The 57,671-nt window shown below is 38.1% G+C and carries 51 protein-coding genes and 1 tRNA gene (2 of these 52 cut by a window edge); 26 read left to right on the forward strand and 26 right to left on the reverse strand.

Going from position 1 to position 57,671, the window contains the following annotated elements:
* From FEE95_RS11155 to FEE95_RS11165, 3 genes are all read right to left on the reverse strand, one after another.
* Window positions 1–469, reverse strand: partial view of an SgcJ/EcaC family oxidoreductase gene (locus tag FEE95_RS11155; protein WP_138658023.1) — the 5' portion only. The gene continues 14 nt to the left of window position 1, outside the view; 469 of the gene's 483 nt are visible here — the first part of the coding sequence; the start codon lies at window positions 467–469; the stop codon falls past the left edge of the window.
* A 167-nt stretch (window positions 470–636) separates the two neighbouring features.
* The gene (locus FEE95_RS11160; RefSeq protein WP_138658024.1) at window positions 637–1,722 is read right to left on the reverse strand and encodes an SRPBCC family protein; all 1,086 of its coding nucleotides are present in this window, start codon (window positions 1,720–1,722) and stop codon (window positions 637–639) included.
* A complete protein-coding gene (locus tag FEE95_RS11165) occupies window positions 1,715–3,016 on the reverse strand; it encodes an amino acid permease (RefSeq protein ID WP_317129252.1) in 1,302 nt (433 codons plus the stop codon). The genes FEE95_RS11160 and FEE95_RS11165 overlap by 8 nt, the downstream gene beginning before the upstream one ends.
* Window positions 3,017–3,318: 302 nt before the next feature.
* On the opposite strand from FEE95_RS11165, the gene FEE95_RS11170 reads away from it, so the two are divergent.
* From FEE95_RS11170 to FEE95_RS11200, 7 genes are all read left to right on the forward strand, one after another.
* The gene (locus FEE95_RS11170; protein WP_138658026.1) at window positions 3,319–4,017 is read left to right on the forward strand and encodes a lycopene cyclase domain-containing protein; all 699 of its coding nucleotides are present in this window, start codon (window positions 3,319–3,321) and stop codon (window positions 4,015–4,017) included.
* Window positions 4,014–5,477 (forward strand): 1-hydroxycarotenoid 3,4-desaturase CrtD, encoded by a 1,464-nt coding sequence (crtD, locus tag FEE95_RS11175; protein WP_138658027.1) that lies wholly within the window; start codon window positions 4,014–4,016, stop codon window positions 5,475–5,477. Before FEE95_RS11170 ends, crtD begins: the two co-directional genes overlap by 4 nt.
* Complete coding sequence (locus tag FEE95_RS11180; RefSeq protein ID WP_138658028.1) at window positions 5,474–6,127, forward strand: carotenoid biosynthesis protein; 654 nt, start codon at window positions 5,474–5,476, stop codon at window positions 6,125–6,127. The genes crtD and FEE95_RS11180 overlap by 4 nt, the downstream gene beginning before the upstream one ends.
* Window positions 6,128–6,159: 32 nt before the next feature.
* A complete protein-coding gene (locus FEE95_RS11185; RefSeq protein ID WP_171037032.1) occupies window positions 6,160–6,750 on the forward strand; it encodes a 1-acyl-sn-glycerol-3-phosphate acyltransferase in 591 nt (196 codons plus the stop codon).
* Between the two features lie 89 nt (window positions 6,751–6,839).
* Window positions 6,840–7,847, forward strand: a complete 1,008-nt coding sequence (locus FEE95_RS11190; protein ID WP_171037033.1) for a glycosyltransferase family 2 protein — start codon at window positions 6,840–6,842, stop codon at window positions 7,845–7,847.
* Window positions 7,817–8,572, forward strand: a complete 756-nt coding sequence (locus FEE95_RS11195; RefSeq protein ID WP_138658031.1) for a tetratricopeptide repeat protein — start codon at window positions 7,817–7,819, stop codon at window positions 8,570–8,572. Before FEE95_RS11190 ends, FEE95_RS11195 begins: the two co-directional genes overlap by 31 nt.
* Window positions 8,573–8,589: 17 nt before the next feature.
* Window positions 8,590–9,690: a DUF4056 domain-containing protein gene (locus tag FEE95_RS11200; RefSeq protein WP_138658032.1), complete on the forward strand. Its 1,101-nt coding sequence runs from the start codon at window positions 8,590–8,592 to the stop codon at window positions 9,688–9,690.
* Between the two features lie 269 nt (window positions 9,691–9,959).
* On the opposite strand, the gene FEE95_RS11205 is transcribed toward FEE95_RS11200, so the two are convergent.
* The 3 genes from FEE95_RS11205 to FEE95_RS11215 form a co-directional block, all read right to left on the reverse strand.
* Window positions 9,960–10,586 carry a response regulator transcription factor gene (locus tag FEE95_RS11205; protein WP_317129249.1) on the reverse strand — a complete coding sequence of 209 codons (627 nt, stop codon included), beginning with the start codon at window positions 10,584–10,586 and terminating at the stop codon, window positions 9,960–9,962.
* 508 nt (window positions 10,587–11,094) lie between these two features.
* On the reverse strand, window positions 11,095–12,834 hold the full coding sequence (locus tag FEE95_RS11210) for a PorP/SprF family type IX secretion system membrane protein (RefSeq protein ID WP_138658033.1): 1,740 nt from the start codon (window positions 12,832–12,834) through the stop codon (window positions 11,095–11,097).
* A 76-nt stretch (window positions 12,835–12,910) separates the two neighbouring features.
* Window positions 12,911–14,164, reverse strand: coding sequence for a TolB family protein (locus FEE95_RS11215; RefSeq protein WP_138658034.1), 1,254 nt, complete (start codon window positions 14,162–14,164; stop codon window positions 12,911–12,913).
* Window positions 14,165–14,418: 254 nt separating this feature from the next.
* Here FEE95_RS11215 and FEE95_RS11220 point away from each other — a divergent pair.
* The 8 genes from FEE95_RS11220 to FEE95_RS11255 all read left to right on the forward strand — a co-directional run bounded on the left by FEE95_RS11220 (window position 14,419) and on the right by FEE95_RS11255 (window position 22,954).
* Window positions 14,419–14,503 (forward strand) — tRNA-Ser (locus FEE95_RS11220).
* 250 nt (window positions 14,504–14,753) lie between these two features.
* Complete coding sequence (locus FEE95_RS11225; RefSeq protein ID WP_138658035.1) at window positions 14,754–16,004, forward strand: site-specific integrase; 1,251 nt, start codon at window positions 14,754–14,756, stop codon at window positions 16,002–16,004.
* Between the two features lie 499 nt (window positions 16,005–16,503).
* Window positions 16,504–16,905, forward strand: a complete 402-nt coding sequence (locus FEE95_RS11230; RefSeq protein ID WP_138658036.1) for a hypothetical protein — start codon at window positions 16,504–16,506, stop codon at window positions 16,903–16,905.
* 14 nt (window positions 16,906–16,919) lie between these two features.
* A complete protein-coding gene (locus FEE95_RS11235; RefSeq protein WP_138658037.1) occupies window positions 16,920–17,528 on the forward strand; it encodes a hypothetical protein in 609 nt (202 codons plus the stop codon).
* Window positions 17,529–17,561: 33 nt separating this feature from the next.
* The gene (locus FEE95_RS11240; RefSeq protein ID WP_138658038.1) at window positions 17,562–18,797 is read left to right on the forward strand and encodes a phospholipase effector Tle1 domain-containing protein; all 1,236 of its coding nucleotides are present in this window, start codon (window positions 17,562–17,564) and stop codon (window positions 18,795–18,797) included.
* An 80-nt stretch (window positions 18,798–18,877) separates the two neighbouring features.
* Window positions 18,878–20,965, forward strand: coding sequence for a phosphate acetyltransferase (pta, locus tag FEE95_RS11245; protein ID WP_138658039.1), 2,088 nt, complete (start codon window positions 18,878–18,880; stop codon window positions 20,963–20,965).
* Window positions 20,966–20,970: 5 nt separating this feature from the next.
* Window positions 20,971–22,161: an acetate/propionate family kinase gene (locus tag FEE95_RS11250; RefSeq protein ID WP_138658040.1), complete on the forward strand. Its 1,191-nt coding sequence runs from the start codon at window positions 20,971–20,973 to the stop codon at window positions 22,159–22,161.
* A 130-nt stretch (window positions 22,162–22,291) separates the two neighbouring features.
* The gene (locus tag FEE95_RS11255) at window positions 22,292–22,954 is read left to right on the forward strand and encodes a hypothetical protein (protein ID WP_138658041.1); all 663 of its coding nucleotides are present in this window, start codon (window positions 22,292–22,294) and stop codon (window positions 22,952–22,954) included.
* 45 nt (window positions 22,955–22,999) lie between these two features.
* Here FEE95_RS11255 and FEE95_RS11260 read toward each other — a convergent pair whose 3' ends face one another.
* The 5 genes from FEE95_RS11260 to FEE95_RS11280 all read right to left on the reverse strand — a co-directional run bounded on the left by FEE95_RS11260 (window position 23,000) and on the right by FEE95_RS11280 (window position 27,997).
* A complete protein-coding gene (locus FEE95_RS11260) occupies window positions 23,000–23,986 on the reverse strand; it encodes a lipid A-modifier LpxR family protein (RefSeq protein WP_138658042.1) in 987 nt (328 codons plus the stop codon).
* 98 nt (window positions 23,987–24,084) lie between these two features.
* Window positions 24,085–25,218, reverse strand: coding sequence for an acyloxyacyl hydrolase (locus tag FEE95_RS11265; protein WP_171037034.1), 1,134 nt, complete (start codon window positions 25,216–25,218; stop codon window positions 24,085–24,087).
* A 30-nt stretch (window positions 25,219–25,248) separates the two neighbouring features.
* A complete protein-coding gene (gene gltS / locus FEE95_RS11270) occupies window positions 25,249–26,451 on the reverse strand; it encodes a sodium/glutamate symporter (protein WP_138658044.1) in 1,203 nt (400 codons plus the stop codon).
* Between the two features lie 3 nt (window positions 26,452–26,454).
* Window positions 26,455–27,111, reverse strand: coding sequence for a hypothetical protein (locus tag FEE95_RS11275; RefSeq protein WP_138658045.1), 657 nt, complete (start codon window positions 27,109–27,111; stop codon window positions 26,455–26,457).
* 49 nt (window positions 27,112–27,160) lie between these two features.
* Entirely contained in the window at window positions 27,161–27,997 is an 837-nt protein-coding gene (locus FEE95_RS11280; RefSeq protein WP_138658046.1) for an MBL fold metallo-hydrolase, read from the reverse strand.
* Between the two features lie 180 nt (window positions 27,998–28,177).
* On the opposite strand from FEE95_RS11280, the gene FEE95_RS11285 reads away from it, so the two are divergent.
* The 7 genes from FEE95_RS11285 to FEE95_RS11315 all read left to right on the forward strand — a co-directional run bounded on the left by FEE95_RS11285 (window position 28,178) and on the right by FEE95_RS11315 (window position 35,996).
* Window positions 28,178–28,801: a hypothetical protein gene (locus tag FEE95_RS11285; protein ID WP_138658047.1), complete on the forward strand. Its 624-nt coding sequence runs from the start codon at window positions 28,178–28,180 to the stop codon at window positions 28,799–28,801.
* A gap of 32 nt (window positions 28,802–28,833) precedes the next feature.
* Window positions 28,834–29,916, forward strand: a complete 1,083-nt coding sequence (locus FEE95_RS11290; RefSeq protein WP_238474579.1) for a BamA/TamA family outer membrane protein — start codon at window positions 28,834–28,836, stop codon at window positions 29,914–29,916.
* Between the two features lie 11 nt (window positions 29,917–29,927).
* A complete protein-coding gene (locus FEE95_RS11295) occupies window positions 29,928–30,167 on the forward strand; it encodes a hypothetical protein (protein WP_138658049.1) in 240 nt (79 codons plus the stop codon).
* A 57-nt stretch (window positions 30,168–30,224) separates the two neighbouring features.
* A complete protein-coding gene (locus FEE95_RS11300) occupies window positions 30,225–30,566 on the forward strand; it encodes a hypothetical protein (protein WP_138658050.1) in 342 nt (113 codons plus the stop codon).
* Window positions 30,567–30,695: 129 nt separating this feature from the next.
* A complete protein-coding gene (nrfH, locus tag FEE95_RS11305; RefSeq protein ID WP_138658051.1) occupies window positions 30,696–31,295 on the forward strand; it encodes a cytochrome c nitrite reductase small subunit in 600 nt (199 codons plus the stop codon).
* A 7-nt stretch (window positions 31,296–31,302) separates the two neighbouring features.
* Window positions 31,303–32,802 carry an ammonia-forming cytochrome c nitrite reductase gene (nrfA, locus tag FEE95_RS11310; RefSeq protein WP_138658052.1) on the forward strand — a complete coding sequence of 500 codons (1,500 nt, stop codon included), beginning with the start codon at window positions 31,303–31,305 and terminating at the stop codon, window positions 32,800–32,802.
* Between the two features lie 47 nt (window positions 32,803–32,849).
* A complete protein-coding gene (locus FEE95_RS11315) occupies window positions 32,850–35,996 on the forward strand; it encodes a cytochrome c biogenesis protein (RefSeq protein WP_238474561.1) in 3,147 nt (1,048 codons plus the stop codon).
* Here the strand turns inward: FEE95_RS11315 and FEE95_RS11320 are convergent.
* The 7 genes from FEE95_RS11320 to FEE95_RS11350 form a co-directional block, all read right to left on the reverse strand.
* Window positions 35,986–36,399, reverse strand: a complete 414-nt coding sequence (locus tag FEE95_RS11320) for a hypothetical protein (protein ID WP_138658053.1) — start codon at window positions 36,397–36,399, stop codon at window positions 35,986–35,988. The genes FEE95_RS11315 and FEE95_RS11320 overlap by 11 nt on opposite strands.
* A gap of 74 nt (window positions 36,400–36,473) precedes the next feature.
* Window positions 36,474–37,157 carry a potassium channel family protein gene (locus FEE95_RS11325; RefSeq protein WP_138658054.1) on the reverse strand — a complete coding sequence of 228 codons (684 nt, stop codon included), beginning with the start codon at window positions 37,155–37,157 and terminating at the stop codon, window positions 36,474–36,476.
* A gap of 3 nt (window positions 37,158–37,160) precedes the next feature.
* On the reverse strand, window positions 37,161–40,271 hold the full coding sequence (locus tag FEE95_RS11330; protein WP_138658055.1) for an efflux RND transporter permease subunit: 3,111 nt from the start codon (window positions 40,269–40,271) through the stop codon (window positions 37,161–37,163).
* A gap of 20 nt (window positions 40,272–40,291) precedes the next feature.
* Complete coding sequence (locus FEE95_RS11335) at window positions 40,292–41,380, reverse strand: efflux RND transporter periplasmic adaptor subunit (protein WP_138658056.1); 1,089 nt, start codon at window positions 41,378–41,380, stop codon at window positions 40,292–40,294.
* A gap of 17 nt (window positions 41,381–41,397) precedes the next feature.
* Window positions 41,398–43,740 (reverse strand): TolC family protein, encoded by a 2,343-nt coding sequence (locus FEE95_RS11340; RefSeq protein WP_138658057.1) that lies wholly within the window; start codon window positions 43,738–43,740, stop codon window positions 41,398–41,400.
* A gap of 9 nt (window positions 43,741–43,749) precedes the next feature.
* Complete coding sequence (locus FEE95_RS11345) at window positions 43,750–44,160, reverse strand: hypothetical protein (RefSeq protein ID WP_138658058.1); 411 nt, start codon at window positions 44,158–44,160, stop codon at window positions 43,750–43,752.
* Window positions 44,161–44,702: 542 nt separating this feature from the next.
* On the reverse strand, window positions 44,703–44,930 hold the full coding sequence (locus FEE95_RS11350; RefSeq protein ID WP_138658059.1) for a hypothetical protein: 228 nt from the start codon (window positions 44,928–44,930) through the stop codon (window positions 44,703–44,705).
* 223 nt (window positions 44,931–45,153) lie between these two features.
* On the opposite strand from FEE95_RS11350, the gene FEE95_RS11355 reads away from it, so the two are divergent.
* Genes FEE95_RS11355 through FEE95_RS11365 form a run of 3 tightly spaced genes read left to right on the forward strand, consistent with a single transcriptional unit; the run spans window position 45,154 to window position 47,830 of the window.
* On the forward strand, window positions 45,154–45,909 hold the full coding sequence (locus tag FEE95_RS11355) for a sulfite exporter TauE/SafE family protein (RefSeq protein ID WP_138658060.1): 756 nt from the start codon (window positions 45,154–45,156) through the stop codon (window positions 45,907–45,909).
* 43 nt (window positions 45,910–45,952) lie between these two features.
* The gene (locus FEE95_RS11360) at window positions 45,953–46,588 is read left to right on the forward strand and encodes an NAD(P)H-dependent oxidoreductase (protein ID WP_138658061.1); all 636 of its coding nucleotides are present in this window, start codon (window positions 45,953–45,955) and stop codon (window positions 46,586–46,588) included.
* 45 nt (window positions 46,589–46,633) lie between these two features.
* Window positions 46,634–47,830 carry a DegT/DnrJ/EryC1/StrS family aminotransferase gene (locus FEE95_RS11365; RefSeq protein WP_138658062.1) on the forward strand — a complete coding sequence of 399 codons (1,197 nt, stop codon included), beginning with the start codon at window positions 46,634–46,636 and terminating at the stop codon, window positions 47,828–47,830.
* An 82-nt stretch (window positions 47,831–47,912) separates the two neighbouring features.
* Here the strand turns inward: FEE95_RS11365 and ribB are convergent, their stop codons facing one another.
* The 8 genes from ribB to FEE95_RS11405 all read right to left on the reverse strand — a co-directional run bounded on the left by ribB (window position 47,913) and on the right by FEE95_RS11405 (window position 57,364).
* Window positions 47,913–49,055 carry a 3,4-dihydroxy-2-butanone-4-phosphate synthase gene (gene ribB, locus FEE95_RS11370; protein WP_138658063.1) on the reverse strand — a complete coding sequence of 381 codons (1,143 nt, stop codon included), beginning with the start codon at window positions 49,053–49,055 and terminating at the stop codon, window positions 47,913–47,915.
* Complete coding sequence (locus tag FEE95_RS11375) at window positions 49,052–50,533, reverse strand: LptF/LptG family permease (RefSeq protein ID WP_138658064.1); 1,482 nt, start codon at window positions 50,531–50,533, stop codon at window positions 49,052–49,054. The genes ribB and FEE95_RS11375 overlap by 4 nt, the downstream gene beginning before the upstream one ends.
* 10 nt (window positions 50,534–50,543) lie before the next feature.
* A complete protein-coding gene (lolA1, locus tag FEE95_RS11380; RefSeq protein ID WP_138658065.1) occupies window positions 50,544–51,188 on the reverse strand; it encodes an outer membrane lipoprotein periplasmic chaperone LolA1 in 645 nt (214 codons plus the stop codon).
* Between the two features lie 4 nt (window positions 51,189–51,192).
* Window positions 51,193–53,577 carry an FtsK/SpoIIIE family DNA translocase gene (locus tag FEE95_RS11385; RefSeq protein ID WP_138658066.1) on the reverse strand — a complete coding sequence of 795 codons (2,385 nt, stop codon included), beginning with the start codon at window positions 53,575–53,577 and terminating at the stop codon, window positions 51,193–51,195.
* Between the two features lie 62 nt (window positions 53,578–53,639).
* Window positions 53,640–54,008, reverse strand: coding sequence for a diacylglycerol kinase (locus tag FEE95_RS11390; RefSeq protein WP_138658067.1), 369 nt, complete (start codon window positions 54,006–54,008; stop codon window positions 53,640–53,642).
* Window positions 54,001–54,507, reverse strand: coding sequence for a thiol peroxidase (gene tpx, locus FEE95_RS11395; protein ID WP_138658068.1), 507 nt, complete (start codon window positions 54,505–54,507; stop codon window positions 54,001–54,003). The genes FEE95_RS11390 and tpx overlap by 8 nt, the downstream gene beginning before the upstream one ends.
* Before the next feature lie 96 nt (window positions 54,508–54,603).
* The gene (gene nhaC, locus FEE95_RS11400; RefSeq protein ID WP_138658069.1) at window positions 54,604–56,076 is read right to left on the reverse strand and encodes a Na+/H+ antiporter NhaC; all 1,473 of its coding nucleotides are present in this window, start codon (window positions 56,074–56,076) and stop codon (window positions 54,604–54,606) included.
* 67 nt (window positions 56,077–56,143) lie between these two features.
* The gene (locus tag FEE95_RS11405; protein WP_138658070.1) at window positions 56,144–57,364 is read right to left on the reverse strand and encodes an aminotransferase class I/II-fold pyridoxal phosphate-dependent enzyme; all 1,221 of its coding nucleotides are present in this window, start codon (window positions 57,362–57,364) and stop codon (window positions 56,144–56,146) included.
* A gap of 156 nt (window positions 57,365–57,520) precedes the next feature.
* Here FEE95_RS11405 and FEE95_RS11410 point away from each other — a divergent pair, with 156 nt between their 5' ends.
* A protein-coding gene (locus tag FEE95_RS11410) for an Lrp/AsnC family transcriptional regulator (protein WP_138658071.1) crosses the window boundary here: on the forward strand, window positions 57,521–57,671 show its beginning. 308 nt of this gene lie beyond the right edge of the window; only the first 151 of its 459 coding nucleotides appear in the window; it begins with the start codon at window positions 57,521–57,523; its stop codon lies beyond the right edge, outside the window.

Below are 57,671 nucleotides of genomic sequence, written 5' to 3' on the forward strand. Positions count from 1 at the left end.
AGGCTTGACTTATCAAATGGCTTATCACTTTCCAACTACTATCTTTTTTTTGGAATACTCTCAGATGGTAGTTATGACGATCTTCCATTTTGGTTCCATCGCACCACTCTTGGCCTTTGACTATAGTTTTTGAATGGACTATTGCAATTTCAGGACTTAGAAAATTAATGTCGTTATATTGATTTTCTGATACACCTTTCATAACAAACCCCATTGAATAAATGTCAGATAATAGTGCTTTAAGTTCTTCTTTGCTCCGCATGCGATCTCCAAAGGCGTTAGTCCAATCTACATTGTCGGCGTAGTCTTCCAATGTCAGATCAAGATTTTTATTTTTCCAACCTTCTGCTTGATTGGTGATTATTTTTTCTATGAGTTTTTTATCCTTTTCTGATTGCGCTTGCAAGACACTAAAACACAAAAATGCTACAATAGAGATTAGCTGATTTGCTTTTAAAAATGAGTTCATGATATAAATATTTTGGAACCAAAATATTTCATTACAAAGTGACTAGGACCAAATAATGTATATGTGGTATATATTTAGTTGTAATTGGACTATCTATTCAAAAAATTAAGAGATTAATTGACGGAATGTAAACTCCAAGTTAAATGAACTACTTTAACTAGAATACTTTATAACCGCTCGGCTAACATTCTATGAAAATGATGTACACCCTGTTCTCGAGTAGGAGAGAAGCGGCCTGCTTTATAGAAACGTGATTGCAACCCCTGATGTACACCTTCAACAACAAATTCATCTTCGCGCTCTACTTTGTCCATGGCAGCGCTAGCGGCTCCATCGAATTTATTTTCTCCGTGTAGATAGCTTATGAAAGAAACTTTTGTTTTTGAGGGAGAAATAGGTTTTACCACGTTAACAGATAATCCCCATGGATAAAAATTCAGCATGATATTTGGGAAAATCCAGAAATAAAAAGCGGCAACCTCTTTGCCGTAACACGGATGTCCTTCGGGAAGGTAATAGGTTTCTTCAGCACCTGCGGCATATCCAATTTGTAAGGTGCCGTAATCAAATAATTCGGTGGTATAGGTTTCATAATCAAGCGCAGCATTCAAATCAGGATGTACAAAAGGAATATGAAATCCCTCCAAATAATTATCACAGTACAAAGACCAATGACAGTTGACCAAATAGTCTTTGCTAGTCACGGAATCATATTTGAATTCGTTCAAAGGAAGGAATCCTACGTACTTATCCAAAAAACTTCGAATAACCGAAAAGTCAATTTCAGGATTTAATCCTGTAAATAAGAAAGGTCCCCATTCTTCCAGTGAAAATTGATGCAAATGGTCACAAGGTCTTGGAAAGTCTTTTGCCTCCTGAAACTCAGGCATGTGTTTGAATTGTCCTTCTAAATCCCACTGGCGGCCGTGATACATACAACGTAATCCGCGATTGACGCTTCCTGCATTATGCGCAATAAGGTTTCCGCGATGTGTACAAACATTACTCATACAGCGAATTTTACTCTCCTTATCTCGCACTAGAACCATCGGTTCATGTAGATAATTTTCCATATAAGAAAACGGATGGGCAAAACCGTCAAGTGGAACCAACGACTGGCTATCACCAATAAATTGCCATGATTTCGCAAAAACAGCCTCCTTCATCTGCTCGAATACGCCTATATCACGATAGAAAGTAGCTGGTAAGGTTTCTGCCTTCGTGATATCCGGATTCACAAAAAAATCACCCATTATTCTTTCTTTTTAAAACAAAATAGAATGGCAAGCTTACCAAAAATAAAATCAGTCCATAAATTACAACTTCAAAGCCACATCCCATAATAATCCATATGCAAAACAAAAATGCTAAAACCGAAATCCATAGTAAGGGATTAGTAAACTTCTTATTTCGATTGTATAAGATGAAGCCTAAACTTGCCGCTGAAAATAAATAGGGCACGATTACAGAAAGTGTAGAGAGGGTCATCATAAAAGTAAACGCATCTACCAAACTTTGGGAAAAGTTCAATAACATTAAAATTGATGCCAAAATACTGGATAGAATGATTCCGATAATGGGAGAGCCATTTTTATTCTGTTTTCCGAATACCTTTGGAAATAGCCCATCTAAAGCGGCTGCCATAGGAATTCGTCCTTGCATCAATATCCAACCATTCAGTGCCCCCATAGTTGCGATTACGGCACAGGCGGCAACAATGTATTGAGCGGAACCGCCCCAAAACAAATGGGCAGCATCAGCAAAAGGAGCATTGGAATTTTTAAGAACTTCGGGCGGAATTATACCCATAATCGCCAACGAACTACTTAGATACACTACAATAGTAATCAGGGTGCCACCCATGGTCGCTTTGCTTACCGTTGTAGCAGCATCTTTTGTTTCGCTACTAACAATACCAGCACTCTCCATTCCTAAAAATGCAAATAAGGTAAGAGTGGCAGTTGCTGTAATGGCTCCGAAAGTAGTAGTATCACTTCTATTTAAAGGAATAAAATTCTCCCAATTGATGTAAAAAAGACCAAATATCCCAATTGCCAAGATAGGAAGCACCTTTAGAATAGTTGTAATCATCTGAATACTAGCAACAGTTTTGAGCGGTTTGGAATTGATATAGGTGAAAAACCAAATGAAACCGAGTCCGGTTAGAATTGCAATGACGGGTGACTCTCCAAGAACGGGGAAAAAGACCTCCAAATAGCCGACAAGGGCAACAGCGATGGCAGCATTGGTCGCCCAAATGGCAACCCAATAGCCCCAAGCCACTAAATATGCAGGGAAATCTCCAAAACTGATTCGAGTGTAGATATAGGGTCCTCCGAGTGTATCTGGAGTAATTTTCCCTAAGGCTCCGTATACATAGGCGATAAGGATTGCCCCGGCGGCGGAGCAAACCCAACCTATCATTCCGATACCACCATAAACGGCAAGCGAGGCTGGTAATAAAAATATACCCGAGCCAATCATATTGCCAACAACCAAAGCTGTCGACGACCATAGACCTATTTTTCTTGAATTGGAGATTGGTATTTTGTTTTGGTGAGTTGGATCGTGAAATTAATGGTTATTTTGAACTTTAGTCCATTTCACAAGAGGTATTGTTTTCCACCTTATTAATTTTCAGAGTATTGGTAATTTTATGAATAGTAGTATTTAACGCTAAAGATAATTAAACGACACAAAAAAAGTTCGTAGAATGGTGTAAGCGACTACGTAAAAAATAGGCGAGTTTGGAAAAGATTATTACTTTTGCGAAGGTTAAAATTATGGGTATTCATATCTATATCACCAATAAACTGCCACTGACATAGAACACAAGAAAATAACGAACTATGTCACTCTACCTAATTATACTTCTTATTTCACTTGCCGGGCCGCTAGCTCTGAGTTTTGAGAAAAACCTTAAACTCTATAGGCGTTGGAAATTCCTTCTTCCAGCAATTTTAATTACGATGTTCTTTTTCGTCATTTGGGATATCATTTTCACCCATATGGGATTTTGGTTTTTCAATCCAATCTATAATTCGGGCATTTATATACAGAAGCTTCCTTTAGAAGAATACCTGTTTTTTCTTGTCATCCCGTATGCTTGTGCCTTTTCGTTTTATGCAGTTCAATTTCATTTCCCAAAATTCAAATTAAATGTGCAAAGAACGAAAATTTCTACTTTTCTAATCACCATAGTATCTTTTATACTCTCACTCGTATATAAAGATTTCGCTTATACTTTTACTGCTTTTCTTGTTTTGCCAGTGGTACTTTTATTAGGCTATTATTTTACTAGGGAAGTGGTTCAATATTATTTGGCGATATATCCGATTTTACTCATCCCTTTTTTTATTATCAACGGAATCTTAACGGGTACGGGAATTGAACAAGCGGTTTTTGATTACAACCCTCAAGCAATTTTGGGAATTCGTGTTTTGTCCATACCTATTGAGGATATGTTCTATAATTTTTCCTTGCTTTTATCACCATTGGTGCTAACGCATGTATTTGAAATGAGGGTAAAAAAAATGAAAAACCGATGAAGATAGCGGTTATTGGTTCCGGAATTGGTGGTTTGGCTGCTGCCTGTAGATTAGCATCTAAAGGGCATGAAGTAACTGTCTTCGAAAAAAACGCGTCTCCTGGCGGGAAAATCAGCGAGATTCATATGGAAGGGTATCGGTTTGATACCGGCCCATCCTTATTTACCTTACCAGAGCTGGTGGAAGAACTTTATAGTGACGCTGGTGAAACCGTTCCGTCAACTTTCAAGTACGATAAGCTTGAGGTGCTTTGCAAGTACTTTTATAATAGTGGTGAAAAACTTGTCGCTTGGTCAAATCAACAAAAATTCATTGATGAGTGTGTTCATAAGCTTGGTGAAAACCCAAATAATATTAGCAAATATTTTAAAAGGGCTTCCTTAATTTACAAAATTACAGCCGATATATTCCTTTTTAATTCTTTACATAAAGTGAAGAATTTTTTGAAGATTTCGGTTTTAAAATCACTACTTCAGGTTCTTAAAATTCGTTTTTATAAAACTATGCATGGTGATAATAGTAGCAATTTTGAAAGTCCATTACTTGTTCAATTGTTTGATAGATATGCTACGTACAATGGCTCTAGTCCCTATAAAGCGCCTGCTACACTGAATGTAATAGCGCACCTTGAAAATAATATAGGGGCTTATTTTCCTGAAAAAGGTATGTATTCTATTGTAGAGCATATTTATGAGCTTGCTCTAAAAAAGGGTGTTCGGTTTAATTTTAATGCCTTGGTATCATCCATAGATATAAAAAAGAAAAGAGCTGTTGGGCTAAGCGTTGGAGATAAATCACATACTTTTGATACCATAGTATCAGATTCCGACATTAATTATGTGGTGAACAATCTGATGGATCATCCGCAGAAAAAGAGAATCAAGCGTTTAGAAGCTTCATCATCGGCATTGGTGTTCTATTGGGGAGTAAATAAGGAGTTTCCGGAGTTAGATTTGCATAATATCTTTTTCAGTGGTGATTATAAAGAAGAGTTTACCAATCTGTTTCAGAAAGGAACTATCGATACCGACCCTACTGTCTATATTTTTGTTAGTTCTAAAATGGTAAAAACTGATGCGCCAAAAAATCGTGAAAACTGGTTTGTTATGGTAAACGCACCTTCAAATAGTAAGGAAAATTGGGATGAACTGATACGTACTACCAAACAGAATATTATTACCAAGATTAATAAATCACTTAAAACAAATATCGAAAACTATATTGAACATGAGAAAATTGCTTCCCCGATAAGCATAGAGCAAAATACACTGAGTAAAGGGGGGGCATTATATGGCAATTCATCCAATTCTATGTTCTCAGCCTTTTTAAGACACCCCAATTTTCTTAAAAGCGTAAAGAACTTGTATTTCGTTGGGGGAAGCGTTCACCCTGGCGGAGGCATACCACTTTGTTTGGCTAGTGCTAAAATTGTTGATGATGAAATTCCTGCTCATCGATGAATCGTATACTTAAATATATATCTAATGAGGGTCTACCGATAACTTTTATAGTTTTTTACTTTTTCGGTTTGGTTTTATATGCTATACCGCCCACCCACAATATTTTTATACTTGTTACACCGTACACTCTGGTTTTAGTAGCAGTTGCCATCTTTTCACATCATAAAGAGTGGAATATAAAAACGGTTGCGGTCTTTACAAGTATTTTTATCTTGAGTTTTATAACCGAAATTATCGGTGTATCAACGGGCAAAATATTTGGCATGTATGTCTACGGCGAAGGGCTTGGTGTGAAAATTGCCGAGGTGCCTGTTGTTATTGGGCTTAATTGGGTTTTCTTAGTGTATGCTTCTAATAGTATTGTCTCTAAATACACATCAAATAATATTTCGATTATAGTGGGCGCAGCATCATTGATGGTAGTTTACGATATCTTACTTGAAAAAGTAGCTCCTTTGATGAATATGTGGTCCTTTTCAAAAAACGACCCCCCTCTAAGTAACTACCTGGTCTGGTTTCTATTAGCTTTGTTGTTTAATGGAGCTATTCAGTATTTTAAAATAAATACCCAGAATAGACCGGCTCGCTGGTTGTTTTTTATACAATTTGTTTTTTTTATACTTATAGTGATACATAATATTTATATTTAAGAATGATACGAGCCAATCATAATAGGTATTGGGTGAAATTTTCTAAGTATTATACGAAGGCATTAATAGCCTTTTTTTTTGGGAAGGTGAATTACATTGGCTCATATGAAGAAAGAGGACTTCCTATTCTGATGATTAGTAATCATTTTTCGTTTTACGATGGTTTTATACAAATCTTATTAAACCTTAAAGTTTTCAAGCGTAGGTTTCATTTCATGATGCTGGAGAAAGAGTTGCGCAAAACAATGATGCTAGCTAAAATTGGCGCTTCTTCAATCAATAAAGGCAAGCGATCTAGTTTGCAGAGTCTAGATTATGCCGTTGAATTGTTACAGAATAAGGAAAACCTGTTTCTATTTTTTCCACAGGGTAAAATTGAGAGTATTTATACACGCGAGTTTACTTTTGAAAAAGGCTTACTTTCGCATATTTTAAAGAACGTAAAAAATGATTATCAGTTGGTGTTTAATATAAACCTTATTAATTATGGAGCCAAACTGAAACCTGATATGTACGTGTATTACAAAATGCAAGAAATAAATGCCAACAGCAATACTGAAGATGTAGAAAAAGCGTTTAATCATTTTGCAAAAGCGTGTTTTTCAAAACAAGGGGCCAAATGACTTATTTCTGTTACTTTCTTTTGATCTTGTTAGTTGTCAGGTTACTGGTCGCGATGGTTAATTTTCTTTCATTTGCCTATTTGCCAAAATTGACTTCAATAGTAAAGGCACCCAATGTTTCCATTTTAATACCCGCTCGAGATGAGGAAGAGAACATCGGAAACTTACTAGAGCAATTATCAAAATTGAAATATCGTCGACTTGAAATTATTGTCTACAACGACCACTCATCTGATAAAACAGAAAGTATTATCCAACATTGGGCAAAGCGTAATCCTATTATCAAAATAATCAACGGACAGCAACCTCCCTATGGTTGGTTGGGCAAGAATTATGCGTGTCACCAGCTTTCAAAAGCCGCTACCGGCGAAGTATTCCTCTTTTTAGATGCAGATGTTAGCGTTAAGCAAGACTTTATTGAACGTAGCATTAGCCATTTTCTGAAATACGATTTACATTTATTATCAATCTTTCCAAAGCAAATAGTTAGGTCTTTTGGAGAAAAAGTATCCGTACCGCTAATGAACTGGATTTTATTGAGTTTGCTTCCTCTTTCACTGATTCGAAAGTCAAAGAATGAAGCTTTTTCGGCTGCCAATGGACAATTCATGATGTTTAACGCGACCACATATAAGACGCTATACCCTCATGAAAAATGTAAATCCGATAGGGTGGAAGACATGGCCATAATTAAACTATTTAAGCAAGAAAACCTTGCGAGCGATACACGCCTAGGGGATAACGATATTTCTTGCCGAATGTATGTGGGGCTAGATGCCGCAGTTGAGGGATTTACAAAAAACGTATTTCAGTTTTTTGGGAATAGTAAGTTGGCAACTATTTCCTTTGGCTTAATAACTACAATTGCTCCATTTATCCTCTATTTTAATATGGGTCTTTGGTGGTTTACCGCATATATAGCTGGTATAATACTCATTCGAATATTTGTAAGTTTGGCGAGCCAACAATCAGTGGTTCAAAACCTAATATTGGCATTTCCGCAACACCTTGTATTTCTTATGATCATAGGTAAAGGACTCATTAATAGCAAACGGAAGAAAATACTATGGAAAGGCCGCAATATTTTACAAGCTTAGTACTAGTGGTTATCACCATGCTGCTTTCAACACAACTGGGTTATTCTCAAAATGCTTTCCGTGATTCTATTTACAAGGCTTATTCTAGAGGTAAAATGGATAAGTGGCTTGACATAATGAATACTTGCGAAAAAAAAGTAAATCAGAATAATTTAGAGGAGCAAATGGAGTTGATTAGTTATTACTACGGCTATACAGCTTGGTTAATTGGTGCTGAAAAATACGATACTGCGGAAGTATACATTGACAAATCAGAAAAAATTATTGATAAGTTATTAGATGAATCACCAGAGAACGCGACTCTACTGGCATACAAAGGAGCTAATATTGCATTTACTATTGGCATTTCGAAACTAAAGGCTATTTACCTAGGTCCTAAAAGCATGAAATACATAAACAAATCTATAGAACTGGATTCAGTAAATATTCAAGGTAATATCGAAAAAGGCAACTCAATGTATTATCGTCCAGCAGCTTTTGGAGGTGATAAGAATGAGGCAATTCAATATTACATTACAGCGGTTAAAAGTTTTGAAGAACAAGGTCTGGTCCAAAATAATTGGATGTACATAAATACAATGACCGCTTTGGGACAAGCCTACGAAGCCACCGACCAAATACAACTGGCTAAATTATGCTATGAAAAAATAATTCGCATATTCCCTAATTTTATGTGGGTTGAAGATGAACTTTATCCTGATTTGCTTAAGCGGCACAAGCTATAATATTTATCACTTGGCACATGAAATTTGATATTTGCAAACTAAAATTAAATAGCATACAACTCTTAGTAATCTTGGGTTTTGCAGTTAATCCCGTAACAATAAGTGCTCAAAATTTTCGGGATGATGATGTTAATCTTGACAAAATTCCTCCCCGTATTATTAGAGCCTGTTGCGCCTTTGGTTATGATTTAAAATTATGGGGTGTACCATTTGTATCCATTGATCAGGTGATTAGTGTTAACGATTTGGATGAACATCACTACATGGGCAATAAAAGTGAAGGTACGGGTACTATTTATACCAATAAAGGTGGTTTCATTGACATTGGCCACTTGCGAGATCAGATTGATTGGACGCGTTTTTTGTACTCCATCATTTTAGATAGCAGGGGTAAGGGTGAGGTAGTTTTGCCTTTACGTAGGGAAGCAGGGCGCAAGACTTTATATTTAAATGTACCATCGGAACTTGACAATAACGATTGTATTCTATTGGCTGGAAAAATAGCGTACGACCTTTCCCTATGGCATGAAATTTCTACTTGGTTTGGTGCATCGACTATTCCCTTCGTTCCAGAAAAATTTTCTAGTTTCACGATTGAGGATGTATATTCAAACCTACTTGGAGTGCACGTGGGAATGAAAGCTTTACATTCAAAACTCTCTTTTAATGCTGCCGTAACTAAGATTATCGAATCAACATTAGACAGTTTAGATGTTGTAAAGACGATGAAAGAGACCTATGATGCCTATGACGCTGTAAATGATATCTGGTATACCAATAAAAAAAGAATACCGCGTGCCAGTGTTACGCTAAAGCGCGATCTAGATATTCTTATTTCAAGTCGCCCATGGATAGCCCCAAATCAGTCTAGTGACATTAGTGACCCAATTATTTTGGACGTACCTCTTTTAAATACCAATGGTGATTTACTTACCAATTTTTATCAATTTACCATTGATCTTAATAAAAGGTTTCCTGTTGACGAGATTTTTCCGAGTTACAAAAGTGGCGTAATCAACCAAGATGACTTTGGTGCGCTACTAGATAGAATCTCCAATGATTTGGAGAACATGGAGCAAAATATGTTGGCAAAAAGCAAAGAAAACCTTCAAAAATAAGCCCCTTAAAAAGTTGATTTTTGTCCACAACCAGGTATTCCTAAAACCCAAAACTAGAAGGTGTATCCTGGGATAATATTTACATTAGAAGTCAGCTATCTTAAAAATTTCAAATATCCATAGAACCCATAAAAAAGTGCCCGTTGACCAAATCATTCAACGGGCACTAACATGACCTACAAACCTCATTTTTAAAGTCATTATTGCCTTAAGGGCTTAATAATGAGGTTCAAGCAGGTAGGGGGATTTGAGGGTCAAGCACAGTATTTTCATCCTATTTCCTGAAGTTTTAACAAGGCTTCGGATTTCGAGTTTACATTGAGTTTTAGGTATATGTTTTGAATATGAAAATTGATGGCACTTGTTGTAACGAATAACTTGTCCGCTATGGTTTTGTAAGTGGCACCCTGACTTAGATAGTCGATAATCTGGTTTTCACGTTCTGAAAAAGACTGGTACGATTTCGGTTGAAACATTGAGATTATTTTTTTTGCGATGTCATTTCCGATTACGGCACCTTCATTCTTAATCGAATTGAGTGCGTGATACAGACGTTTACGTGTTACGGTCTTTGTCAGAAAACCATTTGCGCCGTATTTGAACGCTTTTTTGATGATTTCAAAATCGTTATTGGTACTTGCCATGATGATATTTACCTTAGCATCTTTCTTACGGAAGAGTTTGATTCCTTCTATTCCGTTAATTTTTGGCAAGGTCACCTCTAATACGATAATGTCAGGCCGCACACTTTCGAATTCATTCAGGGCATCTTCAACGTTATTGTAAATTCCGCTCAGGTTAAAATCATCATACCGTTCAAAATAACTTTTGTAAGAGGCATGTAATTGGCTGTCGTTGTCAATAATTATCACATTTAAAATTTCTGGTCTCATCATTATGTGGTTTGTAGGTTAAGCCTTGAAGGGTCAAAATTCAAGACACTAAAATAATTTGGGTTTGGGATGTTTGCATCCTAGCGGAGCTAAAAACTCCGCTGTTCTTTTTAAAGCATACAAATCTGAGGTCAGTCTATTCCACTGACATAAGATAACATGTATTCAATAAAAGTTTTAGGATTAAGCACCGATTTTTCTTGATATAAAATCTCTTATTTGTTAAAAGCTATTCGAGATAGCAAGAAAATATTTTGTGCTTACTAGGCTAAAAAAGCTAGCCTATTTTAGGGTCGAAAAAAGTGGGAGCACCATAGTTCGAGAGTAATAAAGATTTCCTTTTTCGGGACGTGTTGAGGATAAATGTAGGTTTCATGTTGTAGGGGATTTGAGGGTTTTAAGTAGTAATTCTTTGATGGAATAAATTTAATAAAATCTTTCGAAAGCCCCTATTTTAAAGGGATTTTTTCGTTCAAATGCATCAAATTTTAGCATTTGAGGCTCAGTTTCATCAATCATTATATGAGTTATGTACTATAGTGGAATGGTTGGCAACTTCCATAATCCATTTCTCTTTTTGGTACTTTCCGTTGAGGTTAGAGGCATAGGCATCTTTAGCTTTTCCTTTTGCATCATAGTCCGCTAGGTATACATAATGAAGTCCGTTTTCCTTGTTATAGAATTGTTTCGGATTCAGACCTTTTGCCTTTAAATCTTTGACAAATGCATTGAGATATTTTTTATTCGAATATACATTGGCAATGACATAGTAGCCCGAATTTGCTCCAACAAGATTGGCTTGATTCAATTGGCGAATAGTAAGCTCCTTAAAGTCACGACGTTTTTGAATTTTGTCTGCATCATTTTTTACTCTATTATCAAGATTTGAATTCTGTGCTGTTTGGTTAGATACAACGAGGTCTTTGCTTTTCGATTGTATAGGATTATCTGGAGCTCGTTTAGCTTCGGTGCTTGCAAGACCCGTATTTTTCTTTGGTATAAAATCGTTTAAATTTGATTTAATACTATTCTTAATGTCACTTCGTACAGCACGAACAATCATTTCAAAGCGTTTTTCGAAAGCTGCGTTTCTTGCTTTCTCAATTGAATCCTGTCTTAGAATAAGTTGGTCTAGAATCATTCGATTCTCATGGGCCAACGTATTCATGATTTCCTGGTTGGTTTCTTCGGCGGTTTTTGGAGTTTCTCCTTTTCCTTCCGTTAGGGCCAAGATTTGTTCTTCATAGTTTCGAATAATCTGGTCAATTTTTCGGTCTTGAGAGCTATCAGCGGTTAAATTAATATCGATATCATCGTTTTTAAATGTGTAGGCCAGGCTTACTTCATGATTCCATCCTAAATCAGTTTCCTTATTCAGAATATCCTTTTCTAACAAATACCCTAGGGACATCTTTTTGCTGATGTTAAAACCCATGCCTACAGACATCCCATAGGTATTGTCAAAATTGGTCTGCAACCATCCGTATTTCGGAAGGTCCAGAACCATGGAACCCACATAAACCAAATCATTGTTTTCATTCTTGCCCACTTGTACAAGGGGCATTAGTCGTGCATCTTCAAATAAGCCTCGGGTGGCATTGAAGGAGTGGGTATATTGTAGTGAAGCTGTTACGCTTTTTTCAGACAAGTTCGTAATGAACTCATTCGTTGTTTGGTTGTACTTTAAAAGGTCTTTAGCGTATAATCCGAAATCAAATTTGCCTAAGGACAAAGTAATTCCCGGTTGAATGGCCATTTTACTTTCCTTTTTTGATTCTGATAGTCTATCATCTTCTTGTGCGACTACTATTCGATTTTTATCCAGTCCTTCATTAAAGTAGGTCAGGTTGGTACCGAAACTCAATTTGCTTTTTTCACCTAGTCTTACAGAGGTTGCATAGTTGGCGTTGAAACCAAATTCTTGTACAACACCGGACCATTGACTGTACACTCCGATTCCGATAGCCGTTCTATCGTTAAGCTTGTTGCTAAATCCAAGGAAATAGTTTTGACGGTTATCTTGGAAAGTAGTGTACTGATTTCTATGTAGAATATTCAGATACGATTTTTTCTCTCTTACCAATGAAAAGGTAGGGTTGATAAAAAACCGATTAAAATATAGCTGATTGTGATAGCTACTTTTGGTTCCTAATTCTGTTGGGGTTTCTTCTTGCGCAAGTGTAGTTTGACAAAAGACTATCGTCAAAATTAGGCAAAGGAATATTCTTGATGTATAGTTTGAATAGCTCATCTTTGTGGGATTTGGGGGTTAAACCATCGGGCTTACGCCCAATGGAATTTTGGTTAAGATTTCGAACTATGATTCCTTATTTATCTTCGAATACTGAGGTGGTATAATCTATTTGCAATTTGTTGTTCAATGCGGCACGTAGATTGGATTCTCTTTCATCGGCTTTTGATTGGGTACCATTTTCGTATGAGAAAGCTACTTCTTGTATTTTATTCTTGTTTTTTCCACGGTTGGAAAGTACGTAGCCAATTCCTCTATCCGCCATGACATACATCGAATACTCATCTTTAGAACTGTTGATAGGGCTCCCTAGATTTGTTGCGTAATCTACATTATTCTGCCCTACTTGAGTCATGTATAAGTCGAGACCACCGTAACCTTCTCGTCCTTCAGATGCAAAGACCAAAGTGTTGTCTTCCATTATACGAGGATATAAATCGTTCTTTTTCGTGTTCACCTTGGTTCCTAGATTTTTAGCTTTTCCTGCGTTTCCTCTATAGGAAATGTCAGCCACATAGATATCATATTCCCCAAAAGAACCGGGCATGTTCGAAGCAAAGAATAGGCGTTTACCATCTTCAGATATTGCAGGATGCATGGCCGAAGCATGTTTGGGTGCAACTGTAATTTCCCGAACATTTTTCCATTGTCCGTTGATTTTGTCCGTACGGTATATTTTTTGGATGAGTTCTTTTTTAGAGAAAATACCTTTAACGGGTTTGAGGTATATCGCCTTACTGAAGTACGCTGTTTGTCCATCTGAAGTTACGGCAATAGGGGACTCGTAGGTTTCTTCCATGTCAGACCTTTTGGCGTGAGGAACACCAATAAAGGCTTTGTTTCTTTCATACTCTACCAAATACTCTAAGGACTGTGAGCGATAACTAGGGTTAAAATCGAAATCCCGGCGATTACTAGTTACACTTTGACTCGCTTGACGCGCTTCAAATGCTCTTTTGACTTGGTAATCTTCCTTTATTTGCTCTAACCAGTCATTTCCATTATTTGCCACGGTATGGATGTCAGCGGTTTGTTCCATGGCGAATTGGTAGCGTTTTTGATAGTTGCTACCCAGTGCTTTGTTGCCTTCCAATTCACTTAACTTTTTGTACCAGAAGGCTGCGTTTTCATATTTCTCTAAAAGAAAATTGGCATTACCTAAATCTTCATAGATTTCCTTTTCTGTATAGCCTAAGCTTTTAAGCTTTTGATATTGACTATCATTTTGAGATGAGAAACCGTTATTATACGATTCCTGTGCGGTAATGTTCAAACATACTAGTAAAAAGACAGTGGTAAGAATAGTTCTGTAAGTAGGGGAATTTTTCATGAGAGTAGGATTTTGAGGTTTGTTACTGGGTCAAAGTTGAAAAAATGTTTTCATGCCGTTATTAATAAAAATTCATAGGTTTTGCATTTAGACCCCTAATCAGTGTATTTCATCGATGTTTTTACTTGATTCTGATAGAATTTAACAGAATACTAGGGTGATATTGACCGAATAAATTCAGTAAAACCTTGTATGGAATAGAAAAAGCTTTCTATATTTGCACCCGCATTCAGGGAATATCTGATGAGACACTTGGAGAAATGGCAGAGTGGTCGAATGCGGCAGTCTTGAAAACTGTTGAGGGTCACACCTCCGGGGGTTCGAATCCCTCTTTCTCCGCTGAATAGTGGTAATCCACTAACAAGAACCCTGTAAATTATTGATTTACAGGGTTTTTCATTTTCTTTAATTTCAAATAATCGCAATTAAAACCATATTAAAAGGGGCTAATTCGGTGTCAGTTGTGACAATTTTACAACTGACACCGAATTTTTTATAAAATATTGATAGTCATATAGTTACAAGGATAAGGGTTTGTTTTTTTTGTTGTATTTTCAAGATGAATTCCACAATTAAAAAGACGATTTTTATGAAAAATTCAATTTCTATATTATTCTATATTAAAAAAAGCAAGGCCGATACCCGCGGAAACTCTAATATTTATCTAAGAATTACCGTTGATGGAAGACGTTCTGAAATGAGTATAAGACGTAAAGTACCCATAAACAGGTGGAATTCGCGGACTGGGGTCCTCATGGGCCAATCAAACGATGCAAAGGTTATTAATGAACATTTAGCAGCAATTAGAAGTAAGATCTATAAAATTCATAATCGCTTTTTAGACGATGGAAAGCATGTTTCGGCTGACAGGGTTTTGAACTCTTTCCTTGGATTGGACAATGAAAAAAGAATGCTATTGGAAGTATTTGAAGAACATAATAGCAATGTAAACAGTTTAGTAGGAAAGGATTTTGCCCACGGAACGGCAGAAAGATATCGCACTGCTAAAAAACATGTTGAAGGTTATATCAAACTAAATTATAAATCAAATGACATCCCAATTGCTGATGTCAATTACAGATTTATCTCAGGATTGGAATATTATTTAAAAACAGAAAGGAATTGTAGCCATAACACAGCAGTGAAGTACATTACCAATTTTAAAAAGATTATTCGAATTGCTTTAGCCAATGACTGGATAAGCAAAGATCCTTTTTTGAGATGGAAAGCTAGAATGAAAGTGGTGGATAGGGAATTCCTAACTCAAGAAGAAATACAAGAATTACTCGATACGAATTTTAGAGTCAGTCGCCTTGACCAAGTAAGGGATATTTTTATTTTCTGCTGTTTTACAGGCTTGGCCTATGCCGATGTTAAAAAACTGACCAATGACGATATTGTTCTAGGTATTGATGGTGAAAAATGGATAGAAACAAAAAGAACCAAAACAAATACCAAAAGTAATATTCCATTATTACCAACTGCTATCCAAATTTTACAGAAATACGCTTTTAGTAAAGATGTCAGTCAAAATAGGGTATTACCAGTACTCACAAATCAAAAGATGAATGCCTATTTAAAAGAGATAGCCCACCTAAGCGGCATTAAAAAGAATCTCACTACCCATTTGGCCAGACATACATTTGCAACAACTGTAACACTCTCTAATGGGGTTTCTATTGAATCCGTAAGTAAAATGTTAGGTCACAAATCTTTAAGAACTACCCAGCACTATGCCAAAATATTAAACCGAAGAGTAAGTGAGGATATGCAGATGTTGCGAAAGAAATTTAGAACCGAGGATAGCTTTAGTGGTTCAAGTAGTCAAAACAAAATCTAAAAAAGAACCTAATCCCCAAATCTTACCATAACTTAATTGCGCATGGTCCCTGTTGGATTTTTGTAGCGTCCCGGTAGGTAAGCGTGAAACAAAAATGGAATAGGGCGCATCCTACTTTTTTAGTTATTGAAAAACCCTGTTAAAGGTATTCGAAACTTAGGAGTGAAACGGAGAAGATTTGAATAGCAAGAGGGCAACACGCTAAAGCGATGTTGCTAGTTTAAATAATCGACGTATCTTACTGATAATAAGTTGCTTACGTTTATTTTTGATGATTTTTCAAAAAATTGTTGCTAAAAAGTTTGCTGTAAAAACGCTGAAAACCCCAGTAAACATTGAAAAAGTTTGCTGTAAAACCTACCTTTTCACCTCGCAAGCAGATTAGTTTGGTAAGGATTTGGGACTTGCAGCTCGCAACTTCGTTTTGCTTGCTTTTACTTTTTATCAAGGCTCTAACTTTCCCTATATTTAACAAATAATAAAAACAACATTTACTAAAATGAAATTGTTAGGTTATTTCTTTTTAATATCTCTTTTGGCGACAAATTTCATAATTGCGCAAAGCAGCACGGAAACTGAAAACGCACAACCATCATCTATATTCACTCAAGCGGAATCTGAATACATAGACCAATGGTTTACAAAGTTTGTGAAGGAAATGAATTTGTCTGAAGAAGTCGCGATACAGTATCAGGAAATTACTAGTAATTATTCTGATAAAATGGAGAGCATAGGAAAGGACAACCCTGATATTACAAAAACAGAAGTGATAGAACAGTTCAAAACTTTGATGCAAGAACAGCATCAAGAGATTAAACCCATTTTAAGCGATGAGCAATATGAAATGTATTATGATACTATGAAAAAGGTAATATGGTCAATTAATCAGCGTCTTAAATAATTATAAAACATAGTATGAGAAATAAAAGTTATTATTTGATTTTCTGTGTATTCCTTGTACTGTCAAGTTGCGCTTCTACTAAGCTTATGGATTCTTGGAAATCGCAAAGTTTTGATTCACTTGCAAACTCGAAAATTTTGGTTATTTCAGAATCGCCGGAAACCGAAGTACGAAAATCTTATGAAACAGCAATAGCCACTAAACTACGTTTGCAAAACCTCGATGCGATTGAATCTCATATACTGTTCCCTTCTTTGAAAGAAGCGGACACGCCCGAAGAAAGGGCACAAGTAGTTCAAATGTTTAAAGACGCTGGTATCTCAGGGATCATTCTAACCTCCCTGAAGCAAACCATAGAAACGCAAAATGGTAGTATGGCTTCACAAACCGATATTCCTGCAAGTTATAGGGACAAAGCTAGTTTCGGTCCGAATTCAAGTGATTCAGATGTTCCTATGGTATCTACCTCAAAAACCTACGTTCTTGAAGCACTTACCTACGATTTGACTTTAGCTGAAGACGAACAATTAGTTAATGTGTGTCTTGTAGACGTAACGGATCCTGATGCACCAGATAAAATACAAAAAACCTTCACCAAGATAGTTGCCGATCAGTTTAAGTAATTTCGGATTCTGTTCACTAACCAACCTAAATACATGTCTTTAAGTCAAAAAAAGTTTACAAATCGAATTGCGAAATGGTCAATAGTCGGGATAGTTTTAATCACTTTTTCGGCATGCGGAAGCAAAAAGGCAATCGTACATCAACCCGTTTCTTTAGAAGTAGCACCGAAAAAGCTGGCCGTTTTTATGGACGGAACGGCCAGTAATGAGGGAAGTCATACTAATGTTTCAAAACTCTACAACCTAGTTACTTTGCAGAATAACCCCAATGTAGGCGCGGCCTATGTAAGAGGAGTTGGCAACGGGGCAGATGTTGCTGGAATGCTCACAGGTTCAGGAATTCGTGGCACGGTTAGCAATGCCTATTTATATCTTGTAGAGCACTATGATCATGAGCGCAAAGATGAAATCTATCTGTTTGGCTTTAGTAGAGGTGCCTATTCTTCGCGTATTCTAGCGGGAATGATTCATGCTGCAGGTATCGTTGATTTGAGTAAAATCCCAAAAGACAAAAGATTAAAATTCGTCAAAAAAATATTTGATGCCCACAAGGGTGATAAAACCTTGCAAGAAAGAAGAAATGCCGTTTTTGAAGTTACCCAACAACGTGTGGATTACGATAGTTATAAAATCGAATTTATGGGCTTATGGGATACGGTAGCCTCTTTAGGAATGCCGGATTACAAAGATGATTACTATGTGGCAGAAACTAAATATCACGACCAACTTTGTAATATCAATAGGGCAGCGCAAGCTTTGTCTTTAAACGATAATAGAGGTTCTGTATTTACACCATCCATATTGGTGGACGATTATCTAATCAAAGAATGCAAAGAAGTAATGCCCAAAGAAATCGTGAATGAAGTTTGGTTCTTTGGAGCACATTCCGATGTTGGTGGCGGTGCTTTGAACACCAATATGAGCGGGGTTTCCTTGAACTGGATGATTAGGCAATTAAAAGAATTTGAATTGCTTCCTCCATCGGCTGAGGTTTATGAAAATCGGATGGATATTACCAATGATCCAATTGGTGGAATGATGAAACTCTTTTACCCTAAAAAGGGTCGTAAGCTTGTTTTCTTTACTTCTAAAAACGGATACAAAAAGGAAAGATTAAAACTACATCAGTCGGTTTTAGACCGCTTGGAAGGTTCACTACAGACCTATGAAATCAACTTGATTAAGCTCTTTGGAGAGTGTTTTGAAAAGAACAATAAAGGGGGCTATGATTATCTGGAAAGCTCAGCATGTTTTGATATCGAGAATTAAGGAACAAAATCTTCATTGCGCCAGTACATTCCTGAAAGACAAAACACATATCTTTATTGTATCAAAATTTCTACTGAATTATGACGAAAGCGCTGTATGTTGCAACCTTAGAGTCCCATAGCGGTAAGTCTTTGGTTGTCTTGGGTTTAATGCAACTCTTACTGGGTAAAATGGCCAGAGTTGGTTACTTCAGACCTGTAATAGATGATATCAAAAGGGGTGGGATAGACAATCACATCAATACGGTAGTATCTCATTTTAGTTTGGATATCCGAGTGGAAGATGCGTATGCACTAACCCAAAGCGAGGTAGTTGACATGTTCAATGATGGAAGACAGGGTGATATTTTGGACACCATTATTTCCAAATACAAAGAACTCGAAGAGCGTTTTGATTTTATCCTAGTGGAAGGAAGTGATTTCTCTAGTGACGGAAGCATTATCGAATTCGATTTGAACATTGATATCGCTAAGAATCTAGGTATTCCTGTAGTTTTAATTGACAATGGAAAAGGAAAAACCCTTGAGGAATTTTGTGGTAACCTAGAATCTGCGGTAAACACCTATCTTCAAAAAGAAATTGAACTTCTTGCCGTTGTGGCGAATAAAGTGCGTCCCGAGAATGTGGAACTGGTCAACCAACGTCTGGAAAAAGAATTGAAGGATAAAACCGTTGCCTTCACGGTGCCTAGGGTAAAGAATTTATCGCATCCTACACTAAACGAAATTGTAACATCCTTAAATGGAAAAGTGCTTTTCGGTATAGAAAATCTTGATAATCAAACAGGAAGTTTTGGAGTGGGTGCAATGCAATTACATAACTATTTGACGCATTTGCGAGACAATAGTTTGGTTATAACTCCTGGTGATAGAGCTGATATAATTCTTGGCGCTTTACAGGCAAACCTTTCGGATAACTATCCAGCGATTTCGGGTATTGTTCTTACAGGCGGAATTCTCCCCGAACCATCTATCTTGAAATTATTAGAAGGTTTTGAAACGCATGTCCCCATCATTTCTGTGCAGCATGGTACTTTTGATGCCGCCAATTCCGTCGGTAATATTAAATCGAAAATTTATGCGGAAAGCAAACAAAAAATAGCAACTTCGATATCCCTTTTCAATACCCATATTGATGGCGAATTATTGCTAGAGCGTTTGGAAACCTTTGAACCCAAAGGACTTACTCCCAGAATGTTTCAGTACAACCTCTTGCAGCGTGCCAAAACACATAGGAAGCATATGGTGCTTCCCGAAGGAGAAGATGCGCGAATCTTGGAGGCTGCTAGTGAGTTAAGTGCTTTGGGCATTGTAGATATTACCCTTCTAGGAAATCAAGAACAAATAGAGAAAAAGGCCATGCAACTTGGTTTTGATATTTCGCATTTGAATATATTGGACCCTTCAACTGCTGAGAATTTTGAAAGTTACGCCACTACGTTTTGCGAATTAAGAAAGCACAAGGGTGTGAATATGGATGTCGCAAGAGACACCATGCTCGATGTTTCCTATTTCGGGACAATGATGGTCTATAAAGGGCATGCTGACGGAATGGTTTCAGGGGCGGTACATACCACCCAGCATACGATTCGCCCAGCATTACAATTTGTCAAAACCAAACCTGGTATAGGTGTGGTATCCTCTGTGTTTTTTATGTGCTTGGAAAATCGAGTCTCTGTTTTCGGGGATTGTGCTATCAATCCAAATCCAACAGCAGAACAACTTGCGGAAATTGCCATATCATCAGCAGTTTCAGCAGAAGCATTTGGAATTAAAGCAAAGATTGCCATGTTATCCTATTCGTCTGGAAGTTCAGGAAAAGGCGAAGATGTGGACAAGGTTCGGAGGGCCACCGAAATTGTGAAAAGTACGCATCCGCATTTACAGATTGAGGGTCCCATTCAATATGATGCCGCAGTTGACCCTTTGGTAGGCAAAAGCAAATTACCCGACTCTGAGGTAGCGGGAGAAGCTTCGGTTTTGATATTTCCAGATTTAAATACGGGTAACAATACGTATAAAGCTGTGCAGCGAGAAACAGGAGCATTGGCCATTGGTCCAATGTTACAAGGACTCAACAAACCTGTAAATGATTTGAGTAGGGGTTGCACCGTCGAGGATGTATTTAATACCGTAATCGTTACCGCTATACAAGCGCAAGAAAGTTAAGCACTATGCAGATTTTGATTATCAACTCTGGGAGTTCATCCATCAAATTTCAGATCATCGAAATGCCTTCAGAAGAAGTTATCTGTAAAGGTTTGGCGGAGCGTATCGGACTCGAAAATGCGGAGCTGCATTATGAGTTGAAGGGAAAGTCTCATTCCGAAGTAATGGCCTTAACAAACCACGAACAAGGATTACTAGCCATCACGAATATGCTGATGCACCCCGAAATGGGCGTTTTAAAACACCCAGATGAGATTGATGTCGTAGCGCATCGCGTCGTACATGGTGGAAATCGCTTTGACCGGCCTACCAAAATAGATGCGAGTGTTTTGGAAGAAATTGAACGCTTGGCTTCATTGGCGCCGCTGCACAATCCCGCGAATGCGATAGGTATAAAAGTGGCTTCCGCTATTTTTAAAAATGCAAATCAAGTTGCAATTTTTGACACGGCTTTTCACCAAACCATTCCTGAAAAGGCCTACAGATACGCAATGCCTAAAGCCCTTGCAGACGAAAACCATATTCGTGTCTATGGATTTCATGGTACAAGTCACAAATATGTTTCCGAGCAGGCAATTGCCTATCTAAAAAAGCCTGCAAGTAAAATGATTAGCATTCATTTAGGTAATGGCTGCAGTATGACCGCAATCAAAGAGGGTAGGAGCGTAGACCACTCCCTTGGTTTTGGACCTTCCAACGGACTCATTATGGGTACCCGAAGTGGTGATATAGACCAGTCCGTGGTTTTTTATCTGATGGATAGTTTGGGAATGTCATCCAAAGAAGTAAATCAACTATTGCAAAAACAAAGCGGACTTTTGGGCCTTACAGGATATTCCGATTTACGGGAAATCCAAAAAGCAGCAGAAGAAGGTAACAACGATTGCCAACTGGCATTGGCCATGACGTCCTATCGTATCAAGAAATTTATCGGAAGCTATATTGCAGCACTTAATGGGGTAGATGCCTTGGTTTTTACTGCTGGCATTGGTGAAAATTCAAGCGTACTTCGCGCTATGGTTTGTGAAAATATGGAGGCATTGGGCATTCGAATTGATGCTCAAAAGAATGGCCAAAGAACGGCTTCCATATTAGAAATTCAAAAGGACAATTCCGAAGTTAGCATTCTTGTGATTCCTACGAATGAAGAGTTGGAAATTGCCAAGCAGACGTTTAGTTTGATGTCGGTAATCTAGTTTGATACTGAACAAGTAACCTCCTTTCCAAACTCAATACCAGCAGAGTATTTAAATTAGGAATACAGGGTTTGATAGTTGTGCTATTTCGGAAAATTAGCTTAATTTTCATCCTTAAAATAGACACTCCATGAAAAATATTTTCCGCTCTTTATCCTTACTTATTTTAACAGCAGTTTTGTTATCCAGCTGCTCTGGTATGAAATTGGCAAACTCCTATAAATCAGATGATTTCGAGACGCTGAGAAATAAAAAAATGTTAGTCGTTGCCAGAACACCGATGGAAGATGTACGCAAAACTTATGAACTAGATTTAGTAAGTAAATTAAAAGCCAAGGGAGTCAATGCCGTTGCTAGTCATGTTGCATTTCCTGACTTGAAGCGTATTGATAATAAAACCGCCGAACGCATAGCAGAAGTGATTGCCATGTTTAGAAAGGAAGGATTTGATATTCTGACCTTGACTTCCCTTAAAGACGTGCAAGAGCTAGATGTGATGCGAAGAGAAGGAGGATACAGTTCTTTCGATGAATATTACGGAAATAAATACATAACCTTAAGAGGTTATTACGACGATGTTACCGCGCCACCGCGTTTGGGACCTAAAGAAATGGATGAACAGGTTACCATTACCACCGAGACAACCTATGTATTAGAAGCGGTAACTTATAATTTAAGCCTTGAAGAAGAAAAGAGATTATTGTCGGTTAGTACGGCTGAAATTACCAACCCTGATACGGGAAAAGGCGTTCGGAAGGCATTTGCTAAAATTGTGGCAGACGAATTGAAATAATAGAATCCGATATCATCAGATAATAGGGTTCTCCGTTTTACACCATCAAAATTTATACTTAAAAACTGTTCTCGCGTAAATATGTCGCTCTTTGGGCACTACTTTGCCAAAGGTAAAGTAATGCTCGATTCCTAGAGAGAAACGTCTTGAGGAAAAATAGATACTTTGAGTTAATGTAGTGTTTAGTGTACTTAGTCCATCTACGGCATATTCAAAATCACGATTGAAAAGGTTTCCTTGAGCTGTGCCGTCAAAAATGTTTATAGAACTGCTAATCGACGATTGTAAAAAGAGTTCTTTACCAGAAGAAGTTGATAAGATATTATTATCCATTCCAACGGACTCTGATAATTTATTGAACTTCCCAAGTCGAAATCCTACAGTTGGCGTAGCATCAATATAGAGATTTCCTAATCGCGTATTAAACATGCCGTAGACATCAATCCATTTTTGTTCTGGTGTGAAGTCATGGGCATAGCTAAGGTCTATATTCATTACTAGCTGATTCGGCACTTGAAACTGCCATTCTTCAAAAACGGGGTCGTTGGTCACCTTATCATGAAACCAACCTTGAAAATCTCCGGCTAAGGATGCAGGCCCCATAACACCAAGTAATACACCGCTTCTCACAAATGAACGCTCAAAGGCATAGGTGACTTTAAAAGTTGCGAATGACAAACCAGCATAGGGTCTATCAAAGGAAATGTTGTTTTCTTGTATCTCAGTTGGAGTTACCGTTTTATTTGTTGGTGTGTAGCCTTCTAAGCGTAATCCAATTTCAAAAAAGTAAGTTTCCTTTTTAGGAAGATATTTTTGCAAGCCGAGCAATTTTTCTTTTTGAAATTTCAAATTCAAACCAACACCATAACTATAAAAGCGGTCAGAATTTTGCCAAATAACATAAGCGTCATTTGCTGAGGAAAATGAAACCTCTTTAGAATAAGCGTCAGACTTTTGCGCATAAGCTCCAAGCACACTAATCAAGAGAAGCATAGAAAATAAAAGACAGCCACTTGATTTGCTTTGATTCATGCGGTCTTTTTCATAGTTCTATTGATTTAAACCTTAGTAAAAAACTTGATGATTTATTTAAAATACACCAATTGGTTTGAGCTCCTTATAATTAAGAATTACCATTTAAAAGGCTTAAACCCAAAAGCAAATTCAAGATAATCTGCGGCTCCTCCGTCAAGGGTCTTTAGCCCAAATTGTGCAAAGAGCGTTTTATTGATGTTATAGCGAATTGCAGGTCGCATAAAATAGGCGCCTTTTCCTAAATCATCGGTAATATAGGTTCCTAACTGTGCTTTTATGACCATTTTCCAAAAGTTGAAGTCGTAACCAGCGTGGACCCCAATAGCTGATCTGTCTCCGGCTTCTTCAAATTCTTGAAAGGTATTGTCATAGAAGAAATCAATACCGCCTGTTATACCATGAATTTCATTAAAGCGATGTTCATAATCTAGAACTCCCGAAAAAACACCGAATTGTCGGCCTGTTCCACCATCCTCTTTCGTTTGTTTTCCTCCCGCAGCCAACATAATAGAAATTGAATTTTCATTGATTTTAGTCATTTTGGTTTTTTCAGGAGACTTAAAACGAGCCTGAACCAGATTTTTGGTGTATGGGTCATTGTCAACCACTTTTTGGGCTGCGTTATAATTATATTTTACACCAAGATTTATCCCCCATAGGTTTAGACCTAAGTTCGGTTGATAGCTACTCCCATTGCTGAAGTGCGTGAAGTCAAATCCGTAGGTTAAATCCAACTCCCTTGTAAAACGATATTCAAAGCCGAAATCTAAGCCAAAGTAAACTGCTGCTCTTGCTCCAAAGGCATCATTTATGGGGTTCTCTTCGGCATTGTATTCCTGTAAATTATAAGTAATTCCTAAAGAAGGTTCTATACTGAACTTATTCCGCCTGTTCGGATTTCCTATGGGAAAATCTATAAAACCATACACAGCACTTGGGTTTCCAAAAACTTCTGCATTGCCTAAAAATCCTGAATATAAACCAATTCCGTAGGTAGGGTATTTATAATACCCAGCCCAACTTTCTGTATTGCTCGATTGCCATCCAATCTTTACATTGATTGCTCCGTAACCGGCATCTAAAAATCCCGCTTCGCTTAGCGCCGTTCCTGTATATAAGTAACTTCCATAGTTTGATTTTACTTCTATGGAGCGGAATTTATCCGAAGGAGATTGTGACTGACTAAAATAACATGTTAGTAACGTAAGAAGTAAGCAGATCTTTTTCATAGTGTGAAACATAACAAATGATATTCATAATTACCCAAAAACACCTAATAAAAATTTAATAATAAGGGCGTTTGAGATATCAATAAAAAACGCACCAACCAGCGGCACCACAATGAATGCCTTAGGTGATCCACCAAACTTTTTGGTAACTGCCGTCATATTTGCAATTGCAGTAGGTGTTGCTCCTAGCGCCAAGCCCGCATAACCCGCGCTCATGACCGCCGCATCGTAATCTTTGCCCATCACTCGAAAAACAACTACGATTACGAAAATTGAAATCACTACGAGTTGTGCAACTACGATAAGGAGTAATGGTCCCGCCAAATCGGTAAGTGTCCATAATTGAAGACTCATTAGTGACATTGCTAGAAAAAGTCCCAAAGACAAATCAGATGCCATGGCAAGGGCTTTTGATTTTTCAGGTTGCCAATCGAATTTTTTGAAAAAGACAGGAATCAAATTCGTAACGATAATACCCGCAAACAAAGCTGTGACAAAAGAAGGAAGGGAAAGCCCCATCCATGTGAGTAATTCATTAATGGCTATACCTAACCCCGCGGTTGAGAAGATGAAGTATATCATCTGTAAAACATTGTTGTAATTCATCTCAACGTTATCGCCTTTGCCATGACGAACACCTACAGCAACGGGCTTTTCTTCGGTTGGTTTTAACTGGTATCTTTTTATTAAAAATTTGGCAATGGGGCCGCCAATAAATCCCCCTAAAACCAAACCAATGGTTGCGCAGGCGATACCCATTTCCATGGCATTCGAAATGCCAAAGTCATTTTGAAAAGTAGGCACCCAAGCAATGGTAGTGCCGTGACCTCCACTAAAGGAAACCGAACCTCCCAAAACACCTGTTACACTTGGTAAATCGGTAAGATACGCAATACCCACACCCGTAAGATTTTGGATAAAAAGATAACTTACCGCTAACACTAAAAGCAGCACTAATGATTTACCTCCTTTTAATAGGGTTTTTAGTCTTGATGAAAGTCCAATAGTGATAAAAAAGATGATAAGTAGGGCATCTCTTAATTCCAACGCAAAGCTGACCTCAATGCCTGTCGCGGCATATAACATACCAAAAAATATGGAAAAGATAACACCCCCCGTTACCGGTTCAGGAATGTTGTACGCTCTAAAAAAGGAAATTTTCTTGTTGAGATATTTCCCTAAAAATAGAACCAAACAAGCAATGACTATGGTGTCTCTGGGGCCTATTTGCATAAATTATTTGGGAGCTATAATTCCGTCCGTAATCAATTGGTTCACCATTCTTTTGGTAAAACTTTCAGACGCATTTTGCAACGAAGCAGGTTGTAAAAGTGACGATTGTCCTGTCCAGACCATGGTTTCTTTTCCTTTGTGCAAATCACCTTTTACGTTGTAAAGTATGGCTTCAATCAGATATGATTTTTCGGTCGTATAGTACCCTGGCGTATTAAAACTTTGGTATCCTCTAACAATATATTCGCCAACTCTGTAATACGAAGGCACATAAACCGTCTCTCCAGGTTTATATCGGTCCGTTTCTTTTGAATTGATAAGCGCCATGGTAATAACGCCATCCAAATTATTTTTTTTAATGATTTTGATGTAGTCCTCAGCGGTTCTTATTTCTTCAGTTCCACCAGGTGGAAACATCAAGATTCCTTCTACTGCATTTATGCCTTGCTCTTTTAATAAGGCAACTGCATCTTTCTCAAAAGTATTGCGAGCGTTAAGGTCTTTACCTATACCTATTACTGCTATTTTGGAATAGCCTCTATCTTGATAGGTTTCTTTAGTCCAAGTGCTTCCCATTTTAGTAGGACCACAGGCCTGTTGTAGGCTCAGTGTAAACGATATACTTAGAGCTAATACCGTTCGGAAGAATTTCTTTTTCATTTTGTTTTTTTGCAATTTAAGTCGTGAATTGAAGCTTTGCAAGATTAATTCAAATTTTGATTTCATCCCCTTCTCGAGCAAAAAAGCAATTTCTAAATATAGCCTGACATTTCTTTTCTTCTGCCCGAATGAAATCGTCATTATGTTCTGGGTCATGATGGGTCATATATAGTTTTTTGACTCCAGCCAGTTTTGCAACTTCGATAGCTTGTTCCCAACTGCTATGTCCCCAACCTCTATACTTCGGTAACTCTTCGGGGGTATATTGCGCTTCATGAATCAGGACATCAGCATCTTTTGCAAAATCGATTACCTTTTCATCTAAGCTATCTCCATGTTCAATATCAGTACAATAGACAAAGATTTTTCCATTGACCTCTAAACGGTAACCGTGAGCACCTCCGGGGTGCGAATGTGCATTGGATAATAATCTGCCCGTGCTACCATCTTTAAATACTTCTTCATTGGTTTTCTTCAAATGAAATCTAAAGTTTGCACCCATATTATCAAGATTAACAGGGAAATAAGTGCTTTCCATTTGATGTGAGAAAATTGATTTAAGGTTAGTGATATCTAAATCGGCACCCATAGCAATAATATCGATATTTTTAGAAGCATCATAGGCTGGACCAAAAAAGGGAAACCCTTGTATATGATCCCAATGGAAATGAGAAAAGGCCATTACAATTTTATCTTCGGGATTGAAAGCGCGTTGCATTAACTCTTTTCCTAACTTCCGGATACCTGTACCCGCGTCAAAAATTAAAATATCACCTTTTTTACTATCGTCCATGACAGCTACGCAGGTTGTGTTGCCTCCAAATTCCTGAAAACCACTTTCACAAACTGGTATTGACCCTCTAGTGCCGAAGAATTTAATTATCATAATCCAAGTTTTGAATTGAAACCTATAATTAACAAGATAAAAAATTTATGTGGCGATACCATAGTTCTTATTTTCGTAGCATCATTGATTTGACTATTTTTATAGGGTATGCAAATCGATTACTCAAGAATTACTGCTTTCTTAAAGTTCCATTTTTGTTTTTCATTACTGTTGTTTTGCATGTTTGGACTTCAGGCTCAAGACACACCTATCACTAGTGATTCGCTAACAACTCCATTTCGAGAAGGAAGATGGTTGACAGGACTATCTGGTAGCATAAACTCAAATACCAATAAAATAAGCACATCCGAAGAGAAAACTATCACTAATGAATTTGGACTGAACTTTTCCACAGGAAGGTTTATCAAAGACAGATGGCTTTTAGGAGGAAAAATAAATGCGGATAGAGCTAGTTCGGCGGGAAGTGTAGACCGTACCACAGAGTCTTTATTTATTGGGCCATTTGTTTCCCATTATTTGTCGGCCAACAATCGCGGGTCACTATTTACGACCTTATCTACTGGTTATGTCCGTTATCGAGAAGAAACACAGTTGAACACGCTTCTAGCGCCTACTGAAATTTCAGCAGAGGGCGGAGGTTTAGGAGCACTTGTTGGTTTAGGCTACTCGTATGTTATTAAAGACAAAATTGCATTTGATATTGGGTTTAATCTAAACCTCTTTTGGATAGGAGTTGACCAAGAGGAATTACCATCGGGTATGGTGAGTTCTCAAGATTTAACGGTCAGTAATATCGCGTTCACTTTTGGCTTTAATGTTCTTTTAGATGATTTCTTTTTTTGATGAAAAACGTTGATAAAATATGCTTTTTCTTGATGGTATTCCCCATGTTCTTATTTGGTCAAGGAAGGGAAGAAGGTTTCATACAAACTGACACCATTGGTAAACAAAAGAAAATAAAGCTTGTTGCCCTTCCTATAATGTTTTACACACCAGAAACAAAATTCGGCATTGGAGGTGGGGGACAGTTATTTTTACTGAACAACACCAATCAATACAATCAGCGTCTCTCTAATATTTTGTTTAGTGGTATTTATACAACAGCCGGACAAATTATGTTCAATGTAACCCCACAAGTCTATTTAGGAAAAGGAGACTATTTTATAGATGCAGATTATTTGTTTGAAATCTATCCGAATTCTTTTTGGGGTATTGGGCCAGAAACACCTGAGGAAAATCTGGAAAATTACAACCAAACCACGCATAAGCTGAAACTTAGTTTTTTGAAACGATTACCACCAGATTTGAATTTTGGTTTTACGTATAATTTTGCCAATCATCAGGTTACAGAGGTTCAAGAAGATGGCTTGCTTGATTCTGGAACTATTTTAGGTTTTGACCGCACAGTTATCAGTGGCTTGGGAGCTGAATTCAATTTAGATACCAGAAACAATACCTCTTCTCCAACCGACGGACAGCTATTTGAAATTGGCGCACACTTTTCAAGTGAAATTTTAGGCGCAACACATAGTTTTAATAAGTTCACACTCGATTTGAGAAACTATGAACCACTAGGTAAACGAAGCACCTTGGCTACCCAAGTTTATATTGAGAATAATTATGGGGATGTCCCTTTTCAAGGGATGGCATTTTTTGGTGGAAGCAGCAGTGCCAGAGGATATTTCTATGGTCGATTCTTGGATAAGAACATGTACGTTGTACAAGCAGAATATCGATACAGTTTAAAACCGAGATGGAATTTAGCTGCTTTCGGACTAATAGGAAGCGTAGCCGGAGATGCATCAGACCTTTTGAAATTTAATTCTGTAAAACCAGGCTTTGGTGCTGGTGTTCGATTTAAGGTATTAAAAGACCAAAATACCTGGCTTCGATTGGATATCGGTAGTGGAAAAGATGGTCAAAATGGAATTTATTTTGGAGTTAACGAAGCTTTTTAAAAAGATGAATTATGAAAAATACAGTTAAACTTATTTTACTCGCCCTAGTATTGCAATCTGCCTTTAGTGCAAAAGCACAAGAAATAGATATTAATTATGGGTATCAATTCGGCACCAAATTCAGCGGAGATAGTGATTATTTGAGTATTGATGCCGGAAACCAATTAGGGGTCTCGTTCGGATGGTCATTTTCAGACAATACTGTTGCCCAGATTACATATAATCGCCATTCTTCTGCTTTATTGATTTAGGATAGTGATGTAAGTCCTACGGAATCAAAGCTTGCTGATTTAACAGCAAACTGGATTATGCTAACGGGTGTCTATTACTTCTCCGAGGGCAGTATTACTCCATTTGTAGGCGGCGGAGCGGGCTACGCTTTCGTCAATTTTGAGAATGAAAACAGAGCTATAGTTGATGGAGGTATTGATACCGCCACGAGAATTGCTTTTTCTTTGAAAGGTGGCGTAACTTTTTGGCTAGGCGAGCACATGGGTTTAAAGGCGCAGGCTGATTTATTTCTCCCCTTAAACGGCTTTAATTTAGATGCCATCTTCAATGAGGACTATGAAGGATTTAAATCTGCAGAAAATATTAGACCCATATCTCCATATCTTGGGTTAAATGCGGGCGTAGTCTTTAGAATTTGATTCCTCCGAACCAAAATCGAATTGACATACAGTAAGGCATCTAAATAGTTCAATACTTCACCAAATCTTAAAGCGGTACACTTCAATTTTCTTGCAAAAATCAATATCTTTAAAGAAACTGGCTAATCTTTGAAATTGAAACTCAACTTCCTGCCAAAAAAAGATACTCCTCTGCGTTCTTTTGCTGTTTTTGCAATAGCGGCAGTTCTTGGTATTGGCTTTTTTTTGATGAAAGAAGGTGAAGTGGTTTCGTATTTGTCAGACGACCCGCAGGCTTGTGTGAATTGCCATGTAATGACGCCAGTCTATAATAGTTGGATGCATAGTTCACATCGTGAATGGGCCTCTTGTAATGGCTGTCATGTGCCGCAAGATAATGTTGTAAATGCTTATTATTTCAAGGCTATGGATGGTTTATACCATGCCTCGATTTTTACGGCAAGAGCCGAACCTGAAGTCATTTTTATGCGGGAAGGTTCTCAGGAAGTTGTACAAAATAATTGTATTCGCTGCCATGTACAACAAGTGACTCAAACGAAATACGATGGTTTTATAGACAATCATTCAGAAAACAGAACCAGCCGCCAATGTTGGAGTTGTCATAAAGAAATTCCCCATGGTAGAATCCATGGTATGTCAACCATAAAATATAATATAGCCCCTTTACCCACCGACCAAGAAGAAATGGTAATTCCCGCTTGGTTAGAAAAAGAAATGGCATCTAAATAACAATCTTATGAAAAACAAAATTCTGTTTGTCGTAACCCTAGTAGTCGTATTTTTATTAGGCCTGCTCGCCTCAAGTATTATCAATAGAAAGAGCGAGGCAAAGTACCAATATGTACCTCAAGTAGATATTAGTGAGAACGAACCTCGCAATGAGGAATGGGGAAAAAACTACCCTCGCGAGTACCAATCTTTTTTACAAACCTCTGAAACTTCTTTTGCGTCTTATCAAGGCGGTTCAGCCATGCGCGATGTGCTTGAAGAAGACCCTAGATTGGTCTTGTTATTCGCAGGATATGGTTTTTCTAAGGATTACAATCAAGGGCGTGGTCACTTTTATGCCATAGAAGATATTCGAAATACCTTGCGAACAGGTGGCCCGAAAGGACCCGGCGACGGACCCATGCCTGCAACATGCTGGACCTGTAAAAGTCCGGATGTTCCTCGTTTAATGAATGAGAAAGGGATTGCAGAATTTTACGATGGAAAATGGGCTGATAAAGGAGCTGAAATAGTGAATCCGATTGGATGTGCCGATTGTCATGACCCCAACAATATGAAATTACGCATTACACGCCCTGCACTTGTAGAGGCCTTTGATGCGATGGGAAAGGATATTAACAAAGCAACCCATCAAGAAATGCGTTCATTAGTTTGTGCCCAATGCCATGTTGAGTATTATTTTGACAAGAAAAAACCAGGGGCTGAAGGCACACCATACCTAACGTTCCCTTGGAAGAATGGAATGACTGTGGAAGCCATGGAGGAATATTACGATGAAATGGAATTTTCAGATTGGACGCACAAAATTAGCAAAGCACCGATGTTGAAAGCGCAACACCCAGGATATGAAACCTATTTGACAGGTGTGCATGCCGACCGTGGTGTTTCTTGTGCAGATTGCCATATGCCCTATAAAAGCGAAGGGGGTCAGAAGTTTACTGACCACCATTTGCAATCGCCTTTAAACAATGTTGCGAATTCTTGTCAAGTATGCCACAGACAGGAAGCAGATAAATTGCGTGCCAATGTATATGAACGTCAAATGAAAGCCACAGAAAACAGATTGAAATTAGAAGATCTTCTAGTGAAATCTCATATTGAAGCAGGTAAAGCTTGGGAATTAGGCGCTACAGAAGAACAAATGAAAGCGATACTTACCGATATTCGTCATGCGCAATGGCGCTGGGATTATGCAGCTGCTTCTCATGGTGCTTCATTCCATTCTCCTGTGGAAACAGCACGAGTTTTGGGAGGTGGATTGAACATCGTTCAAGAGGCAAGAGTAAAGTTGGCACGCTTGTTGGCGACTTTAGGGTTTAATCAAGAAGTACCAATGCCCGATATTGCTTCTAAAGAAAAGGCCCAGGAGTTCATAGGTTTGGACATGGAAAAACTCATCAAAGAAAAGGAAGAGTTTAAAACCAATTTACTGCCCAAATGGTTAGAGGAAGCCAAAGCCCGGGAGGACAAAATGGATTCCAAAGAAGTAAGCATGAGCAATAAGTAGTCGATTTTAATCCTTTTCTTTTAAGGCTTTTAAGCCGTACACTTTTCATGAAAATATTCTATCGCATTTTTTCCTCACCTGTATTGGCACTCGTTTTATTGTTGGTTTTTGCCATCTCCATGGGTGCGGCCACTTTTATAGAAAACGACTTTGGCACTGCCACAGCGTGGATAAAAGTATATGATTCCAGTTGGTTTGAGTTGGTAATGTTGGGCCTAGGCCTATGTTTTGCTGCCAATATTTATAAATATAAACTTTGGCGCAAGGAAAAGTGGGCCATCCTCCTTTTTCATATTGCTTTTATCGTAATCCTTATTGGTGCAGGTATTACAAGGTATGATTCCTATGGAGGTATCATGCGCATTCGAGAAGGGGCTTCCTCAAATACCATTATTTCGGATAAAAATTATTTACAAGCTCATATATCCAATGGAAAACAAACCAAACATTTGGAAAGGGAACTTTACTTTTCTCCCCTGACTGATAATGATTTTTCCATTCAAACGGATTTGGATGCCACGCCAATTACCATTTCGCATAAGCAATTTGTAGCCGATGCTATCCCCGAAATTGTTGATGATTCAGAAAATGGAGTTCCCTTATTACAATTAGTGGTTACCTCAGGAAATGGCAGGGAAACATTGTTCCTGAAAAAAGGAGAAATTGAAGAAATTGGAAGTCACAAACATAAAATAGGTTTTGAGGCAGCGGGAGAAGATGTTATCAATCTTATAGAAAAAGAGGGTGAATTTCAGATATTCGCGCCGCATCAGCTCAACTTTTTTATTATGGCCGACCAAACTGCGGGTATTATCGAAAGAGACAGCCTGCAACCAATGACATTACGAACACTTTATCGCTCAGGTGACTTGTCTTTTGTACCCTTATCTTTTCATGAATCGGGAAAAATTGACATCATAAGCTCTGCGGAAAAACCAAAGGATAATGATAAAGCAAAAGATGATGCATTGGTATTGAACGTACAGGTAAATGATAAGACCGAAGAAGTAATTTTACTCTATCGTGACGGCTTTTTACCTACTACCCATGAAGTTGACGTTAATGGTATGAACGTAAGTTTATCGTATGGAGCCAAGCCTATTGAGACCCCATTTTCAGTACAGTTGAATGATTTTCAATTGGAACGCTATCCAGGTTCTGAGAGCCCGTCTGCGTATGCAAGCGAGGTAACGGTCTTGGACGCAGATACTAAAATGCCTTTCCGAATTTTCATGAATAACGTTTTGGATTATGGCGGATTTCGATTCTACCAAGCCAGCTATGATACCGACGAAAAAGGAACCGTTTTATCCGTCAACCACGATGTATTGGGTACCAATGTCACCTATCTAGGTTACTTTCTGATGATGATAGGAATGTTCTTTACGCTTTTTGGGAAGAGTTCTCACTTTATGGCCATCAACAAAAAACTCAAAAAATTAAAAACAATAAAAGTGGTTACCACCCTATTCCTGATGGGGGTAATGAGTGCAAGTCTTCAAGCACAACAAGCGAATGATACCATTTCGATTCCTGAATTGGTTGCCCAACAGGTCATAGAGCAACAGCATGCGGCACTCTTTGGCCGTTTGATGGTGCAAGATTTAGATGGTAGAATAAAACCTATCAATACTTTAGCCTCTGAGTTTTTACGCAAAGTCTCACGTAAACCGTATTTCAAATACAAAGGCACTAAAGAAGAAATACGATTGGATGCCAATCAGGTATTCCTTGCTATGCATGTTGCTCCAGGAGCTTGGCAACAGATTCCTATCATAAAAATTGATACAGAGAAGGGCGGAAGTTTTTTCGATGCGCTAAAGATTACCGATGAAGGTTTAATTGCCTTTGATGATTTAATAAATCCTAGTGGCGATTATGTACTTACCAAAGTGGCGGAAGAAGCCAACGCCAAAAAACCGGCGGAGCATAATGAATTCGACAAAGAAGTACTCAAGGTCGATGAGCGCTTCAATATTTTGTTCAATATTTTTTCGGGCAACTATCTAAAGATTTATCCCAACAGTCTTGATGAGAAGGATACTTGGTATAGTTACACCCATCATTTTAAAGATTTTCCTACGGAGGATGCTCGTTTTGTACAGACGATAACTCCTTCTTATTTTAATGATATAGCCACCAAAAAGTGGACTGCGGCGACGGAGAAGCTGTCTTATATCGACACCTATCAAAGCACCTTGGGGAAGGATATCATTCCCAATAGTCAGAGAGTAGAAGCAGAACTGTGGTACAATGAAATGAACCTCAATTTTTGGTTGTTCCAAGTGTTTTTTACTTTAGGATTTGTACTGCTCGTATTAGCCTTGGCCAAAATATTCGTGCAAAAATATTTTATGGATGCCTTATGGAATGTTCTAGTTGTCCTATCCTTAATCAGCTTTCTAGTATTTACAGGAAACATATTGCTGCGTTGGTATGTAGCTCAGCATGCTCCTTGGAGTAATGGTTACGAAATGCTGGTCTTTGTAGCTTGGGTTTTAATGCTCTGTGGATTGATGACCTTTAGAAAATCGGATTTCTCATTGCCTTTGGCAACACTATTCACAGGTTCTCTGCTATTCGTAAGTTATTTGGACTGGTTAAGTCCGGAAATCACAAACTTAATGCCTGTATTGAAATCCTTCTGGTTGAAAGTACATGTCGCGACCATTGTTAGTAGTTATGCTCCTTTGGCCTTATCTGCAGTATTAGGCTTTATGGTTTTGATTCTGATGCTAATTGAAACCAAAAAATCCAAGGAAGCGATTGCGATTCGTATTAAAGAGCTAACCTATATTAACGAAATATCAATGACCATTGGCTTATTCGTGTTGGCCGTTGGTACTTTTCTAGGCGGTATTTGGGCAAATGAATCTTGGGGTCGCTATTGGGCTTGGGACCCTAAAGAAACTTGGGCTTTGATCTCCATAATTGTTTATGCGGTGGTATTACACCTTCGTTTTGTTCCTGCTTTAAAAAGTAGATATACCTTAAATGTTGCCAGCGTTTTTGCTTTCGGGTCTATTATTATGACCTCTTTCGGCGTAAACTATTATTTATCGGGATTACACAGCTATGCGGCAGGAGATCCTGTGCCTGTGCCTAAGTTTATTTATGTTTTAATTGCTGTGGTTGTACTGGTATCAATAGCGGCCTTTTTTAGAGTTCGACAACGAAAGAAAACTATTGATTGATATTAGTTATACCATCCACAAAAGCATCAAGGTCAGCCCCTTCTTGCATCATTTTAATCGACTTATCAGCAATGTACTGCACATTTTGATGTGTAAAGCCCATACCTTTTCCCATACGTTCTAACCATGATTTTTGTTCAGCGCCTGTAATGGAATCATCTTCACATACCAATTGCGTTAAAGTATATAAGTTTTGTAATTTCATTTTATTCGTTGGTATTGTTTCTAAGGGGTAAGATAGGTAGTTTGCCATAATACCTTCATATTCCGAAGTTGACATCCTTAATTTTGTGGAAAGATGGCTTAGAAAACCTTTTTCAGATTCAGTAGCATCACCATCACGCATAGTGATTTTTACAAGTGCTGCAAATTCATTGTGGTATTGATTTTTTTCTTTATCCATAGCGTGTTTCTTATTTCTACTAAAAATAATAAATATCAAATCGTTTTAAAAAGTAAGAACGAAATATTTGACTCTTATGAGTCGTTTTTAGCACTTTTTTGATTGATGAACTTCCCTACCACTACTGTGGTAATCACAACAAGATAGAACTGACCGATTAGGCCGATTAAAATGGAAGCTTTTTGGGCAAGAGGCGTGATTGGCAAAATATCTCCATAACCAATAGTCATCATGGTAATGAAACTAAAATACATGAGTTGCTCCGTAAGGGTATTTGGCAGTGTTTCTTGTTGACTTAACAAGCCGCCCTGAAAAGAATCTGGGTTTGCTATTTCAATACTCATACAAATGAAAAAACCTATCAATCCAAGCGATATAAAACCACTTGCCATACCGTAGATTACTTTTTTATCGACCGTATCCGATTGCCAAACCTGTTTGATAATTTCGTAAGTAACTACCAAATAGAAAGCAAAATAGATTCCGAATTGCATATAACTGGTAAAAAGTGGCATTTCACCACTTGCTTGAGCTATGGCGAAAATAGTACTACTGGCAATCAATAAAATCAAGAAAAACCAGAACAAATCCTTTCGCTTCGATATCAAAATGATACCGGCAATTAGATTTAGCAAAAAGAAGATGGGTCCTATACTTTTTTCAAAAACTTCGCCTCGAATGAACAATGAACCAAATAAGACCGCTATCTGCGTGATAAAGAAAAACTCAAAGCGATATGAATACAGTTTTTTGAACATCTCTTACTCTAATAAGGCTTCGTTAAATTGGTATCCCTTGTAATCGACTTTGTACAATACACTGTAAAAAGCGGGAATAAATAATAAGGTGATCACTGTTCCAAATAAGAGACCAACCATAATAGTTACAGCCATCGGCTCCCACGTTTCACCTCCACCTAAATACAGTGGAATTAAGCCCAATACCGTGGTAAAGGTTGCCAATAATATCGGGCGAAAACGTTGCAAACAAGCTGCGATAATCGCATCTTGCGGTTTACGTTTTATTTCATTTTCTTCTATTTCTATTCGGTCTACCAGTACAATGGCATTGTTAATCACAATACCTGCTAAAGAAATTACACCCAAAAAGGCCATAAATCCGAAAGGAACGTTGAAAATCAATAACCCTAGAACCATACCGATAACACCCAATGGAATGGTACAAACAATCATGGCCATTTTACGGAAGGAGTTGAACTGAATAATTAATAACATGATGATAATAAAAGCGGACAAGGGCAGGTAACTGGCCACCGCGCCCATATTCTCAGCCGTAGTCTCGGCATCTCCTCCTAAATTGTAACTGTACCCCTGACCCCAAGTTGCAGCTTGCTCTTCTAACCAAGGGGTGATTTCTGCCGTAATTGCTGAAGCATTACCATCTGCTGCCAACTCACTTGAAATATTGATGGTTCGCGTTAAATTCAATCGTTTAACACGGGTGTATTGCCATTGAGGAATAATAGAAGCTACTTGTAATAAGGGCACACTTTTTCCAGAACTTTGTGCGTATATATTTAATGTTTCCAGGGATGCCAAAGACTGTTGTTTGCTTTGGTCACTTAACATTACTATGGGAATAGACTTATCGTCCTCTCGGTATTCACCGGTGCTAAAACCATCCAATACGGTCTGCAACGAAGTAGCAATGTCTTGATTGGTCACTCCCGCCAGCTGCGCCTTATTTTGGTCGATATCGATGATGAATTTCTTTCCTTTTGGTCCCCAATCATCTTTTATGTTTTTAGTCCCGGAGATACTGAACAGCCTTGTTTTTATCGTTTCCGAGATTTGAGCCAACGTATTGGGGTCATCTCCTGAAACCTTTATTTCTATGGGCGTTCCACCACCTCCAGAGCCTAAAAGCCTCACTTTAATATCAGCATTCGGAAAGGACGCAAAACTGAAGGAATCCAATTTCCGGACCATTTCATTGTTAACCAAGAAATCGGAAGTATTTATTAGGATGTGCGCATAGTTCGAATTCGCCTCATCGGGATTGTAGCCTAAATCATAAGTTGACGGCCCTTCACCAATATAGGCGGACCAGTCCACCACACCATCAGTTTTATTTTCATTGACCTTAAGCTCCTCGGTCATGAAAGCCTCGATGGTAGCCACCATCTCTTGAGTACGTTCAATTTTGGTGCCTTCGGGAAGGTTGATATCTGCTGTTATCATGTTTCTATCACTATCGGGAAAGAATACGAAAGCCAGTAATCCGAAACCTAAAATGGATAAAAAGAACATTCCTACAATGGCAAAAAGAACGGTTCGTTTCCAGTTAAGGGCAACCAATATCAAATCTTTGTACTTCGATTTTAAACCATTAATCAAACGATCCAAGAAACTTACTTTTCCTTCTTCTTGTTTTTTCACTTTTAGGAAGAACACGCAGAACAGCGTAATGATGCTTAAGGCGATAATCCATGAAGACAATAAGGCTATAGTTATCACCACGAAAATGGGCCCCATAATATCACCCATAACGGATTCGGCCATATAAAAAGACAGGAATGCTGCGGAAGTAGTCAAGGTGGAAATCAATAAGGGGGTAAAGAGCTCGGAGCATGAATCTATGGCTGCTTTTTTGACATCGATACCGTTATCCATTTTTACCATGACCGATTCTGCTACCACAATACCATTGTCCACCATCATTCCTAAGGCCATTATTAAAGCCGCCAAAGTGATTTGATTTAATCCCACATCAATCAAGCCCATTACAAATAGGGTAGTAATGGTAACTATGGGTATTAAACTCGCAATCACCAAGCCTGTTCTCAATCCTAAGAAAAACAACATGACAAATAATACTATGGTAATAGATTGCAGCAGGTTACCGACAAAATCACTGATTTTTGTATCAATATATCCGTCTATGGAGGCCAATCTGTTTGCCTCTAAACCAACAGGTAATTTTCCGCGCCACTCATTCAGTACCACATCAAGTTCTTCTCCTAACTTTATGATGTTTGCTCCTTTTTTGAGGGAAACATGAAGTGATAGTGCATCTTTACCATTGATTCGCACAATCTGGGTGGGTGGATTGATATATCCTTTTCGAACATTGGTAATATCCTTTAAGGGCACGACTTGACCGCCTTCCCCAACAGGAATCAGCATTTCCTCAATATCAGTAACATCATCGAAGTTTCCTGTAGGTTCTAAAATGATACGTTCATCTTCAACGTTGATTTGTCCCCCAGAACTTAAAATATTGGTATTGCTTATTAGATTTTGTAAGCGATTTGAAGTAAGACCATAACTCTTCAGTTTTGTATTATCAAACTCCACGAATACGCGTTCTTCTTGGTCACCGTTGATTTCGACTTTTGCCGCATCTGGTAGCTTGATCAGATCATCCCGCATATCGTCGGCATAGGTTTTCATGTCGGCAAACGAATAGCCATCACTGGTTAGGCCCACAGCAATTCCGAAAACCTCCCCAATACCATCGTCCTTCAGTTGTGGTTGTACACCATTCGGTAAGCCTTGAATACTACTTAATTTTCTTCGAAGCCTATCCCAAACCGCCTGCAATTCTTCGGGCTTTGTTTGCATTACCAATTCCACCTGAACAATCGATAATCCTGTTCTTGAAGTACTGGTCACCTTCTTTAGTTCGGGTAATTCTTGGGCTACTTTTTCAATTTTATCCGTGACTAATTCCTCAACACGTTCAGGACTTGCTCCAGGGAATGAAGAAACAATGGAAGCCACACGAATTGTATAAGGTGGCATGCTATCTCGAGAAAGACCTTGATAACCGACTAGCCCCATGAGCATCACCACGGCAAGGATACTTAAAACGACACGATTGTTATTTATTGAAAACTGTGTAAGATTCATAATTCGATTGGTTAAAGTGGTTATTGTAATCTTACTTTTTGCCCGTCTAAAAGTGTTTGTAATCCGGCTGTAGCAATCTTTTCGCCGCCATTAAGTCCGCTCTTTATCTTAAACCCATTAGAGGTAAGCTCACCAACTTCAATGGTTTGTTTTTTGACCGTACCCGTTTTGCCGTCCTCAGATTCAACAATGAACACGAAATTGCCGTTTCCATCTTCACCAACCGCTTTTACAGGCACTACCAAACTATCATCCGCAGTTTCCTCATCTGTACTAAAATTAAAAGTTACGTTGGCCGCCATACCAGGCTTCACTGCGGTAGTCGGTGTAACAATATCTATTTTTACGGGATAGGTGGATGAATTGGCATCTACCACAGGAGATACTTCCAAAACACTCCCTTTAAAATTTTCTCCTAAAGATGAAAGTGCAATAGCAACCTCCATTTCTGATTGTACTTTATTGATGACATTTTCAGGAAGGCCGACCATAATATTAATTTGTTCTCCAGCATTGAGGACCGCAATAACTTGTCCCGCACTTACATTCGCATTGAGCGAACCAGGTGCGCTTGCGATTGTGCCGTCTTTTGGCGCTTTGATATAGCCATAGCTAATTTGTGATTGTTGAATACTTTTATTCCGTCGTGCGGATTCATATTGGTCCAGAGCACTTTGATAGTTATTCTTGGCAGCTTCGTAATCACTTAAGGATTGACTTCCGCTTTCATAAAGTGACTTTACTCTGTCCATAGCCGATTTGGCCGTTTTCATGGCTGAGTTAGCGCTGTTCAAAGCAGAAACCGACTGTTCGTAAGCCAAATTAGCCTGTACATTATCCAGTTTGGCAATGAGGTCTCCTTTTTTTACTTTTTGACCCACCTTTGCGTTCAATTCCGTAATAATACCATTACTTCTAAAACTCAATTCAATTTCATCGCCGGCTCTGGCAACGCCACTGAAAGAGCGAATTTTCTGGGCGTCTGAAGTACCTACGACCTGATAGTTAACAGGGCGTAATACTTCGGCTTTCTTTTTCTCTTCCTCTTTACAGGAATTAAATGCTACAACTGTTAAAAGGATTAGTATGATGTGACGGAAATATTTCATGGCGGGTATATCGTTTTTTAGTTTCTACTTAAAATAAAAGCCTGGGCTCTTTGTATAAATGCTTGATTTGTATCTTCTGAGTTCAACAAGAAAAAGTATCCAATGGCACGCTCCAATTGCATTGACGCCAATAGATAGTTGTAGTTGGCGTTGGCACTTGCTATTTGCGATTGTAAATAGTTGGTTTGCGCATCAATTAATTGAATCAAGGGAACCGCTCCTTGGCTGTAAGCGTTTTGGGTCAGGTCAAGGCTTTCCTTGGCCGCTTCCTCAGCTATCTTTGAAATCTGAATGTTGGCGATTTCGTTGGTCAAATCCAACACTAGCGCATTTATATTGGTTTCGATATTCAAATCGATATTGCTCTTTTGAATGTTCAACTGGTCTTCTTGAATCTTTGCGGTTTGCTTATTGATGTTTCGTAGGTTTTGATTAAAAATCGGGAGAGATACGTTTAACCCGAAATTGTACACGCCGTCGGGTGCGACCGGAATTCCGGCGGTGGGCGTAGAACCCGCCCCCGATTGGGATAGTGCCAAATTATACTGCCCCTGAAGCGCAACTGTAGGCACGAACCTTCCGGCGGAATTTAATCTGTAGTTACGTTGGGTCGCGGCTAAGTTGTAACCAATATTCTTCAACTCAGGAGCATTGTTCTTTGCTTCTTCTATCAAAAAATCGACGAGATTTGGCCTTAATTTTGGGTTGTCTAAAATATCATAAAAGTCTTGATACTTATAATTGGAAAACAAACCTTCAGAGATGATTGCATCCTCCACATCAATTTCGGTATCTATGGGATTGTTCATTAATTGGTTCACCGTAAAATAGGCTTGGTTTAGTTGGTTGCCTGCCTCAATGAGGGTTTGCATATTCTGCGCCAGTTGACTACGAAAACGAAGCACATCGGATTTGCCAGCTGCACCTGCCTCAAAGTTTTGTTCTGATATTTCGAGGTTTTTTTTGGTAACCTCTAAGTTTTGTGCTTGAATTTGGGCATTGGTTTTTAAAATCAATGCATTGAAATACGCTACCGAACCATTAAGAACCGCGTCTAACTCAGCGGCATTATAGGTCTCTTGTTGCGCTTTCTGTAAATTTTCTTGAATGGTAATTCCGGCAGCGGCTCCCTCCGAATAAATGAGCTGGTTCAAACCAACCGTACCCGAAGTTGAAAATTCGGGATTGGCACCTCCAGAAATTTCGGCAACTCTTGGATCTAGATATACTCCGGTGGCGGATGCTGATACATCAGGCAGAAAATTGCTTTTTGCCGTTTTTACATCCTGGGAGCTCAAATCGATATTTTTACGCTCTGCTTCCAATCCCAAATTGCGACCGATGACCCCGTTCATAATATCTAGTAGGGAATACGCATTTTCGGAAATGAAGTTGTTTTCACCTCCAACAATATCAACAGTACCTAACATACTATACCGCAGTGGGAACTTAATTTCCTTAGCTGTGTTGAAGTTTAGGGAAAGCCTGTTTTTATATTCGAGAAGCATTGGCAACTCAGAGGGATTGGTACCATTCACAATCGATTCCACATCTAAAGCCAAGCGTCTAAAAAATTGGTCGATATTTGATTCCGGTTGGTTAGTGGCGAGAATACCCTTTTCCACGTCTTGTTTTCTATTGGCTGAAAAGGAGGGTAATTGGTTTTCGTTAATTGTTGAGATTAAAGTTTTGAGCGCAGCATCGGATAAAGCGAAACCTCCTGCCAAATAAACTGCATCAATATCGCCGATTACATTTGAAATATCTCCATTTTCAGGAAGGTTAATCAAAGTGTACGTAGCATCTTTGTCGGCAAAATAGGTGTCAAAAAGTTCCTTTATGGGCAAAGCTTCAGGAAGGTAATCATCGACTAGAATCCCCACTTTTTTGTATTCATACAGGGAATTAAAAGCATCTAAATCCTTAGAATACGAAAGGGGAGCAATGATATAGGCGATATTGTTAATTCCAGAAGTCTTTTGGTCTTCAGGTAAATCGATGAAATCACTATTCACCGAACCGAAAACAATGACTGGTTTCGCGTAGGTCTTTTGTTGGTAAAGTGCAATATTATTGATGACTCCAAATGCGAGGATGATATCGACATCACTTGCTTCCAATGCCAGGTAGTTTGCCTTTGCGGTATCTAAATCGAAGTTGTTTTCGACAGGGTCTTTAAAGACGACCTTAGCATCTTGCCCAACTACAGCGGTAATTTCATTTTGCAGCTTTTCAAGCAAGGGAGCATTCTCAACGGATGCTTCATCGGCAAGAATGCCTATAGTTACGGTTTTCGAGCGTTGCGCAAAAGAAATTGCAGTTCCTAAGAGGAAAAGTAGTAGTATGAATTGTTTTCTCATGTTCTTAAGTTATTTCCAACCTTTTCTTTCATAAACACCTTTTAAAATCTTGTCATAGGTGTCTAAGTAAACAGCATATTGTTTTTCATCTAAAATCGCTTTGATTTCAGCATGTTGTTTTTGTACAAGAGCATCAAATTTAGAACGAACTTCTTCAGGGGTATAGCCCTTATCTTTCTTTTCAAGGCGAGTCATTTTAAAAGTATGGTATAGTATGATGTTGTAATATTCCTCTCTATCTTCTCCTTTGAGGCCCATGGCGGTAGCCCTGTTATAAAACCATATCTGCATACTATCTTTCTCTTTGCTGATAAAGAGATTTTCAGACTCCTTCTGTTCCTCAGGGGTTTGAGCATACGCGAATTCAGAGGAAGCCAATGAAACTGATGCGAAAATAAAAAGGAGGGATAGGAATTTCATTTTTTGAATTTAGGGATTTAAATAAGTGCTAAATATAGGGAAATGTATAGGAATTTGTTTTGATATTTTAAGTACAATCATATTTACTTATAGAAATTGGAAATGTACTTTATAGCTCGAATGAGTAACAGAAGAATGGACTGTATAATGAGTCAATTCTAGACAAATCATCGTCATAATGACCTCGATTTGTTAAATTATTGTTAAAAAGGGGCAGTTTCGGGGTCAGTGGTTTTCTAGCACCAATTGAACCCTCAAAAACTGGGTATTTTTCGAAATTTGGATAGTTCCTCTTTACTCCGCTTAGAGCAAAGCTCGATTTCTGAATGGAAATCGGGCTTTTTCTTTTTACACTGTCAAAAGTGTGCTTCTGTAAAGATGTAAAAAGAAAAAGCCCAGAAATCACCTAAGCGATACCGAGCTTCATTGTAAGAAGGGCAGAATGTAGGGAACACCGAAGGTAATCCTTCTTTCTCTGCAAAAAGCCCTGTAAACTTAATGTTTACAGGGCTTAGATTTTTAAAGTCTTTATAAATCCTTTTTTAAAAAGCTGGATCGGGTCGTCCTTTCAACCTTTTTTCAATTTTCTTCTTTTTTACCGTTAAAAGCTTCATTAAGTCCATAATATCGGTATCCTTAGTAGTCTTATAAACTTCGTTTAAAGCTAGTATCAATCGTTTTGCTTCTCTGGAAGCAGTAACCCTGTCACTTGTAGACATATTACTCATTTTTGCCTTCTCAAATTCCAGCGCTTCATTTATTAATTCCATAATTTGTTTATTATTGGTCGCAATTTACTTTAACAAAATGTTATTTTCAAGTGTATTTGATTGATTATGATAATTTTAATATTGTTTATGTTGATAACTTGTCGTAATAAGAACATATTTTCATCGATAAACGGCACTATAACAATCATCACAGGTTGATTCTAAAACCCAATTTCCTGAAAGGAAATCAAGCTTTTTCATTTGAACATCTTATTTTTACCGAATGGAAGAATGGTACCACTATGTACTTCTCATTGCCACAGGTTTTTCAGTCGGTTTCATTAATACCGTCGCCGGCGGTGGTTCATTACTTTCCTTACCCGTTTTGATATTTTTAGGATTGCCATCTAGTGTTGCCAATGGTACAAATCGGGTAGCAATTGTTATTCAAACAGCTATTGGAACCGCAGGTTTTAAAAGTAAAGGGGTATCTACTGCACCATTCAATATCTATTTGGGTATTTCAGCTTTGCTAGGGGCCATTATCGGTGCTCAAATAGCGGTTGATATAAAGGGGGAAACCTTCAATCGGATTCTTGCCATAATAATGATTATTGTGGTACTAATTATCATCTTTAAGCCAAAGATGAAATTGGTGGAAATGCAAGAACGGCTTACGGGGAAGTATTTGTGGATTGACATCATCGCGTTTTTTTTCTTCGGAATTTACGGGGGATTTATCAATGCAGGATTAGGCTTTATAATTATACTATTTTTGCACTATGTCAATCGAATGACCCTAGTCCGTTCTAATGCGACCAAAGTTGCGGTGGTTTTCATTTACACCTTATCGGCTTTGGCCGTCTTTATATTGAATGACAAAGTAAATTGGACCGTAGGTTTGATACTGGCAATAGGCAATGGAACAGGAGCATGGTTGGCAAGCAGGATTTCTGTTAACAAAGGGGATGGATTCATTAAAACCTTCATTGTAGTGATGGTGGTGGCACTTTCCATTAAACTTTGGTTTTTTAAATAATTTAGTTAATGTCATTCCTGTACGTGGGAATTTATATAAAACAATGAATAAGCCAATAGAGCAATTAGAATGGCGATATGCCGTAAAGAAATTTGATTCGGAGAGACTGCTCTCAGAAGAAAAAATGAATATCCTGAAAAAAGCATTTAACCTTACAGCTACTTCCTACGGATTGCAGCCTATAACCCTTGTAGTAATTCAAAATAAAGAACTGCAAAAAAAATTAGTTTCGCATTCTTTTGACCAACCCCAGGTGGCGCAAGCTTCGCATATCCTGTTGATTTGTATTGAAAATGAAGTGAACTCCGAATACATATCAAATTATTTCAAACTGGTAAAAAAGGTAAGAGGCACAAGCGATGATATTTTGAACCCTTTTAAGAAAGCTATGGTTGATAACTTTTCCAAAAAGCAAATCCAAGAAATAAAAGATTGGTCAAAAAATCAAGCCTATTTGGCTATGGGAAATCTACTGACTATATGTGCTATGGAGGAAATAGATTCTTGTCCCATGGAAGGTTTTGAACCAGAAGCTTATGACCGCTTACTAGATTTAAACTCGAAGGGCTTGACATCTGTATTAGCGATGCCAGTCGGGTATCGTGCGGATGATGATGTGTTTTCAACCTTTAAAAAAGTGAGAAAGGACATGGCTGAAAGTATCATCGAAATTCAATAGAAAAACCATTTCCCTTTAATCTTTAACCTTTAACCCAATACTTTAATGCCAGGATTTGAACTTTTCGGAGAACAAGAGAAAAAGCAAGTACAAGACGTACTAGATACAGGGGTCTTGATGCGCTATGGATTTGATGGAATGCGTAATGGCCAATGGAAAGCTCTTGAACTTGAAAAAGCCCTTGAGGAAAGAATGGAGGTGAAACATGCGCAATTAGTTAGCAGCGGAACTTCTGCTCTTACCGTAGCCTTGGCAAGTGCTGGAATAGGAGCTGGCGACGAAGTAATTATGCCTACATTCACTTTCGTGGCTTCTTTTGAGTCAATTTTGGCGATTGGTGCGGTTCCCGTATTGGTTGATGTTGATGATACCTTGACTTTGAATCCAGAAGCTGTAGAGAAGGCGATTACAAAAAAGACTAAGGTTGTCATGCCCGTCCACATGTGTGGGTCAATGGCCGATTTAAGGGTTTTAAAATTCATTTGTGATAAACATGACCTGATATTATTGGAAGATGCCTGTCAGGCTATCGGAGGTACATTTGAGGGGAAACCTTTAGGAAGTTATGGTGACCTAGGATGTTTTTCATTTGATTATGTAAAAACGATTACCTGTGGAGAAGGTGGTGCGGTAATTACAAACAATGAGAAGTACAAAACAAATGCGGACCACTATTCTGATCACGGACATAACCATGTTGGGAAGGATAGGGGAGCAGAAACACATCCTTTTCTGGGGTATAACTACCGTATTTCTGAATTGAATGCTGCTGTAGGTTTAGCTCAAATTAAGCGGTTAAACGAATTCCTATCTATCCAAAAAAAGAATTATAAAGTTCTAAGGGAGGCATTAGCAACTATTCCTGAAGTTACCTTTCGCAAAGTTCCTGAAGGCGGAGAGGAGAGTTATGCTTTCTTGAATTTTTTCCTGCCGGACGAAAATTCAGCTAAAAGAGCACACCAAGCTTTAGGGAATGGAGGAGTTGACGCTTGTTTTTACTGGTATGACAATAATTGGCACTACTATCGAAAATGGGAACATTTGACGAATTTAAAATCCCTTGCAAAACTACCACAAGAAGTTTACAATCAGCTTCTAGACTACTCAAAATCCGATTTTTCCAAATCAGACCACTGGGTGGGGCGCACAATTTCCTGTTTGATAAAATTAGGATGGAGTGAAACTGAAGTAGCGGAAAGAGCTCAGAAAATGACCGATATCCTTCGGGAAATATTGAAGTAGCTTTTTTAAAAGCTATAAGTAATGAGTTCAGAGTTACACTAAATCTGAAACATCGGGCACCGCACATCAAACATCCAACCTTCTAATACTTCACATAATCAACTATCTCTAATCCGTAACCAACAATTCCGACTCTTTTGGTTTGTTGACGATTTGTTAGCAATCGCATTTTAGAGATGTTAAGGTCATGTAGAATCTGGGCTCCGATACCAAAATCACGGGTGTCCATATCTATTTTAGGTGCTTTATGAATGCCTTGTTTTTGAAGTTCTTTTAATTCCGCCAAACGGGATAAAAGATTTAAGGATTCTGAATCTTGATTGATGAAAACAATTGCACCTTTGCCTTCGTCATTTATGGCCTTAAACATATCCTCAAGTTTCTTATCAGGATTATTAGTCAATGTACCCAAAACATCATTGTTGACCAAAGTTGAGTTAATTCTCGTTAATACCTTTTCATCTTTATTCCAGTCTCCCTTAGTAAGGGCGATATGTATGTGATTGTTTGTGGTTTGTTTGTAGGCACGTAATCGAAAGTCTCCAAAACGAGTGTTGATATCAAAGTCTTCTTTTTTCTCAATAAGACTATCATGCTCCATTCGGTACGCAACCAAATCTTCAATGGAAACAATCTTCAAATCGAATTTTTTTGCAACTTCCATTAGTTCTCGAAGTCGAGCCATGCTGCCATCTTCGTTCATAATTTCCACTATGATTCCGGCAGGTTTCAATCCGGCTAAACGTGCAAAATCGATTGCTGCCTCCGTATGACCAGTTCTTCTCAAAACCCCACCTTCTTTTGCCACTAAAGGAAAAATGTGACCTGGTCTTGCTAAATCATGAGGTTTTGTGTCATCATCAGTAAGCGCAAAAACTGTCTTTGCCCGATCAGAGGCAGAGATACCTGTTGTAACACCATTTCCTCTTAAATCTACAGAAACGGTAAAAGCGGTTTCGAGTGGATCTGTATTATGATTCACCATCATATGGAGTCCTAATTCTTTGCAACGGCCTTCAGTTAAAGGGGCACATATAAGCCCTCGACCATGTTTCGCCATGAAGTTAACAGTTTCAGGAGTAGCCAATTCCGCGGCAGCTAAGAAGTCACCTTCATTTTCTCGATTTTCATCGTCAACTACAATGATGACCTTGCCGGTCCGAATATCGGCTATGGCTTCTTCAATTGTATTTAACTGTATGTTCCTCTCCATGCTTGTTATCATGATGTCGTTCTTTTATCTTTCTTCTTTGGTAGCAATCCTTTAAAAAAGTCGATAACCCTACCAAAACTCATTAGGCCTTTATCTGCGGTTGCCCGTTTCGTTAAAATCACACCCAAAGGTAGCATAACCAGAGTAGATAACCATGCGCCGAGCATAGGATGTATATTCCCTTTTTTGGAATAGTTTTCTGCAAATACGCCTAAGAAATAGTAAATAAGGAATAGAATAATAGCTATAACCATTGGTAGGCCCAAGCCACCTTTTCGAATTATTGCGCCTAAAGGAGCACCTACAAAAAATAAAATAATGCATGAGAAAGCCAGGGCAAATTTCTTGTGTAAAGAAAGAATATGTCGCCGATGAAATTCATAGCGTTTATTCATTTCTTTCTTTTTGCCCCGCACTGAGGTCAGTACATTTGTGGTAGAGTTCTTAGCTGAATTCATTACTTGAACTTGTTGCCACTCTGGATAGATGTTTACAATACTATCCTTAAAAATATCGAAATCTAAATGAGTAGTACCATTTTTAAATTGACGCTTTTTATTTAGAGTAGTGTCCTGCTCAGGAAGTGGAATAAACGCTCCCATGCGCTCTGAGGTGATTTTTGAAAATGAAGTAACCCGTCTTATATTGTCCTCTTGAATAGAGTCGATATCCTTGGTCAAACGAGAGATATTCTTCATTTTCTCCGTTCGCAGGTCTTTTTCTTCTTCTAAATCGACATTATTGAATTCTGAAAGGTCGATATTCATAGTGTAGTCCTCAAAATCAGCTTGTGCAAAAGGATATTTTCTTTTTTCACTTTTAGTACCCTCGACGTTTTCATATAATTGGCCGTCATTTAAGACCAACTGTATGATATTGGAATTCTCACTACTTTTCAACTCACCAGTTTTGGCCTTGATTACCCTATAATTGATGTTCGTTTTTGTCTTTTGATGAATAATGACATTTTCCAGAAAATTGTCATTTTCACCGTACTTTCGGTCCACCTTGATATTCATATCGGCAGATTCAAAATCGCTGAATACACCTTCTGCAATAGCAATTGCTGGTTTTAATTTGGCAATATTCCGTCTTAGGTAAAATATTTTTTGTTCAGAAGCTGGTATGACATTATTGGCGAAGTAAAAAGTGACTCCACCTAAGCCTACCATAAATATGATGATGCCGAGCATGGCTCGTTGTAATGAAATTCCTGAGGCCTTCATAGCTGCGAACTCATAGTGTTCCGCAAAATTTCCAAACGTGAGTATAGAGGATAGTAGTACGGTGAGCGGAAGTACCTTCTCAGTTAGTTCTGGCATCTTATAGAAAAAGAACTTTCCGATAATGATCATATCAAGACCCTTGCCAGCCAAATCATCAATAAACAACCATATCGATTGAAAAATGAAGATGAACATCATTATGACAAATGAACTGATAAGATTGAATAAAAATCGAGATAAAATATATCTGTCGAGAATCCTCAAGGTAAATGCCTTAGTTTTTTATGATGTAGTAGCCGTCGCTTTTGTACTTGCTTTCATCAAAAGTAAATAAGGTTTTTGATAAAGGTTGATTTGTTTTAAAAGAATTAACAGTAATCGTAGTTGTAGTGCTGTTTTTACCGGTATAGATAAGTTTGTAAATATGCTTGGTTTCGGCATCAACACCCATTAAAATACTTTTGATTTCAGCGTTGGTATCAATAGGAACTAATTTCACATATTGAATCTTTCGACCTTGCACGTTTTGAAGAATATCCCAAGCATAAGTATGCCCCTCTTTATAAAAAGTCAGCATTTTGGAAGGAGTCAGGGCATTTTCATCCTCTGTTTTATCCTCTATAGTTACTTCTTCATTTTCAGGAACAATGGTGTATACCTTATTACCGTCGTATAGTTGTTGAGTGCCTAAATAGTTGAAAAGATATTTATCGCTTTGTAAGGTAACATCCCCTCGAGTTTCGGAGTTTATATCAGCTTCCGCATTGTGCAATACGTAGTTAAAGTCTACAAAAATATTCTCGTAGCCTTGTACTTTATTGTACACAGCATCAAGCAGGGCTTTTGCTTTATCTGAATCTTGAGCAATTGTAAAGTTTGACGCAAAAAATACTACGAATACTAAAACTAACTTCTTCATTCTATTAAATTTCATTATTAAGTAAATGTTCCAAGGCGACTAAATCTGCTACTAAAACCTGTCTAGCTTTGCTACCTTCAAATGGACCCACGATTCCGGCAGCTTCTAGTTGGTCGACTATTCTACCAGCTCGGTTGTATCCTAATTTTAATTTCCTTTGGATTAACGATGCCGAGCCTTGCTGTGCGATTACAATGACTTCAGCTGCCTCCCTAAACTTAGCATCCCTCTCCGATATATTATTATCAATACTTGTGCCAGAGTCTTCGCCAACATACTCGGGTAATTGATGTGCTTCAGGATAGGCTCTTTGTGAGCCAATATATTCTGTGATTTTTTCTACTTCAGGCGTATCCACAAAAGCACATTGAATACGTGTTACGTCATTCCCTTGGGTATATAGCATATCACCGCGACCGATTAGTTGATCAGCTCCAGATGCATCTAAAATGGTTCTTGAATCAATCTTCGAGGTAACACGAAAAGCTATACGTGCTGGGAAGTTCGCCTTAATAATACCAGTAATCACATTTACAGAAGGACGCTGAGTCGCAATTATTAGATGGATACCAATAGCTCTAGCCAACTGTGCCAAACGAGCTACCGGAGTCTCCACTTCTTTACCTGCGGTCATAATTAAATCGGCAAACTCATCAATTACCAAAACGATATAGGGCAAAAACATATGTCCGTCATTAGGATTCAGTTTTCTTGCCTTAAACTTATCGTTGTATTCCTTAATGTTACGAACCATGGCTGTTTTCAATAGTTCATAACGATTATCCATTTCGATGCAGAGCGAATTCAAAGTGTGAATGACTTTCGTGTTATCCGTAATAATGGCATCTTCAGAATCCGGAAGTTTCGCTAAGAAGTGCCGTTCAATCTTGTTAAAAAGTGTGAGTTCTACTTTCTTTGGGTCTACCAAGACAAATTTCACCTCGGCCGGATGCTTCTTATAAAGCAAAGAGGTTAGCACGGCATTAAGTCCTACGGATTTACCTTGTCCCGTAGCGCCAGCCATCAAAAGGTGCGGCATTTTTGCTAAATCAACCACAAAGGTTTCATTACTAATAGTTTTACCAAAAGCAATAGGCAATTGCATTTCTGCCTTCTGGAATTTTGTAGAAGCAATTACAGATCGCATGGATACTATGGTCGCATTTTTATTCGGAACTTCAATACCAATGGTTCCTTTCCCTGGAATTGGTGCGATGATACGTATTCCTAAAGCTGCAAGAGATAAGGCAATATCATCTTCTAGATTTTTAATCTTAGAAATACGAACACCCGCCTCAGGAACGATTTCATATAAAGTTACAGTTGGACCAATCGTTGCTTTAATCTGTGCAATACCAATCTTGTAATTTTTGAGCGTATTTACAATTTTGGTTTTGTTTTCCTCCAGTTCTTCTTGGTTGATTGTTATTCCACCTGTAACACCATGCTGGTCTAATAACTCTATAGTTGGAAATTTATAGTTACCCAATTCAAGGGTTGGGTCAAATAGTCCGAAGTCATCTACTAATTTGTCAGCTATATTCTTTTTTTCTTCTTTCTCTTCAACGATTTTTTCCACTTCCATTGCCAGGTCCTCACTTTCCTCTTCACCGGGAATGGTCACTTCAAAATCATCCACTTTTTCTTCGACTAGCGGAGGAATATCTTCTTTATGGGTATAGGTGTCAATTATTACCGGAGTTTCATCCTCAGGCTCCAGGGAAAGGGTCATTGGTGCCTCACTTTCTTCCGTTTTCGGACTTCGTTTGAAATCGGTTTTTAAAGAACTCGATTTGTTTTTGAACCATCTTCCTATATCTTCAGGAGAGAATTGGAACAATCTAACTAGAATGATAACCAACCCAAATAAAAGTAAAAGAAGTACACCAATCATTCCAACGTAATCCTGTAAGAAATCATTCATTTCATAACCTACGAGTCCACCCAACAAGGGTTGTTTGCTTCCTGCGAAGCCCAGTGCGATTGAGCTCCATATCATAAAAACGAGTCCCCAAATCCACTTTTTTAGCATTCCTTTTTGGTCCATGCCTAAAAACATATAAAGACCCTTTAGGCAAAGTAGGAATGGAAGGATTAGAGAGGTCAAACCAAAACCTTTGTACATAAAAAAGTGGCTTACTTGCGCCCCAAATTTTTTCAAAAGGTTTTTAGCTTCTTCGTTTCTTTCGCCAAATTCCGTAAGGAGACTTTGGTCATCTTTCCAATTAAAATAGAAGGAAATAAAGGCAAGTGTAAGGAAGATACTGGCAACTATTAAAAGACTGCCCAATATAATCTTATTTTGTTTGGATAATTTATAAGACCTTGGTTTTTTAGTAGGTTTCGCTTTGACAGCTTTCGCCCTAGTCTTTTTTGCCTTCTTTGCCATTCACTAGTAGATTCTGCGGGTAAAAATACGAATTTCGTACGGAAGAAGAACCGCCAAAAGTTTCAAAAGATTTTTGGTAAATAAATGATACATCCAATTATCGTGGCTGCGATCGAAACTATCATTACTGCACCTGCGGATACGTCTTTTATGAAACCAATTTTTTTATCAAATTCGGGTTGAACAAAATCAGAGACTTTTTCTATAGCAGTGTTTAAGCCTTCAGTACCCATAATAACTGCAATAGTCAAGATTTGAATGCACCATTCCGTTGCAGAGATTTCAAAAAAGAAACCAGCAGCAGTCATAACAATAGCAATAAATACCTGAACTTTTATACTGGCTTCGGTCCGAACCAAAAGAAGGGCTCCACGTAATGCGAAGCCCACACTTTTTATTCTATTTACTAGAAAAGACTCTTTTTTAGGCATTTGCTAAAGCTTCTAAAGCTGCAGTATAGTTAGGTTCGTCTACGATTTCACCAACTTGTTCGGTGTATACCACATCACCCTCTTCATTCAGAACAACTACCGCTCTAGAATGCAAAGGGGTTAAAGGACCATCAGAGAAAGCTACCTGATATGCTTCACCAAAATTACCATCTCTAAAATCAGAAAGCATTTCAACGTTTTCTATTCCTTCCGCACCACAAAACCGAGCCTGAGCAAAAGGAAGGTCTTTTGACACACAAAGAACAACTGTATTTTCAAATGCTGCGGCATCTTTATTGAATTGACGAACAGATTGCGCACAAGTACCCGTGTCAATACTTGGAAATATATTGAGAACGACTTTCTTTCCTTTATAGTCGGAAAGGGAAGTCAATGATAAATCACCTTTTGTTAGGTTGAAGCTCGGAGCGGCACTTCCAATTGATGGTAAAGAGCCTATTGAGTTTATTGCATTTCCGTGTAATGTAAGTGAAGCCATAACGTGGTTTTTAAATTTTGCGTGAAATTAAAAAACATCAAGCGTTTTTAACAATGAAAGGCAACCTAATTTTTTAAATTCACAAATACTTAACGATTATGCTTTTACTGATGAAGTCGTCATCATTCGTATTTTTATTTTGAATGCAGCAAACAATAGGGTCATAAATGGACTGAGCCAATTGAAAATAGCATAGATAAAGTATTCTCCAACACCAACGCCTAATACCCCAGATTGATAAGCCCCGCAGGTATTCCAAGGAATCAATACCGAGGTTACCGTACCTGAATCTTCTAAGGTTCTACTTAAATTTTCAGGAGCTAGGCCTTTGTCTTCATATGCTTTTTTAAACATTTTCCCAGGAATTACAAGTGCTAAATACTGGTCACTGGCGATAACATTTAGACCTAAACAGCTAACTACAGTACTTGCAAAAAGCCCAAATACGGTTGTTGCAACTGAGAGCAAGGCCTTTGTAATCCTAGATAAGGCACCAATGCCATCCATGACACCACCAAAAACCATGGCACAAATAATTAGAAAGATAGTCCATAGCATACCCTTCATTCCCCCGGAGCTGAAAAGTTCATTTAAACTTGCGTTTTCTGTTACTACTTGTGTATCGGTAAAAATGGCTTTCATCAATGACATTGTCTCTGACTCAGATAGCTCTAGTAATATTTCTGATTGAAAAATCATAGCAAAGACTCCGGCGATACCAACTCCTGCACCCAATGCGATTAATGGTTTTGTTTTAAATAGGATCAAAACCACTACCATTATAGGGACGATAAACAAATACGGCGTAATATTAAAGCTGTTTTCTATGGTTCGAAGTAAATCATCAACATTGGTGGTGCCGGTAGCATCAATATTTAGACTCAATATTGAAAAAACGACTAGGGTGATTACGATAGACGGTACTGTGGTAAAGGCCATATACCTAATATGGGTAAATAAGTCCGTTCCTGCCATGGCGGGAGCAAGGTTTGTAGTGTCGCTTAAGGGAGACATTTTATCACCAAAATAAGCACCAGATATTACCGCACCGGCAATCATTCCTGCAGGTATTCCCAATGCAGTACCAATTCCAACTAAAGCAATACCAACGGTTGCTGAAGTAGTCCAGGAGCTTCCAGTAGCAATTGATATTAAAGCAGCAATTATAACGGAAGCGGGTAGAAAAATGCTAGGGCTCAATGCCTGTAATCCGTAATATACCATTGCCGGAATAATTCCACTCACGAGCCAAGTTCCTGCAAGCGCACCGACCAAGAACAAAATCATTATCGGAAGGAAAACACTTCTAAGATTCTCCCAGATTTCTGTGAGCATTGTTTTGATACTAACTTTATTGAAGAAACCCACTACTGCAGCAATTACCCCACCAATTAAAAGTATAATTTGATTCGAATAATCACCAAGCGCAGCACCATCCGCGAAGAAGATGTTATATGCTAACATCAACATTAACAGAACAACGGGAATCAAAGCTTCCCAAATATTCAATTCTTTATTTTGAACGATGTTTTCATCTTCGCGATGTTCAAAATATTCTTCGTTATCCATATATAGTCAGTTTGTCTATCCGTAATATTACGATTTTGGATACGCCTATGCAAGCTGTTTTTGATATCTAAACAGGAATCTGAATTTGAGGTTTAATATTTAGTTGTGCCATACAGTTCTTCATTTTGTTATAGGTTCGCTCAATATCGTTATCTAATCCGATGGAAAAACGAATGAGCCCGTTGGAAAGTCCCATTTCTAGTTGTTCTTCCTCAGGAATTTCGGAAGAAGTAGAAGTGCCAGGTGCACTAAATAAGGTTTTGTAGAAGCCTAGACTAACCGCAAGGTATCCTAGTTTTTCGGTCTGCATAAGTTCCATAAAAGCATTTGCATTTTCCAAAGAACCCACATCTAATGTCATCAAGCCGCCAAAGCCATAGTTGGCATTCATTTGCTTTTTCATGATGTTATGACCACTATGTGATGCTAATCCCGGATAGACAACGCGGAATCCGTCTGCTTCAAATTGCTGGGCTAGAAACAAGGCATTTTCACTATGCTTTTGTATACGAATATGTAGTGTTCGCATATTCTTTAAAATAGATGCTGCTCTAAGACTGTCCAAAGTGCTTCCTAATAACATTCCGGCTCCGTTATTTACATCCTTTAGGCTTAAGCAAAATTCCGTAGTTCCACAGACAGCACCAGCAACACAGTCACTTGATCCATTTATAAACTTTGTCAGACTATGAATTATAATTTCTGCCCCGAGTTGCGCTGCCGGAATAGAAAGTGGAGAAAATGTATTATCCACAACCAGGGGAAGATTATATTTTTTAGCAAGTGCCGCCAGTGCCTTGATATCTGCAACTTCAAGTAAAGGATTACTAACCGCCTCACAATAAATCATTTTAGTTTGTGAAGTAATGGCCGATTCAACAGCTACAATATCTGTAATGTCCACAAATGAAGTGTCGATGGCGAATTTCTTTAGAAAGTTCTTCAGAAACGCATACGTACCTCCGTATATCGTTCGACTACTTACAATATGTTCTCCAGAATCGCAGATTTGCATGATTACAGAACTAATGGCACCCATTCCACTCGCGTATACATTGGCGGTTTCTGTACCTTCTAGAGCAGCCAAAGCCTCACCCAAATACAAATTGGAAGGAGAGGAGTGGCGCGAATATAGATAACAACCTTCGGTATTCCCTTCAAAGGTGTCAAACATCGTTTTTGCATTGAGAAAGGTATAGGTAGAAGAATCGGATACTGAAGGATTCACTCCTCCAAACTCTCCGAAATATTGTAAATCTTGTAATTGATTAGCAGAAGTATTGCTCATGATTGAAATGATTTAGAACAATAAAATTAGATTGATGTAGTTTTAAAAACAATTTATTTTTGAATATTTAGAATATAAATCTATTATATTCAATAAATATAGAATTATTATAATTAAATTGCTTAAAACACACAGTGGAATAGAAAATAGTACAGTATGAAACTTGATGGAATTGATAAGAAGCTTCTTTCTTTATTACAATCGGATTGTAAAAGGACCACTGCGGCATACGCTAAGCAATTACATCTTTCTACTACTGCGGTTTACGAGCGTATCAAACGTTTGGAAAAGAACGGAGTGGTAGCAA

This window comes from Maribacter algarum (ex Zhang et al. 2020) (assembly GCF_005885635.1).
Classification (GTDB): domain Bacteria; phylum Bacteroidota; class Bacteroidia; order Flavobacteriales; family Flavobacteriaceae; genus Maribacter_C; species Maribacter_C algarum.

What these genes read in the sequence shown, in the direction of transcription:
- FEE95_RS11160 (WP_138658024.1), bottom strand. Translation starts at nt 1,722, where the DNA reads ATGGGTGATTTTTTTGTGAATCCGGATATCACGAAGGCAGAAACCTTA.
- FEE95_RS11170 (WP_138658026.1), top strand. Translation starts at nt 3,319, where the DNA reads ATGTCACTCTACCTAATTATACTTCTTATTTCACTTGCCGGGCCGCTA.
- crtD (WP_138658027.1), top strand. Translation starts at nt 4,014, where the DNA reads ATGAAGATAGCGGTTATTGGTTCCGGAATTGGTGGTTTGGCTGCTGCC.
- FEE95_RS11180 (WP_138658028.1), top strand. Translation starts at nt 5,474, where the DNA reads ATGAATCGTATACTTAAATATATATCTAATGAGGGTCTACCGATAACT.
- FEE95_RS11195 (WP_138658031.1), top strand. Translation starts at nt 7,817, where the DNA reads ATGGAAAGGCCGCAATATTTTACAAGCTTAGTACTAGTGGTTATCACC.
- FEE95_RS11200 (WP_138658032.1), top strand. Translation starts at nt 8,590, where the DNA reads ATGAAATTTGATATTTGCAAACTAAAATTAAATAGCATACAACTCTTA.
- FEE95_RS11205 (WP_317129249.1), bottom strand. Translation starts at nt 10,586, where the DNA reads ATGATGAGACCAGAAATTTTAAATGTGATAATTATTGACAACGACAGC.
- FEE95_RS11210 (WP_138658033.1), bottom strand. Translation starts at nt 12,834, where the DNA reads ATGAGCTATTCAAACTATACATCAAGAATATTCCTTTGCCTAATTTTG.
- FEE95_RS11215 (WP_138658034.1), bottom strand. Translation starts at nt 14,164, where the DNA reads ATGAAAAATTCCCCTACTTACAGAACTATTCTTACCACTGTCTTTTTA.
- FEE95_RS11225 (WP_138658035.1), top strand. Translation starts at nt 14,754, where the DNA reads ATGAAAAATTCAATTTCTATATTATTCTATATTAAAAAAAGCAAGGCC.
- FEE95_RS11230 (WP_138658036.1), top strand. Translation starts at nt 16,504, where the DNA reads ATGAAATTGTTAGGTTATTTCTTTTTAATATCTCTTTTGGCGACAAAT.
- FEE95_RS11235 (WP_138658037.1), top strand. Translation starts at nt 16,920, where the DNA reads ATGAGAAATAAAAGTTATTATTTGATTTTCTGTGTATTCCTTGTACTG.
- FEE95_RS11240 (WP_138658038.1), top strand. Translation starts at nt 17,562, where the DNA reads ATGTCTTTAAGTCAAAAAAAGTTTACAAATCGAATTGCGAAATGGTCA.
- pta (WP_138658039.1), top strand. Translation starts at nt 18,878, where the DNA reads ATGACGAAAGCGCTGTATGTTGCAACCTTAGAGTCCCATAGCGGTAAG.
- FEE95_RS11250 (WP_138658040.1), top strand. Translation starts at nt 20,971, where the DNA reads ATGCAGATTTTGATTATCAACTCTGGGAGTTCATCCATCAAATTTCAG.
- FEE95_RS11255 (WP_138658041.1), top strand. Translation starts at nt 22,292, where the DNA reads ATGAAAAATATTTTCCGCTCTTTATCCTTACTTATTTTAACAGCAGTT.
- FEE95_RS11260 (WP_138658042.1), bottom strand. Translation starts at nt 23,986, where the DNA reads ATGAATCAAAGCAAATCAAGTGGCTGTCTTTTATTTTCTATGCTTCTC.
- FEE95_RS11265 (WP_171037034.1), bottom strand. Translation starts at nt 25,218, where the DNA reads ATGAAAAAGATCTGCTTACTTCTTACGTTACTAACATGTTATTTTAGT.
- gltS (WP_138658044.1), bottom strand. Translation starts at nt 26,451, where the DNA reads ATGCAAATAGGCCCCAGAGACACCATAGTCATTGCTTGTTTGGTTCTA.
- FEE95_RS11275 (WP_138658045.1), bottom strand. Translation starts at nt 27,111, where the DNA reads ATGAAAAAGAAATTCTTCCGAACGGTATTAGCTCTAAGTATATCGTTT.
- FEE95_RS11280 (WP_138658046.1), bottom strand. Translation starts at nt 27,997, where the DNA reads ATGATAATTAAATTCTTCGGCACTAGAGGGTCAATACCAGTTTGTGAA.
- FEE95_RS11285 (WP_138658047.1), top strand. Translation starts at nt 28,178, where the DNA reads ATGTTTGGACTTCAGGCTCAAGACACACCTATCACTAGTGATTCGCTA.
- FEE95_RS11290 (WP_238474579.1), top strand. Translation starts at nt 28,834, where the DNA reads ATGGTATTCCCCATGTTCTTATTTGGTCAAGGAAGGGAAGAAGGTTTC.
- FEE95_RS11295 (WP_138658049.1), top strand. Translation starts at nt 29,928, where the DNA reads ATGAAAAATACAGTTAAACTTATTTTACTCGCCCTAGTATTGCAATCT.
- FEE95_RS11300 (WP_138658050.1), top strand. Translation starts at nt 30,225, where the DNA reads ATGCTAACGGGTGTCTATTACTTCTCCGAGGGCAGTATTACTCCATTT.
- nrfA (WP_138658052.1), top strand. Translation starts at nt 31,303, where the DNA reads ATGAAAAACAAAATTCTGTTTGTCGTAACCCTAGTAGTCGTATTTTTA.
- FEE95_RS11315 (WP_238474561.1), top strand. Translation starts at nt 32,850, where the DNA reads ATGAAAATATTCTATCGCATTTTTTCCTCACCTGTATTGGCACTCGTT.
- FEE95_RS11320 (WP_138658053.1), bottom strand. Translation starts at nt 36,399, where the DNA reads ATGGATAAAGAAAAAAATCAATACCACAATGAATTTGCAGCACTTGTA.
- FEE95_RS11325 (WP_138658054.1), bottom strand. Translation starts at nt 37,157, where the DNA reads ATGTTCAAAAAACTGTATTCATATCGCTTTGAGTTTTTCTTTATCACG.
- FEE95_RS11330 (WP_138658055.1), bottom strand. Translation starts at nt 40,271, where the DNA reads ATGAATCTTACACAGTTTTCAATAAATAACAATCGTGTCGTTTTAAGT.
- FEE95_RS11335 (WP_138658056.1), bottom strand. Translation starts at nt 41,380, where the DNA reads ATGAAATATTTCCGTCACATCATACTAATCCTTTTAACAGTTGTAGCA.
- FEE95_RS11340 (WP_138658057.1), bottom strand. Translation starts at nt 43,740, where the DNA reads ATGAGAAAACAATTCATACTACTACTTTTCCTCTTAGGAACTGCAATT.
- FEE95_RS11345 (WP_138658058.1), bottom strand. Translation starts at nt 44,160, where the DNA reads ATGAAATTCCTATCCCTCCTTTTTATTTTCGCATCAGTTTCATTGGCT.
- FEE95_RS11350 (WP_138658059.1), bottom strand. Translation starts at nt 44,930, where the DNA reads ATGGAATTAATAAATGAAGCGCTGGAATTTGAGAAGGCAAAAATGAGT.
- FEE95_RS11355 (WP_138658060.1), top strand. Translation starts at nt 45,154, where the DNA reads ATGGAAGAATGGTACCACTATGTACTTCTCATTGCCACAGGTTTTTCA.
- FEE95_RS11360 (WP_138658061.1), top strand. Translation starts at nt 45,953, where the DNA reads ATGAATAAGCCAATAGAGCAATTAGAATGGCGATATGCCGTAAAGAAA.
- FEE95_RS11365 (WP_138658062.1), top strand. Translation starts at nt 46,634, where the DNA reads ATGCCAGGATTTGAACTTTTCGGAGAACAAGAGAAAAAGCAAGTACAA.
- ribB (WP_138658063.1), bottom strand. Translation starts at nt 49,055, where the DNA reads ATGATAACAAGCATGGAGAGGAACATACAGTTAAATACAATTGAAGAA.
- lolA1 (WP_138658065.1), bottom strand. Translation starts at nt 51,188, where the DNA reads ATGAAGAAGTTAGTTTTAGTATTCGTAGTATTTTTTGCGTCAAACTTT.
- FEE95_RS11385 (WP_138658066.1), bottom strand. Translation starts at nt 53,577, where the DNA reads ATGGCAAAGAAGGCAAAAAAGACTAGGGCGAAAGCTGTCAAAGCGAAA.
- FEE95_RS11390 (WP_138658067.1), bottom strand. Translation starts at nt 54,008, where the DNA reads ATGCCTAAAAAAGAGTCTTTTCTAGTAAATAGAATAAAAAGTGTGGGC.
- tpx (WP_138658068.1), bottom strand. Translation starts at nt 54,507, where the DNA reads ATGGCTTCACTTACATTACACGGAAATGCAATAAACTCAATAGGCTCT.
- nhaC (WP_138658069.1), bottom strand. Translation starts at nt 56,076, where the DNA reads ATGGATAACGAAGAATATTTTGAACATCGCGAAGATGAAAACATCGTT.
- FEE95_RS11405 (WP_138658070.1), bottom strand. Translation starts at nt 57,364, where the DNA reads ATGAGCAATACTTCTGCTAATCAATTACAAGATTTACAATATTTCGGA.